Consider the following 57,671-nt stretch of genomic DNA (forward strand, 5'->3'; position numbering starts at 1 on the left):
AAGTATAAACAACTTCTATATAAAACAAATTATCACCTAATTTTTACTGAAATTATTTTTCAGTCAATAAAAAAAGCCACTACCTTGAAAGGTAGCGGCGGATCATTTTATCAACCAAAATCAAAATCAAATATTTAAAATTAATCTCCTATTAAAATGAATTATCCATTTACCTATCTAGAACTCATTTCACAAATAGGCATTTGTAATTGATAATCAATACTTAAATGATAATTATGAAATGAGTTCTAATTGTATTATTCAGGTATCTGCATTATTCCTTTTCCGTCAGATCAATCATTTTCCCTCTCTTAATATTTCTGATCTACATTTCTCTCATCCACACTTATCCCCTCACTCATCCATCCCGGCATAGCCGTCTTCTTCAAATAATGATCAAAAAAACCTTGCATACGAATGGTAAAATCCTTCTGCGCCGGCAAATCTTCCAACGTATGATTACCACCTTTATAATTCAGTAACCACGCCGGACGCTGCAACCTACGCATACTCAGGAACAGATCCAGTCCTTGTGTAAAAGGTACTGCTCCATCTTTATCGTTATGAAAGATCATCAATGGTGTATGTATCTTATCAGCATTAAAAATAGCAGAATTGCTAATATACCCTTCCTTATCTTCCCACAGGCTCTTCCCCATTCTATACTGCTCTGATTCAAACTTAAACAGACATGGCGCACCATTCTGTCGCATCGCCGTATAGTTGTAAGTCATATTCACCACACCCGCACCAATATTCGCACATTTAAATACATCCGTTCTTGTCACGAGGTAAGCGGCTTCATAACCACCAAAGCTATGACCCTGTAAACCAACTGCATCTTTATCAGCAATTTTTTTATCAATCAGAGATTTCACCCCACTCACCACACAATTATACACACTCTCACCCGGCTTACCTATCACATAATGCACATCCGGGCGAAATACCAGGTACCCATTGCTTACATAGGTACTAATATTGATCGTACTTGTGCTATACTCAGGTACAATATATTCATGCAGATCCTGGGAATGTGTTTCATAGAAATCTACAATCATAGGATAAACTTTTGTTGAATCATATCCCTCCGGCAGGTACAACAAACCTTCGTCATCTCTGCCATCAAAAGTTTTCCAACTTACTACCTTCACATCACCCCATTTGTAATCTTCCTGTTGCGGATTAAAATCAGTCAGTTGCCTTGTTTTCTTAAAATCAATATCACCATACCATATATCCGGGTTGACCTGGTAACTTTCCTTTGTAAAGATGCAGGAACGACCATCACCTGATATAGAACCAATCTTCACATTATAATCCGGATTATCTGCTACGCTTTCTACTTTCCCCACAGATTGCAATTTGTACAATCCACGTGACTTTGTATTTTCATTGAAACTACGCAGCAATATAGGCTTGCTCAGATCCATCCGTTCCATATATTCCGCTCCGTTCAGGCGCAACACCACTTTATGCTGACGGCCATACTGACCTGTCAGTGAATAAGGTTTGCGCTGACCTGTCAGGTCTACCGCCCACATATCATACCTGTCATAGAATACCGCCGTATTCCCACCATCCAGGTAGCCTGCCAGCCCATAAGCAGGATTACGCCCCGGTTGGTCCCACTCCTCATCATTCACAGGAAAACCAATCTGATCAGAGATGTTTATAAAATTGCCTGTACTCAGATCAATCTTTTCCCATATCTTTTTCTGTGTATCATAGTAAATAGCGAATTTACCATTCGGGCTCCAACCCGGCGTTTCATAACTATCTTTTGCAATCAGTCTTTTTTCTCCTGTATGGACATTTACCAGGTAAATGTCCACATTGCTATTATAGCGGTAATCGATATCCACTTTGTAAGGAGCCGGATCCAATGCAAGCACATAATCAAATGCTTCGCTGGATGGTGTCACCAGCTGACCATACATTTCAGGTGCTACTTCTACCACCGTCTTTGTATCGATGTTATACACAAACTTCGCCTGGTTCATCATGTTCTTGTCATACACCCCCCTGCGTTGCAAACGTTGTGTCACCGGCTCATTCCATGTCCACAGTTCCAGCTGGAAACCGGTATTCTGTGGTTGCGGACGCATCACAGGTTGCGCTGTACGCATTACATCAAGTACAAACTGTTTGGTTCCTGCTGTAACTGGCGGCGCCTGTTCGTTTACGCTATAACCTGCAGGTGCTTTTACGTCCCTGTAATCAAACACGAAGGTGGCCTTTCCACTTTTTATAGAAAAATAATACACCTTTTTGTCAGACAAGACCGTCCCCTCTTTCCTGCCCATATTAAAGTTAAAATCATCAATCGGTCCTGTAAACAACACCGCATGTTTTCCCTTTAACGGACCTGCCAGCAACTGGTTTCCCTTGACGTAAATAACCCCGCCGTCATAGAAATTACACCTGCCTACACCATTCAGTACAGTGCTGTCGCCAGTGTTTATATCTACGACTACCTGTTTACCGGAAGCGCTGTAACTCAAAGTCGTACCATTGTCATTACCAACAAAATAGCTACTCCGGGTCCAGTATTCTTCATGTCCGTCTTTCAAACGTCTCAGCACAGTGGAATCATTTCTGGTGAACTTTATCCACTTTCCCCTGCCTATAAATTCAGGACTGTTCATATTACTAAAGGTGGTCGCTTTGCCACTCGCCGTATTCACCAGGTACTGTAAGCCCTGCTCATCTCCGCTATAGCGGTACAGCATCCACTGACCATCGTAGGATAGGGATGGCGTTCCAATTCTTTTCCATTCGTTATACGCAGTCGTATCGATTGTTTTTTTCTGAGCGACTGCGACCTGCATTCCCAGCAGTGCCACCAGCATTAATTTCCCTTTCATCAATTCTCATTTTTTAACAGGTCAATTACATAGCTCAGTTCATCCACCAGTTTGCTCGCACTACCACCATATCCTTCTGATGTCCAGCGGATCACGCCATTCTTCAGCACCACCTTGCGTGGAATACCTGATGACCTGAACACCGATACCATAGATCTGAATACCTGGTCCTGTGCACCTTTGCCTGTAATTTCATCCAACAATACATTGAAGCGGTAACCTGATTTGCTAATATAGCTCTTGATTTCCTCTTTATAGTTTTTATTGGCAGCCTGCGTAGCAATAAAATAAAATGCGACATGCTTATCTTTCGCATATTTATCTACCACCATCTGCATACCGGGGAATGCTGATTTACAAGGTGTACACCACATGGCCCAGAAATCTATCACTACTATTTTATCTTTAAAATCTGTAGCACTGCTAACCGTCCTGCCATTTAAATCTTTTAATTTAAATGGAGTATATTTTTCACTGATCAGGTGAGACTTAATTTCAGATCTAAACTTCTCTACATCTGCAGCAGGTTTCAGCCTTTCCATATATGCATCAAAACCATCTTCCTTCCCATTCATTGCTACATATTCCTTCTTCAGTTTCTCAATCATACCCGGCGTAGCTGCATTATTACTTACACCTGTTTCCAGTACTGCCGCTGCCTGTGCTGTATTGCCGGTATGCTCCAGGATGTCGATATGTGCATCATTCAGTTTTGCATTGGTATAGATAAAGGCTGGAGAGATCATACGAAGATAGGGCATCGCTTCTGCATAGCGGCCCATTTTGTCCAGCATGCGTACCTGTACAGCCAGTTTTTTATCCAGCTGACTCATTGCAAATTCATCTGCCTGGTTGGGAGTAAAGCGCAGGTTTTCATTGTAAGAGCCATCATGTACTTTGCTGATCAGTTCTTTCATCATGGCATTTCCTAAAGGATATATACTATCCAGCGGCATACTGTTTGTCATGAAATGACGTTCTACATTCCAGCGATAAATTTCTACCAGGGAAGCGAAGTCCATTTGTGGCAGCAATGCAATCAGTTTATCGAATTGTCCTGTTGCCACATAGCCAACTGCGAGTTCCCTATAGATGCCGTAGTACATATACTGCTGTTCAGCACCGGAATCTTTGCGCATTTCTGCAACCGGGAAGTCCTGCAAAAATTTCTCCATCTTACCCAGTTTAGCATCGTTCTGCTCACTATTATAAGCAGCCGTATATGCCTGATGGCGTGCCTGACGACCATGAGGATATTTAGCTAATAATACTGCTTTTACAGAATCCCCTTTGTGGGTATCTTTCAGTTCAAACTGATAAGTGCTAAAGATCTGGTAATAGTTAGATTCATCGATGTCTGGTAAACCTGCCAGACGAACGAGGTTTCTCTCCACCTTTTCATTGTATTCATCACCCAGGCTCATTTTCAGCATAGCCAGGTAATCACCGAAATAACGTGGCATGTACTGGGGATAATTTTTCATTTCCTTACGTATCCACATTTCCAGCGCTTCATCACTGATATTGAATTTTTCGAAGTATCCCTGCGGCGCATGACCGAAGGAAGGTTTACGGAATAAACCCCATGCCAGTGCGCCACCAGGCAGCGCTACACCCTGTTTATTAATAGTGGTTTCTGCAAAGCCATAATCACTATTGTTATCATAAGCGGCGATCTGACCATCCTGTTCTACATAGAATTTGAATGCTACAAACGCACAGTTCTCCGGCACTAAATATTTTGCATCATAGGTGCCATTGTGCAACTGCAGGTTCACATCATCCAATCCCCATCTGTAGTTGCGGTAGGTGTACACCATCCCACGGATATGCTCCTTTCCTGCCAGCGGACCGCCAGCGGGATTGTAATGAATGGTCAACGTATCGCCTGCTACGGGCACACCACTTTTTTGTAACCTGCTGCTATCTGTCTGGCTAAAGCCAACACCTGGCACCGCCAGCATCATAGCCAGCGCACTGATCCATGTATACTTCATTGTTGGGTTGTTTGTAAGGCGTACGGGAGAGAGCTGTGACACTCTCCCCCAACACCTCATTATGGTTGGTTTTTGTTACTCTGGATTTTGTTCTATCTCTGGATTTAACAGGATATACTTGTTGCCAATCGGGAAAACATAGCGATTACTGTTTGGCAATAATGTAGTGGTGACACCCTTAAAAGTGCGGGATATTGTTACCTGGTAGGCCGCATCTTTGTTCAGGCGTTTCTGGTCAAACCATCTGAGACCTGTACCGAAAAATTCTCTTCTTCTTTCTGCGATCACGAGTTGCATCGCGTCTGCACCGGTAGCTGCATCTACTGCTACGTAGTCGGTAGTAGCAAAACGTTTTTCACGGATGGAGTTGATCATACTCACAGCAGTGCTGGCATCATTTGAGCGGGCAGCTGCTTCGGCTATGATCAGCATCATTTCAGGCACGTTTGGCCCCTGGTAGAGCGGATAGTACTCGCGTGTATACATATAGCGGGAGTAGCCGTAACCGTTGAATGTAGGATAGAAGTTACTACCTGGACTTACGAACAGTTTATAACGCAGATCATTCGTACCCAGCAATGTGAGCAACGCTGTATCCAGCTGCATACCCTGGTAATATCCATTGCTGACCTTAGAGAAGATCACTTCAGGATCTTTCAGACGCTGTGGAAAGTCGGAAGTGCTGGTCTGGTAATTACGCAGGTCAAGCAAACCATTCTGCAATGCCAGCGCCTGTTCTGCATAACTACGCGCTTTGTCAAACTGTCTTATGCACAGGTATACTCTTGCCAGTACCGCATACACACCTGCTTTGGATGGACGGGTATTGTAGTCTGGCAAAGATGGCAATGCATCTACAGATGCCAGCAGGTCAGTCAGGATCTGGTTGTACACAGTCTGTACAGAAGCCCTCTTCAAACTGGCGTACAAATCAGTAGATACCACCATAGGTATACCCAGGTCAGTAGAAGCTGTTGTACTGTCATACTGTTTACCATATAGATTTACCAGTACCCAAAAGGTATATGCACGATGTACCAATGCTTCAGCATAAATCTGCTTTTTATCGGCATCTGTACCTTTTGTACTGTTCAGCACACCTTCCAGCGTGAGGTTACAGTTGTAAATGGTTTTATACATTTTATCCCAGTCAGCATCAGATTGTGCATCTGCCCAGTATTGAGATTTCCATTGATAAGCATTGTAATAGATATCAGTCATCTGGATCTGTTTGTTCGTATCCAGGAACCGGGTATCATCGTTGGAATAGGTAGCCAGCCCGAAACAGTTCTCCATTTCGCTGGAGTTATCCATCAGCGCCCTGTAATCACTGGTATAGGTCAGCACCCGCTGTCCTATCTGATCGATCTCCACGTATTTTCGGCAACCTGTTGCTAACAGTGCAACCGCTATATAGAAAATTACTTTTTTCATTAGAATGATGCATTAATGTTAAACAAATAGCTGGTCACCGGAGGCGCACTGTAAAAACTGCTGCTGGCGTTCAGGTACTGCGGATCATATTTTTCCTTGTTCGCTGCCCAGATCATCCCCAGGTTACGCACATTGCCACTAATGGAAAGGCTCTTGATCACCTTCTTAGGCAACATGCTTTGTGGGAAATGATAACCCAGTGAAATCTGCTGCAGGCGGATATTGTCGCCACTTCTTAACAGCTTATCTGAAAATTGATAACGCTGGAAGCTATTGTAGTTCAGGTTATCGAGGCCAGGCACTATCGTGTGTGCTTCGTCACCTGCTTCACGCCATCTCTTTGCAAAATCTTCCTGGCGACCCAGTACACCATAGAAAGAAGAGTACTGAGGATAACCATTCACTGATGGTTTCATAAACTTACCACCCATGTAATAAGTAATCTGTACCTGCAGGTCAAAATTCTTATACCTGAAGTTGTTCAGGAATCCCCCATAGTAAGGAGCAGCTTTCACACCTGCATATTTCAGGTCATCTTTACTAAAAGTGGTTGGAATCGCTTCTGTACTTTTGATGATCTTATTATTCTTATCGTAGATCTGCGTCTGACCGGTTTCATCCAGGCCTGCAGAACGGTATACAAACTGAGCTCCGATTGGATAACCATCCAACGTCTGTGCACCGCCTAAGAGAGCATTCACAGTAAAATTGTTGTAACGGCTGTCTGTTACCTTATTAGTGCTGTAAGCAAAGTTGATGTTAGACCTGAAGGTCATATCTTTTGTATCCATCCAGGTGGCTGTCAGCCCCAGGTCAATACCATGGCTCTGGAGTTTACCTGAGTTGAAGTATACGTAAGACCATCCATAAGTAGAGTTGTACGGCTGGTACACTACAATACCATTGCTCCATTTATGATATACATCGATGCTGGCAGTGAGGCGGTTGTTGAACACGCCGATATCCAGGCCACCATTCAGGGTGCGGGTAGTTTCCCATTGCAGCTGCTGGTTAGCCGGATTGCTGATAGTACCTGTTGGCAACTGTGTGTTATTGTCAGTAGAACCCAGGGTAATGACGGCTATATTATAACCTGCCAATGGAACAGAACCACCTGTACCGTAAGTCAGCCGTGCACTCAGGTTACTCAGCCAGCTGAATGACTGCATAAAGTTTTCCTGCTGAACGTTCCATTTACCACCTATAGACCAGAAAGGTTTTGCACGTTTGCTGCGATCAATACCTAACAGGGTATAATCATCAAAGCGGGCACTACCAGACAGGTCATACTTCGCTTTGTAATTGTAAGCCACATTACCAAAGTAAGACAGGTAACGGTTCCTCTGCTCTGTGATGGCACTCAGGTTATTACCAATCTGCTGGGTGTACCCATACATTGTATTGTAATAGGTGGATGGATCGATGGAACCAAAGGTATTTGCATCCTGATCATATCCATAACGGGTACTCGCATCACCTTTTGTATACGTCTGGCGTATTTCAGAACCTGCCAGCGCTGTAATGTGATGATAACTGTGAATGGTTTTATTGAAATTCAGTTGTCCGCGCAGTGCATATTCACTGTTCATAGACTGCTGGATATAATAAGTACCCCCGTAAGGAATACTATACACTGGTCTGCCCGTAGTAGAAGATATAGTAGTAAAAGTATTCATATTCATACGACCCACATAGCTGTCTATTTCATTGATCGTGCTCAGGTAATAGTTATAACGCTGATACTGACCAGATACATCTGCTGTCAGCCATGGCGTGATCTTAACATTGATACCGGAATTGAATCGGGCTGTATTGGCAGTACTCTTGTTATTGCTATAGTTTAACTCCTGGATAGCGTTATAGGTAAAGGGAAGATAACCAAGGTTCGTCAGGCTGTCTGCAAATTCCGGACGGAATTTAATAGAACGTTGTATCAGGCTACCATCGCTGTTTACCAGCATATCGTATGGACGAAGAGATGTGGTAGTAGCGCCCAATGCATCTACTGCGGCCTGGTTCGTTTTTGTATTAGCAATCTGGTAGCTAAAACCTGTACTGATCGTCACCCTGTTGTTCCACAGTTTATTGGAGAGGTTAGCTGTCAGGTTAGTATTGTCAGCATTGTTACTTCTATAAATTGGATTATCCCTGTTATGGTTGGCAGAGATGTAATAAGAATTGACATCATTACCACCGGAAATAGACAGGTTATACTGCTGTGAGATTGCTTTGCGTAGCAGGTATTGCCTGATCTGTCCTTCATTACTGCGTTTAGAAATTTCATCTATGGCCGCATCCGCTTCTGCCTGTGTCGCTTCGCCACGCTGTACTTTGAAGAGCCATTCCTGCACTTCACTTGGATTACTTGCATACAAAGGATCATAATAATCACTCTGCTTGGCATCAGTAATAAATCCCTTGTTCACCAGGTCTTTTTCCAGGTCTACATACTCAGCAGTGCTCATCCAGTGCATTTTGGAAAATTTTGGCGCAGACGCCACCCCAACGGTGGAAGAAAAGTTCAACGTAGGTAACCCTTTCTTACCGTGCTTGGTCGTGATCACGATCACACCATTCGCACCTTTTGCCCCCCATACAGAAGTGGCTACCGCATCCTTGAGGAAAGTGATCTGGTCAATATCTTCAGGGTTGATTTTAGACAGTACAGTATTGTTGGCCATCTGGGAATTACCAATGGAGGTCAGTCTTTGGTTATCACCGACAGCAATCATGGGGAAACCATCTATCACCACCAGCGGTTCTGAATTAGTAGCATAGGTATTGGTACTTCTGATCTGTACAAGACCGGTGTTCACATCTATTTTCACACCCGGTACCTTACCTTCCAGTCTTTGCATGATATCAATTGTAGGTGTAGCTGCAATTTCTTTTGCAGTGATCACACCATAAGACCCTGTAGCTCTTTCTTTGGAAATCGTCTGGTAACCGGTGCTCACACTCACAGTAACTTCATCTACATTCACCACCTGTCTTTTCAAAGCAATATCCAGTGTGGTGGTATTGGTGATCTTTATCTCCTGTGGCTCAAACCCTACAAATGTAATTACCAGCACATCGCCCACTTTTGCATTCAGGTCAAAATACCCTTTTGAATTGGTGATCACAGACACGGGGCTATTCTTCACCTTCACAGTCGCACCTTCCAGCGGGTATCCACCGGCCTCGTGCACGATACCTTCTACAGGTACAGTACTGATCACTTCAGGTACACCCGGCAGTTTTATCTTCTTACTCACGAAGATCGTCTGCTCGCGGATCAGGTATTGCAGGGATTGATTTTTGAAGATCAGTTCCAGGAACTGGTTCAGCGGCATGTTAGTCGCTGCTACAGAAACCGGAGCGGCTTCAGACAATAATTCACGGTCACAGAATACGAGATATCCTGTTTGTATACGAATAGTAGAAAATGTTTTTTCCAGCGAGATATTATTGCCGGACATTGTCACTGATTGAGATCGACCACTTGCATAAACCCCCATGAATGCAACGGTCATTAATACGATGGTTAGCTTCATAACTAACATAATTTTGGCTGACAACCGGCTTCCATAAAGCCGGTAAAAAGGCATGACACGGTCGGCCCGGTCACAAAAAGCAATTTTTTGCATACCTTGCATTTGGTTTGGTTGATTGAAAAATTCAGTTGTCCCTAAATAATTGTCTATTCAGTGCATCCGGACCTTAGCCGCTCAGAATCCTACCTCTGGGCGGTTTTTCGTTTAGACGAACTTATATTGAAAAACAATTCACATGGTTGTGGTGCTTACGGTAATACGATCAGCCGTTTACCTTCAATTCTAAAATGTACCCCTGATAGTTTTAACCCTTCCAGTACCTGTGCCAGGCTTAGGTTACGACCTATTTCGCCATAGAATCGGCTGGTTGGAATACCCTGTTCATAAACCACCTCGATATCATACCATCTGGCCAGCTGATGCATGACCGCCTCTACTCCCAAATCATCGAAGTTGAAGACCCCATCTTTCCAGGCTGTTACCTGTGCTGTGTTTATGTGACTGTTTACTGTGATATCATCGTTCACCTGCGCCTGTTGGCCCGGTTGCAATACAACCGCTGCGGCACCTTTGTTCACCCTGATACTTCCCTGTATCAGGGTCGCTTTGATTTGCTGTTCGTCAGTATAGGCATTGATATTGAACTGTGTGCCCAGTACCTGTACTTTCATTTGGTTGGCTACTTCTACTACAAAAGGATGAACTGCATCTTTTGCTACATCGAAGAAGGCTTCACCCGTAATCGTGACGGTCCTATCACTACCTGTAAAGGCGGTGGGATATTTGAGGGAACTACCTGCATTGAGCCATACAGTGGTACCATCCGGCAATACCAGTTTGAACTGCCTGGCATTCGGCGTATGGATCATGTTGTAGCTCACGGAGGCGGCTTTGTCTGCATTGTAGCTCAGACTACCATTCTTTAATGTCACCGTGGTTCCATTCTGGTTGGCAATCACCCCATTACCGGTACTATCCAGGGCTATGACCTGGCCGTTCGCGAGGGTGAGCACGGCACCACTTTTACCGGGTTGTACATCATTCACTGTTGCGACTTCCATTGGTGGTAAAGGTCTGCGTTGTGGTTTGAAAACGTACCAGGCGGAGGCGCCCAGTACAATGATGGCCGCTGCAGCAGCAGCGCGGCGCAGGAATGGCATTCTCCTGACTACCCCTTCTTTATGTTGTAAGCGCTCCTGCATTGAAGACAGAAACGCAGGCGACGCTGGCACATAATCCACTTCTCCTGCCTGTTGCAGGATACGATGGAACGCATCGGCCTCCACTTCAGCATACCAGCTAAAAAAAGCCAGCTCCTCCGCTTCGGTCAGTGTACCGCTCCTGTATTTATGAATTAAATGGATGATCTGCTCGTCGCTCATATACTAGAGACGAACTCGTGAAAGATTCGTATACGCTGTTTTGAAAAAAAAAATGCTAATGGCCCCTGGACCAGACGATGAGGAGGAAGGTAAATATGCCACCATGCTCATTCAGGAGCTTTTTGAGGGTATGAAAAGCTGTGTAAAAATGTTTTTTGACGGTGACTACAGCGATCCCGCATTTGGCGGCAATTTCTTCAAAACTGAGTCCTTCCTGTGTGCGCAGCAGGAAAATCTCCTTTTTCTGAGGATCGAGGGTATCGATGGCACGGGTGGCAATGTCATGGTATTCTTTATAAACCAGCTGATGATCACCACCGGTAGTGGCATCGTCCTGATGCCGGAAGATGGTGTCGATGGCTTTCAGGTGAACCTTTTTGCGCCGGAGGAGGTCGAACAGGAGGTTTTTGGCTACCCGGAAGGCGTAGTCTTCAAATGACCGTACCAGTAATAACTTCTCTTTTGTTTTCCAGATACGGAGGAAAGTTTCCTGCAGGATCTCTTCGGTTTCGTCCTTATCCTGGGTAATAAAGGTAATGGCAACCTGCAGACGGGGGTAATGATGGGTATATAAATAACCATATGCCAGCTGATTTCCGTCCGCCGCTTCTCTTACCCATGTTGTGAATTGATCCGTCAAATGATTAATGCAAAATTATGGTGCAAGATACATCGAAAAGGAGTAAGAAATAAGAGTAACCCATACATAAATCGCCCATAAGCCGTAGATAAGCCGCCTCTATATAGATGCGGCTTATCTACGGCTTATGGGCGGGTTATAGGCGGCTTATAGGCGGGTTATCTCCCTGACTGTATGAAGGGTATTACCTCTTTTACCTAACTTGCGGGTATGAATCAACAACCTGAGCTTAGAACCGTTAGCGTAACAAGATATGTCACGCCGCTTCGGGAAGGTGGCTCCCTACCCGCCATCGCTGAAGCGGATGACGGTTTCCTGTATGTACTGAAATTCCGGGGTGCCGGCCAGGGTATCAAAGCCCTGGTAGCCGAACTGATAGGAGGAGAAATAGCCCGCGCATTAGGATTGAAAATGCCGGAAATCGTGTTTGCCAACCTGGATAGTGCCTTTGGCCGTACGGAACCCGATGAGGAAATACAGGACCTCCTGAAGGCCAGCGTTGGTCTGAACCTGGGTGTCCATTACCTGTCAGGTGCTGTCACCTACGATCCGGTGGTGACTAAAATAGACCCTGAACTGGCATCGTCTATTGTATGGATGGACTGCCTGCTTACCAATGTAGACCGTACCCCCCGCAATACCAATATGCTCATGTGGCACAGAGAGCTTTGGCTCATAGACCATGGCGCTTCCCTGTACTTTCACCACTCCTGGAATAACTGGGAGGAATCTGCCAAAAAGCCGTTTGTACAGGTCAAAGACCACGTACTGCTGCCACAGGCCAATATGATCGCGGAAGCAGATACGCAACTGAAAGCAATACTGACACCTGAAAAGATCAGGGGAATCGTGCACCTGATCCCTGACGTATGGTTGCAGGAATGGCCTTCCGGCGAATCGCCGGATGATGTAAGACAGGTATATTATAATTTCTTAACTACACGCCTCGCCGTGTCTGAAATATTTGTAAAAGAAGCACAACATGCAAGAGAAGCACTTATATGAGTATGCTGTCATTCGCGTAGTTCCCAGTGTGGTACGCGAAGAGTTTCTCAATATAGGTGTGATCCTGTATTGTAAACAACAGCGGTATCTGCAAACCATTTATACCCTGAACGAGGAAAAGATCAGGAGCCTGGCGCCGGATATCGATATGGAGGAACTAAACGCATACCTGGTTGCCTTTGAACAGATTGCCGCAGGACATCGTGATGCGGGACCGATTGCCAAACTGGACCAACCCTCCCGTTTTCGCTGGCTGACTGCAACAAGAAGTACGATTATTCAATCATCTAAAGTACATCCGGGATTGTGTGGGGACCTGCCTGGAACATTGCAGCGCTTACATGCACAATTAGTTTTATAATAAAATATTTTTTATTGCGTTATGTAATAGCCGTATTCCATATCTCTTATTGATATTAAAACCTATCCATGAAACTTTACTTACTGTGCTGTATATCATTGCTGACGGCTATCCTGTCTGTACAAGCACAGGATACCATTCCCCCTGCACCCGTAGGCAGCACGATTTACCTGCTCAACGATGTCTGGCTCATGTCTGCCGCTGACAGGTATGGCCCTATGAAATGCGATCATACCTCCATCAGCGCCTCCGAACAATTTATAATTGTCGATGCCGGTGACAGCACCATCGCCCTGCAGGGTAGTAACGGTCGCTATGTTACATCTACCAGCCCAATGCGTTGTACCAGCACGATGATTGATCACAACTCCCGTTTTAAATGGGTAGGCCTGAGCAACAATACTGTTGCATTGCAAAATTTAAAAGGAGAATTTGTCTTTATGGAGAGCAACCTGCTGAGCCTGAACTGCAATGCGAAAGAGATCAATACCGGTACGACCTTTACATGGAGCGCCGTGTCTGTCTCCTCACAGGAAGAGAAAACCGCCGCCGCCGATCTGACAGTCTTTCCTAATCCCGCATCCGGCAATGTCAATATTAAGTATGAATTGCAAACCGCTGCTGAGGTATTAATTGAATTTTACAATAGCCGGGGTGCTTTGGTGAAATCTTTCCTGGGTGGTTTGCAGGAAGGTACCACCCGCCTGAATGTGGGCATCAGTGACCTGGAGGCTGGCATGTACCTCGTGCGACTGACTTCTAAAGGCATTAAAGAAACGAAGAAACTAATCGTTCAGTGAAGATTCGTACACCACACCTACACGCAAAGCCTTGAGACCGCTTAAGCCCTGCAGATCTTCCAGCAACAGGTATTCCAGGTCCCTGCAAAGGGTGTCCTTCTCCTGTAGATATTCGATAAAGGGCAGGTAATCATCCACATCCTTTTCATCGAAATAGATCAGCACGATCTTATCCGGTTGGGTAAGGCGCTCTTCTGTATCCTTGACACGCACTTTGTCAATGCGCTTCTTGATCATCTGGTAACGGATGTTGTAAGCGCCTTCCACATCAAAGCGTCTTTCGTCTGCCCTGAAACTGATATCAATAGTATGGTTGTGAACAAAAATGAGTTGGGTGGTGTGTAAAACCTTAGGCATGTTCGGTAGTAAGGCATGCGTAATGCGTGCAATCGCAGCCATACTGGATAGTTGCCAGAGGCGTAAGTTCTTCAGATGAAAATGATCGAAAGGATGCTGAGGTGCAATAGACTGTCCGATATATGCATCGTACTCTACCCCATCCGTTCTGAACTTTTCAAAGTAACAGGGGTACAGGCTTTGTAACTGGATCTTCTCTATTTCAAAATATTCGTTCACTGCTTCATTGATCAACTGCATAGATACTTCCAGTGAATATTTTTCACCGGTCGTACTGTTGTTAAAAGTTTCCAGCACTTTCAGGTATTCATCTACCAATGGTTTGCTTTCCGGGTGTCGCACGGCCAGGTGCGAGAGGAATGGTGTTGTTTCTTTTCTTAAGAAACCATTCAGCTTATCTTCGTCATTGGCATACAGCTGGTCTGATCCCAGTATTTCCTGCCACTTACAGCACTTGTAAATCATCTCCTCCAGCAGGGATGATGGATAGCGTTCCTGTAAGGTATTCAGGGTACCACCCAGTAATGACAGGTGAGCATCCAGGTCGGCTACAATAGCTTTGTTCCGTTCTATAGTAGAGTTGCGGATATCTACCGCACCATATAATGGATAGACATTGTCAAAGTGAATATTGAATTCGTTATCCGCTAAATGGCGTTTTTTATCATGCAGGTATTGCCAGGCCACTTCGTTGAACTTCCATTGCACGGCTGGCTGGATAGAGGTAAATTTTTCTTTGATGATGCCTTCTATTTCATAGTTGAACTCATCAATATAGATCTGTAGCAAACGGCCGATGGCTGCCATGGCTGGTTGCAGCAATACAATAACCTTCTCATCAAAAGAAGCGTTTTCCCAGGTATGGATTGCCAATACTCCTACCGGTGTACGATTGTGAAATACCGGCATCAGTGCCAGTGAGCGCACACCCAGTTTACGGAAGTGATCCAGGTGGTCCTGCTGCTGCTGTTTTTCAGAAAATATATCAGGAGAGAAGAAGAAATTTGGATTGGAGAAATATCCTTTGGCCTGCCGGCGGAACTCTTCGGGAGATACACGACCTTCTCCCCATACTTCGGAGAGGATACCGGTACCGCCATTTACATAGCCGTATACAGGTTCATTGTTCACCCTGACAAACGGGAAGAGATCAAACTCGATCTGGTTATTTTTAACCAGCGTCTTCAGCGATTTGATCACATACCTGTAGTTCTCTTCTTCCTTGTCAGGTGTACGGTTCAGGCGTATCCGCTCTATATTATCAATGGCTTTTTCGGCGGTGACGTCTGTGAGATTCAGGATACAGATCCCTCTTATTTTGAAGAGAGACAATGGCAGCATTTCCAGCAGGATGTCATACCCCTCCCCTTCACTCATACGCATATAGAGTTCACTGAAATCCAGCTCAGGCAAAGGACCTTTGGCAGTGACTTCAATGTAATCCATGTTGATCTGCATGGCATAGTATTGCAACAAACCTGTAGCTAAGTTGATACCTGCATGTACATCCGGCAGTTGCGTAGGTGCCTGGAAGTTATACAGCTTCTGCAGTACAAAGGAATATAATGATTTGAGACGATTGTGTTGATAGTCGTCAGCGTTCTTCGTAGTCACATAAATATCGTGGTCATCCCGACGGTTGCGCATCAGTTCATAAAACAGGGTGGTACCGTAGAAAATAATTGGCTGAAAAGGCATGTTCATGGCCCATGCCAGCTCCCTTTCGTTCGTCATGGCAGGCGAAAGACAGGCATACATCAGGTCCAGAAGGGCCTCGTATTTGTCAATATCTGTCAATGGAATTCCCTCCTGCGACAGGTTGTATGTTTCGTAAGTGGCCAGCACCTGCTCATACAAAGTTTTCTTTGCCGTTTGCTCGTTCCTGATCCTGTCACGGAGGCGATTGATAAACGGCTGGAATGATATAGCGGCATCCAGATCCATGCTGGATACCTCAATCCCCGATAAGTCCTGTATTATTTTTTCCATTGGTAGTTGAAGATAGCGAAAACCTGTATACGTATAGCAAATTTAACACCAACCATTCAATTCTTCTTATCTTGCAAGTATGAAATCACCTATCCTTCTTTTCCTGCTCGTTAGTATTTCATGGCAAGGATTCGCTCAATCCAAACAAGGGTATTTTCCTCCCAGGGGCGAATGGCAACAAAAGGAGCCCAGTGCACCGGCCAGTGCTTTTGTACATGTAGGAAATGGGAGTAACCTGATATATGTAGATCCGGAGCATGACTTAGTGGTCGTGATGAGATGGATAGAGTACAAAGCAATGGATGAAATGATAAAAAGAGTTTTATCTGCCCTTTAATATAGGTTGTAATACTTCGAGCCGGCCATCGACCGGTTCTGTGATTTGCAGACCCAATATTTCAGCTACCAGCGGATACACGTGTATATTGGCAAATGTACCAATCCGCTGGTGCGCTTTAAATGCAGGGCCCCACGCCATGAATACGGCATTCATATCCGTGAGATTATTATCAAATCCATGATGACCGGTATGTTGTTCGCCCCGTTTAGGCTGCGCGAAAATATAATACGCATCAGGTACTATTATGATATCACCGATACGGTTGTATTTATCTTCTGTTCCATAATGCCATCTTGCAGGCATTTCATTTTTCCTATAAGCCCTGAAGTGGTCTTCGTGAGATTTATAATATGCATACGCTTCGTTTACCTTTGCTGTATCATCACTGTAAAACATTGCTTTCTCACCACCCCACGACATTTTTAATCCCATATCTTTCAGTTGTATAAGGTGCATTGTATCTACAGCACTCATACCATGATCTGATACTACGATGTAGTTCACAGGCAGGTTCAATGCACTCACTGCTTTCACCATTTTACCGATGCTTTCATCGACAAACTGTACCTGTTGTTTTACCTGTTCTGACTCAGGACCATAGCTGTGCCCGGCATGATCTACCTCAGGGAAGTAAAAGGTGATCAGGTGAGGTCGTTGTGCTGCCGGCAGTTTCAGCCAGTTTACGACGGACTGAATACGGTTGTCGATACCTGTCTTTTCCTGGTAGCGGTATGAGTAGGTAGGACGTGTATTTTGAATAGGACTTTCCGAACCTACCCAGAAATAACTGGCGCTGACCATATGTTGCTTTTCAGCCAGTACCCAGAGCGGGGTTCCGCCGTACCAGGTACCATCTTCCACCGCGTCGCGGTTCTTCATTTCATAGGATTGCTTGCGATTCCTGTCATAGAAGGAATTGTCTACCAGCCCATGATGGGCAGGATACAAACCGGTGATTAGTGTATAGTGGTTAGGAAAGGTCAAACTTGGATAAGAAGGCTGCATGGCAGTGGCTTTCACGCCTTCGCCGGACAGTTCCAGTAAATTTTTTGCCTGGTACTTTTCTGCATAATCGTACCTGAAGCCATCGATAGAGATCATGATGACATAAGGTTTGGCTTCCTGCTCTTTGCTGTTGGTGCGTCCTTGAACAATCTGCTGCGTTGTGTCCTGAGCAAAAGCGAAATGCGTTGATAGCGTGATCAGCATCGCCAGGCAAATGTGTTTCATGTTTGTTTAGATTTCCTGAGAGGCAAAGGTCGGGAGGATTTTTTAACAATTGGGTTAAATAAGTGTTGTTTCTTTTATTTTGCAATCGTTTGCAAATTCCCTATTTTTAAGATGACTATACTGACTGAGAAACTGTCCTCTTTTACGAAAACCTTAAAAATCCTTATTCGAAAACCTTAGAAATTCCGGTAAAACCTATATCAGTCACCCTTAAAATTAACCACATGATCCTACGATCTGCTATATTGGCGATCAGCGTATGCTGTATTGTCAATAGTTCTGTACAAGCGCAAAACAAACCTTTTCCACAGGCAGTCACTTATGCCAATTGTATCAAACCCAGTAATGTAACGCAGGCTTCGATGAATACCAGTGTTGCGAGTTATTATGATTACTGGAAATCAAAGTATGTAAAAACGTTGTCAACTCTCTCCGGTGGTTATTATATCAAGGGAGAGATCAGCGGGGATGCAGAGGGTTATACCCCTTTGGGTTCTTCTGAGGGGCAGGGTTATGGCATGGTAATTACCGTGCTGATGGCGGGTTATGACCCGAATGCAAAAACTATCTATGATGGGTTGTTTAAGACGGCGAGAGCATTCCATAGCTCCATCAATACGAATCTCATGGGTTGGGTCGTGGCGGATGCCACCGGTGCGCAGGGGCATTTTGATTCTGCAACGGATGGTGATGTGGATATTGCGTATTCCTTGATTTTAGCCCATTATCAGTGGGGGTCCAATGGAACCATCAATTACCTCAATGAGGCAAAGAAAATGATCACTAACGGGCTAAAAGTGGCCAATGTGACCAGTACCAATCGTTTGAACCTGGGTGACTGGGATAGTAAGAGTGCACTCAATACCAGACCGTCTGACTGGATGCTGAGTCACTTACGTGCTTTCTACCAGGAAACAGGAGATGCCACATGGTTGACACTGATCAATAACCTCTATAGTGTGTACAATTCATTTACTGCCACCTATTCGCCTAATACAGGGCTGATCTCTGACTTTGTGGTAAAGAATCCACCTGAGCCAGCGCCACAGAATTATATCGATGAAGGACCGCAAACAAACGAGTATAATTACAATGCCTGCCGTGTGCCATTGCGGGTAGTGATGGATTACGCATTGTATGGTTCTTCCAGTGCATATACACTGGCGAATAAAATGGCGTCATGGATTATTACTAAAAGTGGAGGCAATCCTTCCAGTATTAAAGATGGGTATAAATTGAATGGTACTACTACTGGTTCTGATCCTGAGGCCGTATTTGTAGCGCCTTTTGTAGCGGCGTCTGTGGTGAATAGCAATAATCAGTCATTTTTGAATAGTGGCTGGACTTTTTTGACTACTAAGAAATCCGGGTATTATAGTGATTCTTATAGTTTGCTTTGTCAATTGTTTATTTCCGGTAACTGGTGGAAACCAGAGGCGACTGCGGGTACCTGTGTTCCGGTGAGTGCCAGTGGGGATGATGGCAATGTAGCGGCGAATGTACTGGATGGTAGTTTAGCTACCAGATGGTCTTCATCCGGCGACGGGCAGTATCTGCAGTTTTGTCTGGATGCTGCGACGACGGTGACAGGTGCGGATATTGCATTTTATCAGGGAAATACGAGAGTGGCAACTTTTGATATCCAGACAAGCACAAATGGGAGTACATGGACGAATGCTGCGACTGGTTTAAAAAGTAGTGGTACTTCAACTGCATCAGAGAGCTTTCCTATTACACCTGTAAGTGCGAAGTATGTGAAGATCGTAGGGCATGGAAATAGTGTGAATGCATGGAATAGTATTACGGAAGTGCAGATTAAGAAAAGTGGTAGCAGTGTGCCACAGCTTGTAATTAATACTTCACCGGCTAAAAAAGCCGCAACAGAGGATGTATCACTCTTAAAAACGGAAAATGTTTCACTGTTAAAAACAGATAATGTCTCCCTTTTAAAAACTGCTGTTGAAAAATTATCTGTTGTCAATGTTTATCCAAATCCATTCTCTCAGCGTATGACAATTCAATTCACATTGCAGGATGCAGGGCAGACTTCGCTGATTGTGTATGCGATTGATGGACATCCTGTGCGGGTATTGGCCAATGAGATATTGAATGCGGGGCAGTATACAAGGACTTTTAATGGTGCGGGTGTTCCGGCGGGCATCTATTTATTAAAGCTGGTGCATAATGGAAAGATGATCAATAAAAAGATCGTTAAAAACTAAATATAAACAAGGCTGCTGACCGGACAGCAGCCTTGTTTTACTTCATTAACCATATAAGAAAGGAAATCTATACAACCCAAGGTAAGGTGCAGTTTCTCCTAATAAACGGTTCGTACCACCTGCCACAGCATCTGTAAATGGCGTGAACGCCACTCTTCTCACCGTCATAGCCTGGTGATGCCATGCAGCCACACCTGCGGACAGTTGTTCCGGATCAGGTAACCATGGACTGAGGCTGGATGGTTTGGAAGGAAAGGACAGACCAAATGAAAAACGGCCCGCGATGTCAGGTACATAGAAAGGATTGTTCTGGATCAGCACACCATCAATGTAGTATTCCACCCTGTTCGCATACCAGTCAATTCTAAATTCATGGAATGCATCGTCCCAGATATCTTTTCCTGCTGAAGCGCGCATTTCAAGGAACTCTTCCTGCTGGTTATCCGGTGTCTGTGTAAAACCGACACCTTCACCCAGTTCACCTCGTGCATTTGTTATTTTCAACTGATCCCTGCGGGGTTGTTTTAAAAACTGCATTTCATCGCTGAACTTTGTCCAGCTGGAAAGCTGGTTTGGAGCGGCAGGTGTGTTTAGCTGGTAAGTACCATTGTTTTCATCGGTATCGTATTGTACGATCACCTTCATACCTGCATAGGGGTTGATATAACTGGCCGTCAGCATGGCGTTGACTGTATAAAAGGACCAGACTGCATTGTTGGATGGTAGTTCTAGAGACCACTCGTTCTTCACTTTTACAAAGTAGCCATCCCCCTCGAAGTAACTACCCTGCTGATGCAGACCGCTGGCAATGCACTGGTCGTAAAACGGGTCCTGGAGTTTAGCGCTTGCATGATGGTATAGGCGGAAGAAGGGAGATACGCCAAATTGTTTGGGTAGTTTTGCTTCTACTATATAGCGGCCGTATCCACAGTATCTCTGGGTAGTGACAGCTGCCCCTACACGGGTGTTCCAGTACTCTCCTATTAACGGGTCGCCTGATTCTGTATGTTTTTTGGCAGCGCCATCGGTATCTACGCCATGTAAGAGGCCGTCATACCAGTCGCCATGTGCTTCGAGTACGAGCAGGCCATCTTTGAAGTAGATGTTTTTGGGAACGACGCCACCATCTGCACCGCCATCGAGGTTTTTCGACAAGGCATAGTGATTGACCTGGAACATATCGATGGTATTACCATTGTCATCAGCGAGTGCGAAGTTGAAATCATATGCACTGGTTTGCTTTGAGATGTCGTTCACGTAGATGCGAACAGGGGTCGTTGTACTGGTGTTGTTGTTATACTTTACATAGAAATCATAACTACCATTTGCCAGGCTCTGTGGCAGTGTAAAACTGACCTTGGTGCTGGTAACTTCAATCAGGTTCTCGTGAGGAATAGTGATTACATTACCCGCATTATAGGGATCCTGTAAATAACCTACAGGTGGAGCCAGAACGGAGAAGCCGGAATTGTCACCCAACTGGGATAAACCTGAGTTAACAAATATATTCCTGAAAGTTCCTTTGCCAATATTTCCTGTTCCCCAGGTACTGGCGCCTATAGTCAGTTTCGTAGTGGAGCTGATCGTAGTCGGGATTGAATTTCCGGTGATATTACCGTTACCTACAGACGCACCATTCAGGTACATGTAGTAAAGCTGATTTGCGATTAGGTTGCCAGCACTTCTTCCTATCAACAGCCTGTTCCAGCTGTCAGGAATGATGGTAGTAGAAGAGGTGATACTTTCGCTTTCGCCTTCGTCTACATTTTTCTGCTGCCAGATTACCCGCTTGTTTACATTATTTACATATACCCAAATGCCATTCCCATTATTGTCCAGGCAGGTCATGAGCGGCCATGTACCAGTTGTAGCAAGGTCTGCACTGCTGACATAAAAGTAGATACCCAGACCATACCCGCTCTTTCCATCGCTACCTAAAATATCTAACATGGAGATATCATCCAATGTAATTTTGTTTGTCTGTGAGTCAAGATACACGCCAGTATACCCGGATATTCTTTTCAGTACAGGGTTATCGGGCAACCGGACATTTCCATAGTTACCAAAATAGTCTTTGAAATCATTTTCCAGTGTGTAAAACAGCTTGCCATCGGTAGGGATCATGCCGGTTAGAAAGTTACCATCTTCTTTCACACAGTCTATCCTTGCATTAGGTGCATATTGTCCGCTGAGTGCATCATATACCAGTTCATTCGGTGTAGTATATAGTACATCCAGACTTCCGCCAGTTACATCACTATTCGTAAGCCGGAATACATAAGGCGTTTCATTTTCCAGCCCTTTGATGAGCGGAGGGTTCACTATCGTACCACTCGTGAGTACAAACAGGCTGTCGGTAACCAGTGTATAGCTATCTGCTACATCCGGAGCATCCTGTCTGCGAAAGCTCAGGCTCATTGTTTGCGGGGAACCTGGCGCCTTTCCATCCGACCACATCACTTTTGTTAGCTCAATATTCATTTACTAATTTTTAAGTTTATACATAGTTATCTACTTCTATACCCGCCATTACGCCAGGGCTGCCAGTCAGAGAAGGTCTGATCATATACAACCGGAACCATGCATTGGTCGTATCGTCATACTTCTCGTATACTTCGCCGCCCTGCGAAATGGAAGGGCATATTACCTGTGTGCCTTTAGTTGCAGTTGGGTACTGGGCATTCAGGTAGTCATCAGACAGGGAGATATTTACATCCAGCCTCCATATTTTTTTCATGGAGCCGGCTACTTCCTGGAATTGCTGATAGAGTGTATTGAAGGCTTCGAAGTCAGCTTTGTTATCCAGCAGGGTGCGAAGGCCAGAGATGTTATCCACACCGATGGTGTCTTCTGATTTGTGGAGAAAGCTGTCCAGCCAGTCCCAGAACTGATCCTGCGTGGGATAGGCGCCGGTTTGAAACCATCCTTTTAGTTTATTTCGTTCGCGTATTGCCATGTTATTTTATTTTCTGGATGTAGAGTGTAGCTATGAAGGGAGGACGGTTTTCATGGGGTTGGTTTCCTCCGGTGGTGGCCATACCACCGGTAAACGTACCGGCGGTTGGTGAGTAACCACCTGAGATACCATAGGTTTTGGTGGTTAATACTCCAATTTGCTCTACGGCTACTTCAAAACTATGCTTGTGCTTCGGCATCTGCGACTCAATCAGTGTAACGGTTTCCAAACCACCGGTTTTACCCACAGGACTATAATCTGTCCTGCTTGGGTCGTAACCTACAGGGAATTTACCCATCCGGTTTTGGGTACCATTATTACCGTTACAGATTGCCCAGCCGTCTCTTTCATTAATACCCAAACCGGTACTGGTGAAATTGTCTGAAATGTATTGGGCATCACAATCCACTTCGATAATATCTCCTTTCTTCCACAGTTTATTTATCTGCTGTGTAAATGAAGCCTGCATATTGGCGACTGTATCTCTCAGACTCAGCAGGGTTTCTATTCGCTGCAGGTTGCCATAGGCAATACCACCAGATGCAAAACGTGCTCTTTTTGTGAAGTATACATTCCTTGTCACCTGATCAGCAAAGAGCCTGCTTTCAGAGAGTTCTTCTACGATCCATGTGGATTGTTTGGGTCCTCCTACAAATGGCAGCAATTCTCCATTATAACTGATCCAGCCGTCTGCTACATTATTACCTACTTCTTCCATACCTGACACGATCACACCATTGCCGATCATCTTCGATAACCCTGCCAGCGCATCGTGGTAGGACGACTGCATAAAGTCAAGCGTATACTGGGTCATGGGGAAACCACCCAGGTTTGTTAATTGTTCTATTTTGTTCATACTCTTTGAATTTTGTAAGCCATACCAGCCAGCTTATAGGTATCGATCAGTGCAGACATCTCATTTTCATTGAAGGTAATGGTGGCAGGTACCAGTACATAAAAATCTACAGGTTCATTGCCAATTTCGGCTTCAGTAAAGAGATAGATAGGTTGTGCTTCTGTTTCGGTATACAGGAACTTTGGTTTGGACTCTTCTTCCTGATATATTAAGGTCACTTCATTACTCACCGCATCTACAATACGGATACCTCTGTCAGCCAGATCATACCGATCATTGAGCAATTTTTCCATATACACTACCTGTGGTGTAATGCTCAATCTATAAAGGTTGGCATCACGATTTCGCCGGAACTGCTGATACAATATGTTGACAGGATAGGTAATAGCCTGCAGCCATGAAATATGTAATACCTTTCTGAGCCGTGGCGGCATCATTAACCTGATCAGTTTGTGATAGTCAATGTCAAATATGCTGCTCATCGGATCGTGCTTTGAGGAGTGAATGAAATATCCAGGTCTTTCTCATCTACTATCCGCAGATATCCGGCATCGGGGTTATACTTTACATCAAAAGCGGTGTAGGGCAATGTACCATATTGTGCCTGCGCCTGTACGATATGTGGGATCACCACACCGTCTACCTGTTGCAGGGCATCTACCAGGTAAGCCAATACCAGTGTACCATTGAAAGGTAAGTTCTTCAGGTAGTCTTTGACACGTGCACGGACAGGATCAGGATTCGTACCATCCAGGCGTGCACCGTCACTTCCCAATACCAATGGGTTATAGTAGATGATCAGTTGCAGCTTCAGACTATCAGGAGGCAGGCTTTCCACAATAAGCGGTGTCACACCGGCATCCTTAATTTTGCTCATATAGGTTGCGAATGATTCCAGCTGTTGTGCTGTAAGCGCCTTCAGATCGCCTTCCACAATGCGGGCTACTTTCAGCCGCAGACCTTTGGCCTGCTCGACAACAGCACTATACGCAATGATCTGTTGTTCGGCTACCTGATCGTCTGTTAATGCAGAGTTATCGTAGTAATCCGCTTCATAAGCCAGCTCCGATCCATATTGAAAGCCTCTTGCCTTGTTTGCATACCAGCGCAGACTGTGTGGCGCTTTCTCATTGATCAGTGTCGTTACTTCAGACTTATGCAGATCAAAAAGATTTTCCAGCGCCCAGATGCTCACGGCTACAATATAGGTCCAGAGCCTCCATACGGCCACCTTGCTACTGCTGTTGAGCATAGAGAGCTCTGTTGTACCTGTGATACGGCTGATAATATCATCCTGTATTTCGGTGATTGTTCTTGCCATAATTGTTTTAATTTTTAACTGATGCGGAAGTCCAGCTGTACACCCATGTAGCCGATGCCTCCCATTACGATGGCAGCGTCTTCGGTGGTGTAACCATTAGAAGGGACCACGCCTTCTTCCTGCAATTCCTGCCATACACGCATATCGATGATGTCGATATCAGGGATGAATAGTGTTTCACCAGCGATGCAGTCATCTGTAATGCTGCGGGCATTGGCGACAGCAAAGTCGAAGAGGGCGGCTATGCTTCCTTTTTCCTGCATGGAAATGTCTAGCAGGCATTGATGGGGTTTTACATTAACTGTCTCCATAGGTAGCATCGATGTTTAACTGACCGGCGTCAGAAAGGGTGATTTTTTTAACAGTCATACCGTCGGCGATGAACTGGGTACGTATTTCGGCGAGCAGGGAATGGTAGTCATTGTCCTGTAGGAAACCGAAAGCGTCTATACCTGTATCGGGAGATTCCTTGAAGGTGGCCCGGTTATTCATGAGGATGATTTCCTGGTGTTGCAGATCGCTGAAGCCGGTAACGAAATCGCCGTTTCGGATGTCGAGGTCCAGGTCTGTGTTGTATAGGATGTCTTTCATGATAAAAATCCGTTAAAAACTCCGGTTACAGGCCCGCCTACAGAATCCTGCAACCCGGGAGGGATATAATTGATTTGAGCTGTTTTGATATAAGTATCAATCGCTTCTGCCAGCTTGCCAGACAATGCATTCAGCGTTTGCTCTTCATCACCATCCGTATTCTTCATATTTTTGAACGCATTTTTTATCGCTGCTTCCAGCATACTTTTATTCAGTGACATAGGTTTATTTTAATAGCTTCGCTAATCGTTTTTTAATATTCATGAAAGCAGATTTATTCATCGGCGCATAAATAGTTACAATCTCATCCAGCAGGTCATCCAAGCATTTCTTCAGGGATTCATCACCCGCACTCACTTCGAGTCCGTCTTTATCCATCTCAAAGAATTTATCTTCTACGAAGTATTGGATCTTATCCACCTTTTCCATACTGATCACTACAAAGTAATTGCTCTCCTGTATCCGTGCCATGAGCACACTGCTATCTACCTGTGGAAAAATCAGTACGCCGTCATTATCTCCTATCACAGACCGCAGTCTTACATCTGCTATTTCCAAACCAGTGGCAGTGGCGGCTACAATGGTGCCTTCCTCCTCATCTACTTCCTTTACAATAGCCGGAATAATAATGGTATCAGTATGCGACAACTTCTTCAGCGCATCTATCAATTCACGTTGTGTCTTCGTCATAGGGTTTTAAATTTTAAGACCTATTTCAGTCAGCCGCCGGCCACCCGACGCACCGAAAGTAACTTCTGTACTTTCGATGCGGTAGGTGCCATTACGGACAGGGAACTTCGTATCTGATATCGCAGCCTTACACCCGGGAAAAACATAGGGTTGCAGAAACGCCACCAGCTTACCTTCATAGCCATCGTATTTCAGTGTTTTCAACTTATTTTCTGCGGCTTTTTTCAGGGCATTCATATCTTCAAAATGAGAGATATGGATCGTGGTTTCAGCGCCGTTCTTATCACCAGCTTCGGCGGTGTAAGGTTTGTTCTTTTTATCAATGTAGATGGCTTTGACTAACACATGCGCATCACTGGCTTTCCTGAATTTGAGCTCATCATCCTTGATCACGGTATAACCGATCTGATAACCGGCATCGTCCTTCACTTCCTCGTAAGTCAGTGCATCACCGGCTTTGCGGCCACGGACGTATTTGCCTGCTTTCGGATTTTTGAGATGATCAAAACCGGCATACAATAATTTGCCTTCGAAATAGACGTTCAGGTACAGGTTCTTTTTCAACCAGTCGAGAATATCGGTGCCTGTCATACCTGAGAAATAAGCCTGGTTCAGGTTAAGATCGGGTATTTCATTACTCAGGAGGATATCAGTGCCAGCCGTAATTTTAGTGAGCAGCTTTTTCAGGGTGATGGCTTTGTTACTATCCAGTATACCTTTTTGTTGCAGTTGCCAGCTATAGCCTTCGCACTCTATTATACAGGGAGTGGCAGCATTGATCCTCCTGACGAATCCTTCAAATTCCAGATTAAGTACATCGTCATAACCCAGCCAGATTTCAACTTTATTGCCTTCTGCAAACTGATCGGCTGAATTCACAACGGACTTTGTTGGCAGCTTACCGGTATATCGCAACACAGCAGAAGCAGGAATAGTAATAGTGGCAGTATCAACGAAGGAATGCAGGCTGCGTTTGACTTTGACTTCTTTTACGGAATAGAATGTGTAGCTGCCGATCTTGATTTCACATTTCAGGATAAACATCTAAGCTTTGTTTAAGATGAATTTCAAATCGCTGATGAGGTTCATTTCATAAGCTTGTATATTTTTTGTACCTGGTGATGGAGGAAAAGAAAGATCGGTGATCACTACTTTTTCACCTTCGTCAAAGATGAGCGAGGTCAGTGCGCAGACAATGGGCAGTGCTTCGTTCCTGTTATACAGGTCCAACAGGTCGCTGATTTCACCATCAGGAAAAGCGTTGTCCTCGCGTAGAATAATGCCTTTGATGTTTATTTTATAATCCTCTTTGCTGATCATTTCCTTCACCGTACCGGACCGGTTTACCAGTGCTGTTTGTACAATGGTTTTCTGGTTGCTGATACTGATGACGGGGTTATATAGTTCAAGAGTACCTAGTTTTACAGCCATGAAATAGGCTTTGTTCCAGGTTTCTTTGCCATAGTAACTGGTGCCCCGTTTGTTCATATCAGGCTGTGTGAGCACATTAAGGGTTTCGGGGGTATAGCCAAAGGTGCTGGTGAAAGTGCTGCTGATATCGATATTTAGTGCCATAATTAAGCTTGTTTTAAAATATTAAGCAGTGCATCTGTCACCTGTTGCTCCATGTTGGTAATGCCTTCGCCCACAGTGTTGGTAGTAATGTTGATGGTTTCGAAGAGCTTTTGCAGGGTGATGTTTACAGTACGTGCGCCGCCGGTGGTGATGCCAGACACTGTGTCTTTGGTATTGTCCATTGACATCTTTTTGCGGGTGGCATCAGGTTCAAATGAAACAACGGGGGCTTTGTCGGTTCCTTTGCCGGGAGGAAGGGGTGGTAACGAGGAGTAGGATGCACCAGTGCCACTGGCTGATCCGCCTCCGAAATTTCCCTGCCAGCTGCCGGAGCTACCATTGCCGGGGCCTGCATTTGCCTGATCTTTTTTCTTATTGACCTCAGCATTGAAAGTATCGGCGACCTTATCGCCTAGGCCCATGATGTCATTAACATCTTTTTTCATCGCTGCTGCGGTGCCGGAGAAGGTCAGCCCATCTATCGCCTGCTGGCCTGATTCCATGGCCTTGCCCCAGTCACCGGAGAAAACATACCACACTGTTTTTGCTAAGCCCCACAAACCGGAGAGCAGATCTTTGATAGGTTCAATGGTATAGTCCCATATAAACTGGCCAAAGGTTTTGAGCACTTCCCATGCAGCCATGATACCACCTCTGAACCAGCCGAAAGTATTCCAGGCATAGATGATGATACCGATCAATGCACCGACAGCCACGAAGATCGCTCCTATCCCACTGGCCATCATAGCAGGTCCTAATAATTCAGCAGCGAGTGTCCATGCTTTGTAGCCGAGGACCACGCCAGCGACTACAGTGGTGAGGAAGCCTACCAGTTCTGAGTTTTCAGCGATCCATCCGGCTGCGGCACTTAACCAGCCGACGAGCGGTATCAGTGTGTTGTCAATAAAGTTGCTGACGGTAGGCATGAGGGCATTGCCGATCGTACCTCCTGCTTCGCTCATTTTTTCCTGCAGGTAATGCCATTTTCCGGTAGCCGTTTCGCTCTGTTCTTTCATCACGCCGAAGAACTCTCCACCTTTGGACGTAGCGGCCTGTAAAGCGGCTACAACGCTTTCTGTAGAGACTCCTCCTGCTGCCATGGAAGCCTTTAGTTCTTCAATGGATTGGCTACCGTTTGCAGCCATCAGCTCAAGTGGTTTGAAACCTGCTTCGTTCATGGCTTTCAGGGAATCTTCGGTCAGATGACCTACCTGTTGCATATCCCCAAAGGCTTTGGTAAGGGAGTCCATTTTTGCCTGGTTACTGCCGCTTACATCACCCAGCATATTCATGGCAGGCATCAGCTTTTCGGCAGCGACACCACTTTCAAGCAGGGTCTTTGCATTTTCCTGTAGCTTGTCATTGTCGAAGAAAGAGGTGGCTGCCATCTGGTGGATATCTTTCAGGATGTTGGCGGCGGCGGTGGAGGAACCTGTGAGCCGTTGAAAACCGAGTTGTGCCTTTTCCGCTGCCATGCCCATTTCGAGCAGGTCTGGCGAGGCTTTGATCATTTTGTCAAGACCAGCATCCGTTTTCTTTGTGATGTTCTCTTTCCATCCTTTTTTATTGAGAAAGTCGCTTCGATCCTGTATATCCTTTTTATCTTCTTCCCACTTGAGTTTTATTTTGTCAAGCCGGGCGATGGTGAAAGGACTTGTTGTTTTCTTTTTCAGGTCTTCGATCCGCTTAAACCTGTCTTCAATATCACCTAATGAGGCGCCAAGCTTTTTGTTGGATGCTACGAATATATTGTTGTCATCGATCGTATTCTTCATCCAGGTACCGATCTTACCGAAAGCAGCATCTGCTGCTTTCAGTAAGTCTTTATAGGTATCGGTTGTAATAGTAGTCAGGTCTGCCATTGTTTATTATTTTACACCATGCTATCGGGACAGCAACGACAATCCTTTCAATTCCCGTTGCCGGATATCATGCAGTTGTGCAAATTTCTCTGCCCATTGGGCGTCGGATAATTGCGAGGTGTCAACCTGGGGCAGATAATATTCGAACAGCGTTTGAATATAACCAAAAGGGTTGCTATCAAAATCGCCGGACGCCTCGCTTAGAGCTTTTCCACTTCTACTTTTTTCGCTTCCAGCAGTTTATCCAGCTGCCCGCCCAGACCGTAGAGATAGGATTTATCTTCTACGATCTCCTCATCGCCACCCAGCCAGGTAGCTTTGAGAATAGTTTCGTGGTACGCCAGCGGATCGCCGGAGATGAGTGTCATGGCATAGCTGACTTCATCCCTGTTGGGTTTTCTGCAATAGCCTACTTTACCGTCGGCAGCTGTGAGTTTGAATACATCTTTGTGTTTTTTCTTCCATGCATCGATGTGTTCCTGGCTAACGGCAAGCGATTTTTCTACTGTCATGATATAGGTTTAAATAATTGTGGTGAGTTTAAAAAATTAAGCGTTTTGTTTCAGGCCCATAAAGATGATGGGTAGTGTGAGCTCCATGAATTTGGCGCCCTGTTCCCAGCCTTTTTCAAATTCTTTGAACTGGAAGCCCTGAATGATATCAGTGCGGGGTACGGAGGTCGTGTCTTTTACATAGGTCACTACGATCTCGGCGCTGAGGTCGAGGATGTCTCTGCCGCCTGCATTCTTCACAGCATCGGCGAGGATATCGTATTCAAATTTCAGCAGTTTGATTTCACCTTCATAGATACGTTTACCACGCTGGATGCCGATAGGTTCATCGCCGGCGCCATGCAGGTGTTCTTTCTCCTGGGATAATTTGTATTTAATACCCCGTATACCGGTCAGTTCTTTACCGAGCAATACTACTTTCATGTTTGCCCAGGTCACTTCTTTGGTGTCAAAAATCATGTTGTTGTCTTTTAAATGTTGGGGTTAACAGCCATTACTGGTTCAGTGCAGGATTGGTGAAGCCCAGTAATATTTCGATGGTTTTGGTGTAGCCTACAGGTACGATAGCGGCTTTCACTGTGATTTTACCGGTGCTCAGTACATTCTGATTTGCATCAACGTAAGCGCTGAAGGAGCTGATTTCGTCAGCCATAGAGGTGTTGACAGCGGTTTCAATCCTGCTTTGCAGGTACTTGATAACAGGCACGCTGAGTTTACCATCGGCGTCGATGGCCACTTCGTCATTCAGTTCTTCTACATAGGTCTGATAACACAATGTGATAGCCTTGTCTACAACACGACCGGATGCGAGCTGACTGTAATCGTCGGTGGTCGGGGCACACATAGGATCGTCGTTGATGTAATAACCGGAGCGACCTACGAATGTGCGGAAAAAGATGTAACCTTTGTCATGCAACGCATCAACGCCAGTGATGTCTTCAATCTTTTTACCGGCGATATAAGCGCCTGTAATTGGTAATGCACCATCTTTGACACGACCCAGGTTACGCTGTACCGGCACAGCTGCTGCACGACCCAGTACAAGGCCCACAGAAGCGCCATTGGTACGTGCACTACCGATTACGATACCGACGCGGTTATCAGAGAAGGTACGCAGATTTTTCAGGGTCTCAGGATGTTCGATGTCTGCATTGACACCTTCCAGTAAGATCCGTACAGGCTTGAATTGTGCTGCATAAGTTTCTGCAAGCTGCTGTGCTTTGGGCACCGCATCAATCGTACCAGCGTCTAATCCATCTTTCATGAGTGGCAGGTAAATGTCGGAAGGAGTGAAACATACACCCAGCAGTCTGATACGTCCCTGTGCAGCATTCAGCAGCTTCACAGCTCCTTCCGCATTGGTTGGATCTACAATCGTTGCCTGGTTTACACCGTCGCCAACAAGCATGATGTACAACTCTGCACCTTCACCAGCCAGGTCATAAAATTCCTTGATGCGGGCGTATGCATCAAAGTTTAAACTGGTGTCTTTGATACCCAGGTTTTCGGCATCGCTCAGGCTATAGATCACCTTGGGTTGATTCAACGAAATCAATCCGTTTTCTAAACCCGTCAGAATTAAACCTGCAACCCCATCATCAGTCACAACGGTTCTGCCAAGATTGCCGTTGCCTAATGTAATTGCTACTTTTGGTAATCCCATTTTTTACTTTTTTAGGTCCATTTAAATTGTGAAAAAACATTACTTACTATTGCTGTAGCTCGCCTGGCTAAACAGATCATAAATATTCTGCTTCTTTGTATTGCCATCCAGCTCACGCAAAATGATACTCTGCAATTTTTGTAACACAGCATCCTGCAGATCGGGAGATACTGTTGATAATGCGCGGACAAAACAAGCTATTTTGCCTTCCAGTGAGGTTTCCTCTTTGCAGGTTACGAGAATGCTAAGGGTATCGATACCTGTTTCGAGTGCTGCCAGTACTTTGTTTTTAAGGATAGTATCTGCATCGCCGGGGATGATCGCTTCCAGGAGATCTACCACGGGGCTTTCCAGGGCAGCTTTAATAATCCTGGTAACACGCAGCGCTTCTTCAGCATGTGCTGCAATAAAAGCGTCGAATTGTTGTAATGCGTGTTTGATCTTTGTTCCTGTTTTTTTACAGAATGCCATAGGTATATATTATTTAATTGGTGTACTTTTTTAGAAAGCCCCCTCTTGACAGAGGGCGCTTTTGTTTTTAAATAGGGGGACAATACTAACGTCTCTCCAGTACGCTTTCCAGGCGCTCCATGACCTTTGTATTATTTTCTATCACTCCCTGCATTTTGTCACGGTCATCGTTGAGATATTGGGTGAGACGATCTTCCAGTTTGATCTGGCGTTTCCACAATAACCATGCAATGCCGATGAGAACGATTACAGAGAAGGCCTGGTCTCCAAGCCGCTGGTAGAGAGCGTTTCCGGGGCTAACATCAATGACTTCATTTAATAGTAACATCTGAGGGTTAACAATTTAGGTTTTAAAAGGATCGATGCTTTTTCGTGTGTGTTGCAAGCGATAACAATACAAAGGAACAGCTTTTTCGTACGGTGAAAAAATCGCGAAACAATGCTTATACTTTTATTGTGCATTTAGATTTCAGTGTCTGTATAATCATTGATGCGATGAATTTTTAAGATGCAGATTAGATCGATATTTACAGTGTTGTTAACTCTTAAAAAATATAAAAAAGAAATGAACAGTTTATTTGCGCAACTTTTTACATCTCTGCAAACCCACATCGCTACAGCAGTTCCGGAGATACAAGGTATTTTACCAGAGATGGGGCAAACAGAAATTTATAGCAGTGTACCTGCTATATGGCCATGTGTATTTATTGACTTCAACAGTGTCACTTTTACAGAAATACTCAATCAGGGACAACGGGCAAATGGTGAGCTCCAATTGAGGTTAGTATATTATGTACTCGCTGATGATGGGGTTACTTTTTTAGACACGACGACCGTGATGGGTTATTATGAAGTAGAAAGAAAATTGCACGAAGCATTGCAGGGATGGAGTAGTGATGGCATCAATCCGCTGAGTAGAATTAAAGTAAATACGGAGGTAAGATCGGATGCATTCAGGGCAAGGGTACTGACGTATAGTCTGGATTTTGAGGAGTATTTGCCTGTGAGTACGGTTCCAGGTTCAAAACCACAACTGGCAATTAATGTACTTTGAGTGTCAGCAACAATATACATGTATCTCAAATGAAAAAGAGGTTATAAATAAATACAACCGCTGAGAATCGCATAAATGGAGACCTGGTTGCATCAGGTATCCGAATTAAAAGAGCGTGTATCAATTAAGGTACACGCTCAATAAAAAAAGCCTGTATCAATTAAGATACAGGCTTTTTTTTTTCAGGGTTAACAATCGTTGACATTACCACGTCAACCATGGATAGAGCAGCCGTAGTTGCCTGAGGTCGGGTTGTTCTTTTTTCATAATGGTTTCCAGTCGGTCACTGTTACATTGCATCCGGTAAATAATATTACTGTTCTTGATGTAGAACTCTTTGGATAACTCCTGTACAGCGGCATCATACCGTTTATGCTGCAGTTTGATGTAATAATAATACCGGTGCAGCAGGCATTCGTCTCTCAGGGCGATCATATCGGCAGAGCGGCCTTTACGCACTGTTTTGGAGACAGGATTTTCTATGAAATGATTGAAAAGGGTGTTTTGTCCTCGCATACGTTTAATTTCTTTGTTTGTGATTGATTAACCGCCGTGCTGCATGGATGCCGGTAAATGGTTATTTTGTTCTTCAGTATCAAAGTTAGCAGGTCACTTACTATACTTTCTGCGTAGTGAGGGGTATGTGGATAAAGTTATCCACATATTTTCAGGGTTAAATATGCATTGAAAAACAATCAGTTGTATATTAAAAATGACGAGGGCATTGTACCTTATTCATGCTGGCGCTACTGGGGATGGTAATGCCTAAAGAGAGCTCATGTGAACCCCGTTGATATCGTGAAATTCCACTGGTCGAAAAGTCGTAAGAATAGCCAATTCTGAAGTTGTCATTTGCATAGACCTCCATCATCAGGCTAAAGGCATTGTTAGGGTCTAAATTGGGCTGTAAATTCGTATTTCCGGGATAATTGAACCCTGTACGGTAAGAGGCACCCAGCCACAAAGTCTCCTGCAATAAAACGAAGACATTCACATCGACATTTACAGGTCCTTTAAAGTCGCCTTTTACCATGATGGAAGGTTTTAACTGCACTTCCTGGTTTAGTGGAAATATGGTACCCGCGGAGAGATACAGGTGCCTGGATTTGCGTAAGGTAGAATACAACAATCCATTCCCTAAAAAGATCTTGCCGCTGGTATAAGCAGAAAATAAATTCAATACAGACACACCTACAAATGAAGTAGCGGAGTTATAATAAAGGCCGACCCGCGCATCAGGTACTAATGTAGATTGACGACCCAGTATTACGTCAGGATCATCTGCATCTACATATTTACGATTGCTGCCATCCACACTGTAATTCGTGACACCGACACCCAAACCAACTGCCAGCGTTTTTTCACCTTCCCAATCCATAGGCATACGGTATGAATAGTTCACAAACAGTGCTGTGGAAGATTGCGGACCCAATTTTTCAAAAGCCGTTAACACCCCCCATCCAACTCTTCCATCTGAATAATCTGTCAAACCATCCGCCGAGATCGTACCAGTGACCGGTGCCCCCGGAAACCCTGCCCACTGCTGCCTGTAGCTACTGTGCAGGTATAGTTCTTCCTTGTATCCTGCATAGGCAGGATTTACACTCAGTCCGTTAAAAACGTACTGACTGAACTGCACCTCCTGCTGGGCGTGCGCCCGCAGGAAGAACAGGAAGAAAACTAATATGGTGATACTCCTTTGTTTCATTCTCCTATCTCGTAATCAGTTCTATATATCCCTTGTATAACTGTGGCCCACCAGCCATATTAATCCTGAGCACATAGTAATAAATGCCTGCACTCAGCCCCTCTCCTTTCCAATTGTTATTGTAATTCTCACTACGATACACCTGGTTGCCCCAACGATTAAAGATCTCCAGTTGCGACCCGGGATAGAGGTCCAGTCCTTTGATCACGAACTGATCGTTCTTTCCATCGCCATTGGGAGTTATCACATTAGGTACAAAAAAAGTCGCACTGATGGCAGGGGTGGACACTGTACTTGAATTATTTGAATTGTCAGGATCTGTTTCGTTGGCAGAAACAATGGCCGTATTCTGCAATACACCCGCTGCTGTAACACGGGCCCTGAATGATAAGGTAGCTGATTTCAACACCTTCAGTGTATCGATGTTCCACACTACTTCATTCACGGCCGCATTGTAGGTAACATAACCAGTAGAAGGTGTAAGTGCTGTGGCAAAAGACAGGTTGTATGGAAAATCATCTGTGATGATCAGGGAAGTAGCATTGTCCAGTCCTTTGTTATACACGGTGAGCAGGAAGGAAATTTCATCTCCGATACCGATGGTGCCGACTGTTTCCAGTGTCTTCACAATGCTTACATCCGCGGTGGGTGCTTCGGTGAAGGCCACGTAACGGGTACAGGTTGCTTTTGTACTGGCGTCGGTGACAGTAACATATACACGGCCATTGGGTTGTGCGTTGGCAGAAATCGTACTGTACTTACCGTATGCATCTGCATGGGTACTGGTAGTAGTGCCATCAGGAAAGCTCACGATGACAGATGCATTGGGGAGTGTAGTGCCGGTGATGACAATCTGCCCACCTACCTGTTTTACAGGTGTGTTGATAATAAACAGCGAGATCACAGATACCAACTTTACCCTGATAGCCGCAGAGCAGGTATTCGCATCTTTTACAGTGATGCTGTAAGTACCTTCCGGCAATCTGCCAATGGTGCTGGTAGTTGCTCCTGTACTCCATTGCAGCGTATATGGCCCTACCCCACCAGTCGCAACGGCGGTCAGGCTACCCGTCGCATCGCCGGGGCAACCAACGGATATTTGTGATACGGTGATACCGATTACATCCGGTTCTGTGATGATGGCAGTTTGTGTATTGGATACACAACCATTGGCACCTGTTACCGCAATACTATAAGTGCCGGGAGCCAGTCCTTTGAATACAGAGTCTGTCTGCCATGCACCGCCATTAATGGCATATTGATTTCCGGTGCTGGAAGTAGCTACCCTGATAATACCATCTTTCAACCCATTACATGTCACGTTTGCAGGTGTGAGGGTGAAAGTAGGGGCAGAGGAGACATAGACTTTCTTTGTCGCAGAGTCAGTACAACCAGTTGTCACGACCTGGTATTTAATCGTGGCGATGCCTCCTGATATCCCATTTACGGTGCCACTGCCATCTACACCGGCAACGGGGGTATTATTGCTACTCCACGTACCTCCGGCTACCGATACGTTCAGGGAAATCTGGTTATTTTCACACAGGGTACTGTCTCCGGTGATGGTAATGGCAGTAGTGGGTACTTTATCTTCATTGGCTACGATGTGTACGATTTCGCCGGCAGCTACAGAAATAGCATTTACGGTGGCTGTAGAGCCATCAGGATCATAAATGGAATAGCTGCTTAGCTTCCAGCCACAAACACCCGTGGCGGTCAGGTTATAGGTGCCGGCAGTAACTGGTATAATCACACTATTATCTTTCTGAGTAGTCCGGATCCTTTCGCCATCCAGCCAGCTGGTAGTGGTACGGCTATAGATCGTGGTATTGTTACTGCTCCAAACAGCGCCATCATAGGCGGTCGTTTTAGTCAGATCTGATTTTGCGGTGGCATCTGTGGTCCAGGTGGTGCCATTGTAATAAGCTCCATTCGCATAGATGTAACTTTGGCCATCAATGGCGATATCGGTGTATGCCGTGGTACTTATATTCGTAGGCGTACCGCCGGTAAACGGAATAGTATATACCCCGTTCCCTACATAGACAACGGTGCTGGTATAAGGCTGAATATCCAAACGGGTAGCTGCGGCACTGATACCCAATAGTTGCGCCCAGCTATCGCCATAGGGTGCGGCAGTACTGGTATTCGTCAGGATACTGCCATCTCCCCTGGTAATGGCGATACGGCCACCGCCATAGGCGATATCCACCGCAACAGTACCTGCATGAAAAGAAGGGCGATAAATTGTATTGAGGGTAGTACCGTCGAAGAAGTAAGCCGTACCGGTAGCATCCACACTTACAAACTGACCGGTGCCGGCGCCATCGATGGCCACTGCCTGGTAGCTCGTACTGGTCCACTGACTACTTCCTGAAGGACGACGATAAACGGTATAGCTGGATTGGAGACTGGCCCATAGCTCTCCACGCTCACCAGCGCCAATGTCGCTGATGGGATTCAATGTAGAAGGAATGTCATTGAGAATAAAATCCGTGCTTCCATTCAGTGAGAATTGGAAATCGGGCGATATGGTATCATCCTGGCTGTTAACGTGTAAGTAGATGTAACCTTGCTGTGGGTATGCTGCTTGCACGAAAAGTAAGAATATAAGTGACCATAATGTACTCCAGGCAGGTCGAGGCATAACTATATGGTGAATAAGCGGGATGATGGGATAGCCCCCCCTTTCTAAATACACAGTTCTCAAAACAAAGATATATTATTTGATACAATTATACAATATGATTAAATAATAATATTAATTTATTGAGGCATAGACAACAACGAAAATTTTGCAAGCTAATTTTTCGGTAAATTGCATCATGGATTTATTAGGTTTTCTGCGTCAGGAATTCGATCTGCCTGCCAACATCTGCTCAGAACTGGAACTGGCTTTCACCTGCGAGACCCTTCCCAAACACCATAAACTTCTGCTACCGGATTCTTTGTCGAAAAAAGTATACTTTATTGAGTCCGGATTGCTACGGTCTTATTACACAAAAGACGACAAAGACATCACCCATTTCTTCTTTTCTGAGAATTCGTTTAGTCTTTCAATTGAGAGCGTCTTTTATAACACGCCCTCCCCCATCGGCCTGGAATTGTTAGAACCCTCTACCCTCCGCTGGATCTACTTCAATGACCTGGAAATTTACATCAACAAATATAACCAACTGGAAAAACTGATGCGGATACTCCTGATTGACGTCATGAAAAAATTGTCAGAAAGGTTGTATATGACCCAGTTTCAGTCGGCCCAGGAAAGGTATAAAACCATACTGGAAAAGCACCCTGACATACTATTGAGAGCCCCATTAGGTCATATCGCATCTTACATCGGCATCACCCAGCAAAGACTGAGTGTGATCAGGAGTCAGAAATAAGCACAACAATATCCTGTATCGGCATGTTTTTTAATATAGATTAAAAATTACTCCGGAATCTTATTGAAATTTTGCCATATAATTAATGTAGTGCTTATGTTACAGAAATGTACCTGTTGGCTAGCTGCCATCGTCATCTTCACCAGCAGTTGTCATACAGGAGGCAAACCATCCTCCACCCAGGATGCTGCCATTCCCGTGATCACCCAGGCCGTTCAGAACACCACCGCCAGCCATGCCATCAACATCAGCGGCAATATAGAAGGTAGTAAAACTGTACATCTTGGTTTTATGGTAGCCGGGAAGATCAATTATATCGCTGCCGACGAAGGACAGACCATTGCCAGCGGGCAATTACTTGCCAGTCTGGACCCGCAGAACTATGCCATTGCCAAGGAAATGGCGGATGCCAGTACCAACCAGGCACAGGATGAATTCAATCGTCTGAAACTCATGTATGACCGCAAGAGCATCAGTGAGAGCGACTTTAGCAAGATCACCAATACCCTTGCACAGGCACGTGCACAGCAAAAACTACAAGCCAAGAACCTTTCCGATACAAAACTCTTTAGTCCTATCAGCGGGGTTTTACTAAAGAAGAGCGCTGAAGCGGGTGAGATCACCAGTGCAGGGATGCCACTCTTCACCGTGTCAGATATTCGTACTGTGAAGGTGAATGCCTACATCCCGGAGAGTGAACTGAATAATGTGAAGCTGGGACAGGAAGCTGCTGTACTGGTAGGCGCCGTGAATGAAACCTTCCATGGTAAGGTTACTGAAGTGGGTGCTGCCGCCGATGCAGCTGCCCGCGCCTTTACGGTAAAGATCACCCTGGACAATCCCCACCTCCTGATCAGACCGGGTATGATCGCTGAAATCAAACTGGCCAGCGGCAATGTGAGCAATATCCTCGCCATTCCGGTGGAAGCGGTGATGCACGACATCGACGGACAAACCTACGTGTACGCAGTAGATCCGCAGCGCCACCAGGCTTTCAAAAGAAAAGTAAGCGTCGGCCAACTTAATGGCAACCTGATGGAGATCACCTCTGGCCTGAATGCCGGCGAACAGATAGTGACCGGCGGTCAGCAAAAACTCAATGACGGTGCTGTTGTTTCTCTCTCTAAATGATCTTCATCATGAATCTTGTACAATCTGCTTTAAAATATAAACAGGTGACGTTATCCGTACTACTGCTCGTATTTGCAGTAGGCGTGAACTCCCTGCTCACCATGCCCAGAAGGGAAGACCCGAAAATCACGATCAGGCAGGGGCTGGTGATCGCCTACTTTCCCGGCGCCAATTCTGCGCAGGTGGAAGACCAGGTGACGAAAAAACTGGAACAATACCTTTTTCAATTTGAAGAAGTAAGAAAGGATAAGACCTACTCTACCTCACAGGATGGCATGGTCATCGTGAATGTAGAACTGGGTGAAAAAGTAAAGAACCCGGATGTATTTTGGAGCAAACTGCGGCACCAGTTATTGGTAGGTAAGTCTATCGACTTTCCGCAAGGTGTACGCGGACCCATTGTGAACTCTGACTTTGGGGATACGGAAGCACTCGTGATTGGTATTGAAAGTGATGCCGCGACTTATACCCAGCTGAACGAATATGCACAGAAGATGGAAGATGCCATCCGGACCATCAAAGCATCTTCCAAGATCAAACGTATTGGCGAACAGAAAGAACAGATCACCGTTACTTCCAATTCTGAAAAGCTGGCACAATATGGTATCAATGTAACACAGGTAACACGCGTGTTGCAATCACAGAATACCATTATGGCGACAGGGGATGTAAAAACAGATGTGACCAAGGCACCACTGTATACGACTGGTTACTATAATACAGAAAACCAGATTGCCAACCAGATTGTGGGTACGACGAGAACAGGTGCGACTGTGCGTTTGGGAGATGTGGCCAGTATCAATCGTACTTATGCAGATCCTTCTTCGCTGATCACGGTGAATGGACACAAGGCCATGATGCTGACCGTGCAGATGCTGGAAGGCAACAACATTGTAAAATTTGGTGAAGCGGTGCAGCAGAAACTGGATGAGGTATCCAAGCTCTTACCATCCAATGTACATATCACTACGGTTGTGAATCAGCCGGGGTTGGTAGATGAAAACGTTTCTCACTTTATCAGGGAGTTCTTCCTTGCGATCATATCAGTCGTGATCGTAGTGATCTTATTGCTACCATTACGTATTGCGGCAGTAGCTGCTATGGCCATTCCGATGACCATTGCGGTGACATTTGCCATCATGCACCTGCTTGGGATAGAGTTACACCAGGTGTCACTGGCCGCATTGATCGTAGTATTGGGGATGGTGGTGGATGATGCGATTGTAATTGCAGATAACTACGTAGAATTACTGGATGAAGGAAAAGACAGATGGACGGCGGCGTGGAAAAGTGCAACAGACCTGGTAGTACCTGTGTTGGCAGCAACTGTAACGATCATCGCTTCTTTTATGCCGATGGTAATGATCACAGGTGCAGTAGGTGAATTCATTGTAGCGTTGCCGATTACAGTAGCCGTGGCATTGGGATCTTCCTTTATAGTGGCGATGGTGCTGACACCGTTGTTGTGCTTTACTTTCATCAAAAAAGGGTTGCACAGTCCGGAGAAAACGAAGAAGAGAAAGTCCTTGCTGGACCGAATGCAGCATGCATATAACAGTGCATTGGACTGGTGTGTGGTGCATCCGAAGACGGTGATCATTGGTAGTTTATTGACGATTCCATTGGCTGGTTTATTGTATACAAAAGGGATCAGACAAAAGTTCTTCCCTGCAGCCGAAAGGAACCAGTTTGTAGTAGAGCTGTGGATGCCGACAGGCACCAGACTGGAAAAGACGGATGATGCGATACACAGGCTCACTGCATTGATCAAAAACGATCCCCGTGTTACATCATATGCTACGTTCTCAGGTACGAGTGCGCCGCGTTTCTACTACAACTATTCACCGGAAGTACCTGTAAGTAACTACGGACAGATTTTAATTAACACAACTACAGAAGCAACTACCAATGCCCTCTCTTTGGAGCTGGAGCAAAAGGTAGCTGCTGCTGTACCGGAAGGTTTGCCACAGGTAAAACTGATGCAACAGGGCTCTGTGCTCAAGTCTCCGGTTGAAGTGCGTATTATAGGAGATGACATCAGCAGACTGAAACAGATTGGTGAAGAAGTGCAGAAAATCGTTCAGAACACCAAAGGTAGTTATCTCGTAAGAAGTGATTTTAGGGAAGACTATTATGGCGTAGGCATTCAGCTGAAAGATGAAGCCAACAGGCTTGGCTTTGCGACAGCCAGCATAGCACAATCAGTTTATACAGGTTTTAGTGGTTACCCTGTATCTACAATGTATGAGGGCAACAACCCGATTGACATTGTATTGAGGCTGGATGAAAAAAGCCGTCGCAGCTTTAGTGACCTGGAAAACATGTACCTGGAATCTCCGGTTACAGGTGCCAGTGTCCCCCTGCGTCAGATAGCTTCCCTTATTCCTGAATGGCAGACGGGTAAGATCATGCACCGTAATGGTGTAAGAACATTGACCGTGCTGAGTGAAACGGCAGACAATGTATTGCCTGCCGACCTGCTGAAAGCCATTCAACCGGCTATCAGCAAACTCACGTTGCCACCGGGTTACCAGATTGTATATGGTGGTGAAGATGCGAATAAGAAAGAGACATTCAGTCAGATGATGGTTGTACTGGCGATCAGTCTTGTAGCCATCTTCTTCATACTGCTCTTCCAGTTCCGCAACCTGAAAGAAGCCACTATCATCATGCTCACTATTCCGCTCAGTTTATTCGGTGCCATGGCAGGGCTGTACATGACGCATAACAACTTTGGGTTTACGGCTTTTGTAGGCTTAATCAGTTTGTCAGGTATCGTAGTGCGAAATGCCATCATACTCGTAGATCATACCAATGAACTACTGAAGCATGGCATGGACATACGTACAGCAGCGATTGAATCAGGCAAGCGCAGGCTGCGACCTATCTTCCTCACGGCTATGGCTGCTGCAATCGGGGTATTGCCTATGATCATTTCCGGCTCTCCTATGTGGAGTCCGCTGGCCAGTGTGATTGCCGTAGGGGTGGTATGGTCTATGATTGTCGCCCTGCTCACCGTACCCGTTTTATATATCGTATGGATCAAACCGACTTCCGATGAAAAGTAGATGCCTTCTCACACTCATTATATTCCTGCTCACGGCACCGTTGCTGCATGCGCAGCAAACGATGCCACTCGATTTGCAGCAGGCCATTGATCTCGCTTTGCAACATAACAGGGCACTGCACATCAAGCAACTACAACAGTCAGAGAAAACAGCGAAGCTGCATGAGGATGCCATCAGGCAATATCCTGCTGTCACTGTCAGCTCTGCGTATCAATATAACCAGAACCTGGGTGCATTGAATATTCCTGCCGGGTATTTTGGTTCCATCCCACTCGGGGGGACCAATATTAACCTGCCGAATGAAGATGCTTCTTTTGAACTGGGCAAACACAATAACTTCAATGCAGGTGTGACCGTATACCAGCCCATTACCCAGCTGGGTAAGATCAAAGCAGGGATGGAAGTGAGTAAGACGGATGTGTTGATTGCTGAACAGGAAAGCAGAAAGGTTTCTTTGCAAATAAGGCAGGCGGTAGAAAAACTCTACTATGGTTTATTAATTAATCAGCAACAACAGATCACGGCCAATGCTAATCTGCAATTAGCGCAGATGAAGCAGTTTGATATAGAGAGCGCACTGTTGGCCGGGAAAACTGTTGATGCCAGCAAAGCTGGTCTGCAGGCAAATGTAGCAGATGAGGAACAAAACCTGCTGAAGTTACAGATACAGGCAGATGATTATATGGCCGATCTGCAACAGCTGACAGGTATCACTGCGGACAGTGTGGTACTGGCGGAGGTAGATTACAATCCACAACCTATCAGCGATAGTATTTCAGGTGATAACAATGTGGATATACGGCTGGCGAATTTGACCCGGGTTAAAACCGAACAGGCGATCAAAGCAGCGCAACGTAGCTACCTGCCTGATTTTGGGTTGATGGCAGGGTATACTTATCAGACAGGGAATGTGCTGTATCCCAGCAGCAATCCTTTTATCGGTGCATCATTTAAATGGAATATACAGGATATCTTTTCCAATAAACAGGTATTGCATCAGCGCAATTTCCAGCTGCAACAGTCTGCCGAAAACGTAGCGAATACACAGGAAATTGTAAACCATGATATTGCGAAAGCTAAAAGGCGTATAAATCAGGCAATAGCCCTGATCGCCGTAGCACAAAAAGCTGTAAATTTCAGGCAGGATGAGCTAAAAATACAGCAGGACAAAAAAGATGCTGGCCTGAATATTGAAGCTGATCTGTTGACCACAAAATCAACGCTGGCCAAAGCGCAGGCAGACCTGCTGAGTGCTAAGCTCAATTACAGGATTGCCTTATCTGATCTGCGCATTTTGACTGGCGTTTATTAAAAAGTACTCACATGAAAAGGATCGCATTTTTATTAATTACCTTATTATTTTCCACGCAGGTATTGCTGGCACAAGACAAAATACTTGGTAACTGGCTGAATGAAGAAAAAGACGGCCGTATAGAGATTTATAAAACCGGGAATCAATATTTCGGGAAGCTGGTATGGGGGCGTGACCTCATGGAAGCGGACGGGAAGACACCCCGGAAAGACAGGACGGATACCAAGAATCCTGATGCTAAATTAAAGAGCCGGCAGTTATTGGGGCTTGTTCTTTTGACCAACTTCAAGTATGATGATGGGGAATGGACAGGCGGGAAAATTTATGATCCCAAGAGTGGGAAGACTTATAGTTGTACGATGAAATTCAAAGGAGAGAAACTCGAAATAAGGGGGTATATCGGTATTTCCATGTTTGGAAGAACGACTGTGTGGACGAGGGGGTAAGTTACCCGTGTTCCAGCTGGATAGTCCAGAATGAATGGACGAGGGGGTAAGTTACTCGTGTTCCAGTGGTACAATCCAGTTTGCATGGCGGTACGGCTCCCATGGCGTATTGGCCAGGTCCGTTTTCGGATCTACCAATGGTTGTGGGTGCCGGCCATTCAGACTCACTGAACTGACTGCATATATAGAGATGTTATGTATGCCCTCTTTTGCATAGATTTCTTTGATATGCTGTGCATACTGCCAGATCATATCAGGGAAGCCTGGCAGACTATTCAGACTTGCATAATTGAGCCTTGCTTCCGGCTCGTCTATCCATGATTTATGAGTGTCATTGTTTACTACCTTGAAATACACCCATCCACTTTTATTGCGTGACATCATTCTCCAGCTCATGCGAAATCCTTCTTCTGACCAGTAAGGTTGTGTACCAAACAAGAGATAACGTATGGGAAGTAATACCTGTATGAGGAGGTAAATGCCCATGGCATATACGGCCAGTTTTTTCCAAATAGTTAATGAGGCATTATTGGCTTTGGGCTTTAATGCAGGCCACCTTAACAATTGTCTGATCACATTTGGCGGATAAAAGAACAACATGGCAGACAAGGCCAGGAATGGGAAGATACCGATAGTGAAAACAACTGCATTGGTAAGATGGAAAATGCACGCTGCTGCCATTCCCCAGGTACGGGTACGACGGAATAACATCAGGGGTGTAATGAGGAAATCGAATATTATTCCTATGTAGCAGAGTAAATACCTGATCCGGTTGCTGGTCAGCGTACTTTCCAGATAGCGACCTGATAACCAGTCCGGGTAGAGTTTTGCAATAGCAGCATACGTATACACGATGCCAAACTGTGCGATGAAGAACCAGCTACACCATTGTGGGCAATAGCTGGATTTGATGGAGGGACGGCGCCACACATCAACAGAGAGGCGGCGGTGTGCAGGCATCATGCACATGAAGGAACATATGAGTATGATCAGGTAATAGTGGTTGTTATAGCCACATTTTTGCATGATATAAGTGGCGGTCCAGAGTAGTGTATAGCCGATCATTGCTACCCGGTAAAAAGCTCCCAGCATGATCATGATGGCCAAAAGGCCCATCAACAGAAAATGGAAATACATACCATTACCGGGCAGTGGACGCAACCATTCAAATCCTATAAATGGGAAGGTGAAGGCAGGCTCTATGAACAAAGTGCGTACCCTATCCGAGAAAATATCGTTGATAGATTGAAAGAACAGGAGGAATCCAAGGAGGATGCGAAAAATTACCAGTGGAGTATTGTCCACCGGCTTCCAAAAGCGGGAAGTCAGGCTATCAGCATTGGTCATATAGCCGGAAAAATAATAGCTATCTTACATTAGTGGAGGGAAATAACGACCAAACCGGAAATTTTGTAGGTAAATATTGCAAATTATATGGCTACCTGCCATGCAGGCAGCCATATAATTTGAGGAGTCCCTGCGGGGAGCTTAAATAAAATTGGGGGAGCCCCTGCGGGGAGCTTAATCGGAAATAGTTGCGTAGCTTACTTTTTGAAATTGAAATTTCTCGTGATATTGAATCCAAAATAGATATCTCCTTTACCCCAGCTACCGTCAGTTTTAGCCAGATAATAAGGACCTACCATGCCAGCGGCATTGGTAAATACCAGCTGGAATACGTGACCTCCCGTTTCGATATCAATACCACCGGATATGGCATCATATACTTTCGTACTTACTACCTGGTTACGCAGCAGGTAGTTGTACTCTGCGTTTACGCTCATCCGCTTCGTAAATTTCAACCGGCCACCTGCAGATACCGCGAAGAGATCGTTCTTATCTTCCGGCGTTGGCGTGAGGTTATAGTGAATCCAGGATGGCACGACTTCAAATGAGAATGCAGATGAAAACTTTTTAGCAATGATTACCTGTGTTGTGTAGGCTGTGCGATAGCCTGCATCGAGGTAAGGCTTGTCCGTATAGCGTTGTGTATAGTTTGTGATCAGACCATACAGGCTTACAGAGATGGGCATACCTGTTTCTTTTTGCTGCAGGAGTTTATACTTCAGGGAACCATCGAAAGTTTTGTCTACAGAGCTACGGCCCAACCCAACAGAGAAGCGGTCGGTGATACCGTAATCCAATGCAAAACGAATGGAGGCATTATCCAGACCGAAGAGTTCATAAGCACCACCGTTTAGTTTACCGAAACGGTGCATGATCATAAATTGCAGGCTTTTTTTTCCTGGCGACTCTACAGTAGGCAGGTTTACAATCTGTGTAGCCTTAAAGGTACCGGTTACCACCTGTCCTTTTTGTGATTCAGCTACGGCATCGTCCATCATTTTCATCAGACTGCTGTCCTGCGCCATCATATGGCCGCATACGAGTAATAAAAATATGGTTTGAATGATTCTTCTTTGCATATCCATTATTTTGATAAAGCAGTACAGGCAGCAACTACCTGAACTGAGATTTCTGAAGCAATTTTATCTTTTACCAGCGAAGGAATTTTAATATCGAAATCGGAAGGTTTTACCTTGAAGTCAGCTTTACCTGTTACTTTGCCATCGGCCACTTCAAATTCCGCAGGTGCACTCACTGGTTTGGTTACACCGTGCAGGGTGAGGTTACCACTTACCTGTACTTTGTAAGTACCGGGTGTGGTGCCTACATTGCCGGTGATCGTGCCTGTGAACTGGGCTTTGGGGAACTTGTCACTTTCTACATAGTTCTCGTTGTAATGGTCCTGCATCAGTTGCTTTTCAAACAGGAAGTTCTTTTGCAACAGGGTCAGGGCCACGGTCTTTTTCCCCAGATCGATGGCTGCCACTACTTGTCTGTTTTCCGCTTTGATATCTTCCAGCGGTGTTTTGGAATAGAAGTTCACTTTTCCATTGCGCGTCATGAATGTCTGTGCTTTGGCAGGCAGGTATAACAAACTGGCCAGCGCCATTACATACATTAGTTTCATATGTTCCTGTTTTAATTATTTTGAGCGCCGCGGGCGATCCAGTCTTTAATAATGTTGATATTGCAATCAGAGAGTTTGCTACCCCCCTGTGGCATGGCAGGATATCCGCTCGCGTGAGTGATGGTACCAATCAGGTTACCGTTGTTTACCTGTGTTAATACTTTTGCGTAAGTGTCGAGAGAGATACCGCCGCTGGCGCTACCATTACCATGACAGCTATAACAATTAGCTGAAATAATAGGCTGTACATTAGCAGCATATTTCATGTTTACGGTATCGCAGGTAGTGCCACCACCGGTTCCGGTAGTATCGGTGCCTGTGCTGGTCAGATCCTTTTCATTGTCTTTCGAGCAGGATGTTACCATGGTCAGGCAGTATACGATTGCGATTGCTGACAGGAGAAAGAATACACGCTTCATAATTTATAATTTTATTTAGTTGAGAGAATGGTCGCATCTACCAGGCTTACGTCCATCAAAAAGCCTGTGCATCTGCCTTTAACACGGATGGTTTCACCGTTTTTAGGTAGTTGATCTGAATTATCAGCAAGGCTACAGTTCACCCCACCGGGATTGGTTTCGCCAGCGGAGAGTAGTACGGAAACTTCCTTACCGTTTTGTTCTACATTCATGACGATGCCTGTAACTTCCAATACTTTGTTCTCGTACAGTTTACCGGCAGTCTTTTCATCTTTAGCATAAGTGCCATACAGTTCTCTGGCAGTTACACTATCATCTGTGTGCGCTTCGGCAGCGGTGGTTCTTGGTTTGTTGTACAAGTAGTAGCCTGATCCTCCTGCCATAAGGCATAGGAATACCGCTACGAAAAGGATTGTCTTTTTTCGCGTCATACAATTTGGATTTTAAAGTTGGAAGCCTACACGATTAACGGATAGATTTCGTGATGCCAATATTGATACCCATACTGGTAATGGGCAGGTCTCCGATACCGAGTCCTTTGGCAGGTATTTTCAAATATGGTTCTACACGGAGCTTACCTATTGCGCCGAGGTTGTGCTCCAATCCTACTCCCACGTTTATTATAGAAAACCAGTTTTGAGTTGCATTCTTATAAGCCCAGGAGCTGTTTTTCAGGTCTCCGGAGGTGGTCATGTATTTATAAGCATAGTCTTCTTTTTTCATCAGGTAAGATGATACACCTGCGTTAGCGTACCAGCTTGTATTTTGACCATTTTTAATAAAGTAGTGCACATTCACTGGTATCTCGTACATATTACAATAGCCATCTACGTTAATGATCTTCCAGTTTTGGATGTAAGGAATTTTTTCCTTGCTGAAGTAGCTTCCTTCAGAGTAGTAGCTTTTGTGATCATAGAGGAGACCGGTTTCCACAGCAAAGCTGCGGGAGATGCGGTAACCGACTATGATACCGGCGCCATATCCTACATCGTCCACGTGTTGCATTTTTACAGTGCTGATGTCAGGACTGGCGATAAGGCCGAAATAGAGGCCTGTCTGCACTTTGGCAGGGGACTGCTTTTTCTTTACTACTGGTTCTGCTGGCGTTTTCTTTACCTGCTCTTCTGCTGTTTCCTTTATTACTGGTTCAGTTGTGTTATTTATTACTGGTTCTGCTGTTATTGGCAGCGGAATATCCTGTACTGGTGTGGTGATCGTTGGCGTTGTAGTGTTACTGTCCACTGGTAATTTTTCCTGCACATTTTGCACAGGTGGAGTTGTAGGCTCACCAGCGAAAATGGAGGTACCCGAAATTGATTTATTGACGTCTTGTTTCTTTGTATTATTTGTTACAACACCAATAACGAAGGTTGATGTATGCTTATTGTTTGTCTTTGTTGTTTTATCAGAATTAAATCTATTATTGGTTAACCTAAGAGTAGGCGAAGCAAAAATAGAATTGGGAATAGTAGTATGAGTCGATGATTTTATCGGTGTTGTTGTATTTGTTATTGTATTGGTAGTATTATTAGTATTTATTGTATTAGTAGTGTTGGTATTATTATTAGTATTTATTTTATTGGTAGAAGTATTAGTAGTATTGGTATTATTGGTAGTAGTATTAGTATTTGTTGTTATCGCTGTTGTTGCTAAAGAATTAGTTGTTATTGCTGGTGTTGTCGTTATTGTTGTTGCTATTCCTGTTCCAGTACGCGGCAGCTTACCTGTTTCCAGAGGTGGCGCGTAGGATATAAAAAAAAGTATAGTCATTAGTATGCTTATGCCCAGCCATACCCACTTATTACCCCGCACGCCTTCCACTGCAGCCGGTTGTGGCTGTGCAGACTGCAGGCGACTACTGAGAGCATCCCAGTCCGCACCATCCGTTTTTAAGGGATACTGCGACGCCGCATTGCGGAATAATTCATCCATATCGTCATCTAAAAGCTGCATATATCAAATTCCCGTATGCCGTTATTTAATTTCTTTCTTAAATGTTCTCTTGCTTTTGAAAGATTTGATTTTGAAGTGCCTAAACTGATATTCAGCTTGTCTGCAATTTCCTGATGGGAAAACCCATCTATTACATACATGTTGAATACAACCTGATAGGAAGGAGGTAATTCTTTGATCAGGATGATCAGTTCTTTATAATATAACTTTTGTTCTGCGGATTGCCCCATATCGGGTGTTTCCCATACGTATTCCGGGATACCCCCTATTTCAGGGATCATATTCTTCCTGCGCAGTTCATCGATGGCCGTGTTTACCATGATCTTGCGCATCCACCCCAGGAGCATTCTTTCCAGATCCTCTCCTTCTTCATAGGTAAACCTGTCAAACCGGTTGAATAGTTTTACAAATCCGTCATTCACCACCTCAGTCGCTCTCTCATACCTGTATATATACCTGAACACAATTTTCAGGGCATATGCATAATACCGTTCGTACAGCAGCCGCTGGCACCTGGGCTGTGCATGCATACACCCTTCTATTATGGTCTTAAGTTGTTCCAAATGAGTAGCCGTCTGTATTTAATCTATACTATTATAATACGGAATCTGTTATCCAATGGTTGCCTGTGAGCAGAAATATTTTTTATCTTATAATTATCAAGTACTTATGTAATATTCAGGGATATTAAACCTGAACGATGAAATACAGTTCTAAGCTAATATGAAATTATCACATGCTATCAGCTACTGCTCCCTTTTGCTGGCACTGGGCACTAGTTGTAACAGAAATATAGCTCCACAGGAGCGTTTTCAATCCAGCCCTATTGATCCAGATGGTAATGCCTCCGAGTGGACGATGCCATTGCGCTATGCTAACAGCCAATATACACTGTCTTATAGTATTACCAATGACTCCCGGAATATTTATATCTGTGTCATGACTTCAGACCCCGAAATGAAACACCGGATCATGAAGGCGGGTATGAGCCTTTATTTTGATCCAAAGGGCAAACAGAAGAAAAAAATGGCCCTGGTATACCCGGAAAGGAACATGGATGGCATAAAAGTCCCAACTGTTTATAATACAGATGGCTTTCTGAATATGGAAAACGGGCAGCATAACCTGACGGATAAGATGACGGGGATTAAAATTGGATTAAATCCGATGGCTGATAGTGGCCTGGTATATGAGGCAGCGATACCATTGAACAGGGTGCTTGCCAATGGATTGTCAGAAAAAGCCCTCAGAAAGAGCTTTAGTGTGGGAGTTATGGTGAACCAGCTGCCTGGTAAGCGGGGTGGTCCGGGTGAAGGACAGGGTCAGGGTCAACGTCGTGGCGGTGGTGGCGGTTCTCCCAGGGTGTCATTTGGCGGAGGTATGGGCATGGGTGGCATGGGCAGCGGCATGGGTATGGGTGTAGGTATGGGCATGGGTGGTATGCGTGGCGGAATGGGTGGTGGCCGTGGGGGTGCACAGCAGGTGGAGGAAGATGTGACCTGGACTACTTTCCGGTTTTCGGCGGAAGAAAAAAAATAAAATCGCCATCTTTGCGCCATGAAATATGCCGACAAAGAGATCCAGGAGCTGGAAGAGTTCTATAAAACAGCGTCCTTACCCGATTCTATAGAATTATTCCATAGTACTACTATTACCGATGTAAAGGCTTTTGTACATAGCCATCTGCAGATTATGAAACAGCGACAGGGTGTACCAGTTTTTGAAGGGTTTTATGACAGGCTGGTTTTATTGAAGGAGAAACTTTCACAATAGTCGAACTCTGCTATAGTACTAAAACGCTTTTGCCTTCGGCAAAAGCGTTTTAGTTTATGGGATGAGGAGGATGGGGGGAAATAACCTGCGGTAAGCTTTAAAAGAATTCCCGTAATTTTACCGCCTTAATTATGAACACGCAGACGCCAATACTGGACATACCATCCACCATAAAATATTACCTGTCACTGGACAAAAAGGTCGCGCAAAGTTTTGGAATGGATAAATATGATGAGCTCCTGCACCCCGACAACTTCGCTATATTGAGCAACGAAGGCAGTGTTAAAAACGGAGCCCCCATTAAAACAGACCATTACGCCCTGATCCTTTGTATCAGGGGCACCTGCACAAAGACGGTCGGGCCTTTCACCTTCCAGGTGACACCACAGTCTTTGCATATTGTCTCGCCACGCTTTATCAATTCTTTTGAAAATGCATCTGAGGACCTGTTGCTCTATATGGTCATGTTTAAAAAAGAATTTATTTCCGATATTTTTATCAAACAAAGCGTACTCGACCCTTTGATGGACCTGCACCCTGAGTGCCCACCTATCTATAGTCTTTCTGACCACAACTTCCAAAAGATCAAATCACTCTATGAGAAAATAGACCTGGAGTATAAAGAAGAAAATCCTTTCTTTCTTCAGATGATCCGGTTACAACTGGTGGAATTACTCTATGAGGTGAACAGAACTTTTGAGAAATGTACGGACAGCCGCACGCACTACCAGCTGACACGGCAGTATACGCTTTTCATGAACTTCAGGGATCTTGTGGAAGAACATTTTCTCACGAAGAGAACGGTGCAGGAATTTGCCGACCTGCTACATGTATCGGCCAAGCATTTGAGTGAGGTGGTGAAACAGGAAACGGGGAAAAATGCGTTGCATATTATTCATGCGAGAGTATTTTTAGAAGCGCGGTTATTACTTACGACTTCTTCTCTCAGTGTTAAAGAGGTGTCGGACCAATTGAATTTTGATACCAGTTCTCACTTCAGCAGATTCTTTAAGAAGTTTGCGGACGAGAATCCTTCTGCTTACAAAAAAGTAGTTACGCCATAAAACGAAATAGTCGTCCGACATGCTAGCGGACGACTATTTTCACTTAACCATAAACCCCTATACAAACTAAAGTTTAAATGCGTATGCTACTCTGACACCTATGACATTGTTGGATGTTCCACCATCGACAAATTTAGAGTTGCCATCAAATTTCACGGCAGCATCCAGGTAATTGCCTTTGCCCAGTGGAATCAGGTAACCTATCTGCGGTGTGTACACGAAAGCTGCTGACTTATCGTTGTACACGCCGGTGCTATTGGTAATAAAGCTTACGCCCGCCTGACCCTGTATGTATACATTGTTATTGCTGAACGGATAATACTTCAAACCTAATTTTACCGGAATTAACTGCAGATCATCCAGGCCTGGTGTATTGTCGGCAAAGATATTGGTGTAACCTGCGTTCAGGTTAATGTACAATGTACGTTTTACCAATGCATAATCTGCCTGTACAGAACCACCCAGGGTCCAGTTGTAATGATCTTTGAGATTACCTAATGGAATGCCGGCCTCGGGGCCTACGCTTAATAGAAATGCGGGTCTGTCTGTCGTAACCTTATCATCCTTGCTCTGTGCCTTTGCGCCTACTGCTACTGCTAAAAATAAACCTAATGTAACAAGTCCTTTCATTACTTTCTTTTTCATCGTCTTCCGTTTTAATCTTTGTCTAATGTTTATTGTATCAATCTTAAATTCTTATTGTAATGTGAGATAATCGAGATTGAATTAGCATTCATTATCAGGATGCAATTAATCATCTTTCCCACCTTGCATCATTCATGCATCAATCTTGTATTCTTTCTTTATTGGCCTTTAGAGGATCGTGCATAGATCAATTATAAGGATGCAATTAATTTTCTTTTCCACCTTGCATCATTCCTGTATCAATCTTGTATTCTTTCTTTATTGGCCTTTAGAGGATCGTGCATAGATCAATTATAAGGATGCAATTAATTTTCTTTTCCACCTTGCATCATTCCTGTATCAGCTGTATATTTGCCTCGAGCTGTACATCCTCTCCCAGCAACAATCCGCCAGCTTCCAGTACAGCATTATATGTCAATCCGAATTCCCATCTGCTGATGTTTCCCTTCACTTCAAAACCCATTTTCCTTCTGCCATAACCATCTACAGCTACGCCACCATATTCTGCTTCCAGTTCTATGGGACGACTCACGCCTTTCATGGTCAGTGTACCTGCCAGGCTATATTTATCGCCCTTCATTTTTCTGAAGTAAGCGGATTGAAATGTTATTTGTGGAAAGTGTGCCGCATCAAAGAAATCGGCGGACTTTAAGTGGGTATCTCTTTGTTCCTGGTTGGTATCTATACTGTGTACATCCAGTGAGAAATGAACTTCTGCATTGTCGATCTGGTGTGGATCGGAGAAGGTTGCACCACCATTGAAGTTATTGAAGGCACCGGTTACATTCGAGATAACAAGGTGTTTGATCTTAAACTGAACACCTGAGTGATCAGGGTCAATGATCCATTTCTTTTGATTCATAAACTTGCGCGATTTGTCATTAATTCCATACAAAAGTAGAACGTCTGACGCGTTGCATCAATTCCAAAAAAGCACAAAAAAAGACCAATTTTCCCTGTCGCCGGCGAGGCAGGAAAAATTGGTCATGTATTCCGATTTATTGGTTTCATTCAATGAGCCATTACCTTCTACCTTTGCATCGCAATGAAAATTGCAGTTTTAACAGTTGTAGGTTTAAGTAATAGCCGTTTCGCCTCTGCGTCATGGCTTTTTTTATTTACAAACCATCCAGCTGCATTGCTTCCAATATCTGGCAATGATAAATGTAATCATACACAGAAGTCACTTCTGTCGGGTAATTGAGTCCATATGGCCAGAAGTGCTGACTATCTCCATACAATACTGCTGTTGAATTACCAGTGAGTGTTCGCAATGTCTGCGTGGCATAGGTACCTGTATAAGTTCCACTTACGATCAGGGTATTCCACCATACACTCGTAGTGCCTACGCCTACTGTATGTGCTATTTCGTGCAGCGCAGTGGCCAGGTTCATATAATACGTGTTGGAGCCAAAACGGATACTTCCATTAATATTGCCATCGGCAGTGGATACCGAAGGCACATAGGTCACAGTGATCGCTTTGGTGTAGGTGGTATAATGATTCATATACCATACGGCGCTATCCATGGCAGCAGTGATGAGGGTGTACGCTGCCTGCTCTGTGGACGTAGGACTACCCGATCTGACCAGCGTATAAGTCACGTTGCCAGTGACAGCAGCTTCGCTACTGGTACTGGCAACGTTATTAGATTTGATATCGGGCAGGTCTTCTGTTTTTTTACAGGCAGCTATTAAGAGCATTACAAGGCTGATTGCTACTAGCAAACGGGGTTTTCTTTTCATTTTTGAGGGTTTTAAAAAATTACAGATTAAAATGTAACGGTAGCTGCCTCCAATCCATTTCCTGTAGCTTTTAGTACCACTGCTCCTGGTTTGTTTCCTGCTTTGATGATCAACTGAGCATGCCCGTTGAAGAGGCTGCGTTGCCATGCACCTGGTACACATTTATCGGGTTCATGACTGCTGGGATCACCATTGCCGACACCGATGATGTCTGCCTGGCCATCCAGTGAGAAGTGGATCATATCGCCGGCTACGGGCACTATTCTGCCCTTATCATCCACTGCACTCACGTTTACTACGACAGCGTCTTCGCCATCAGCCTGCAAAGTTGTCTTTGAGGGGGTTAATACAATCCGTTTAGGAGCACCGGTGGTTTCTACCTTGCTGGTGATCTTTTTACCTTTCTTATAAGCTACCGCTTCGAGGGTACCGGGTTCATAGTTGACGCTCCAGCGGAGGTGTCCATTGACCGGCATATCTTTTTTTCCAAGGCTTTTGCCATTGAGGAAGAGTTCTACATTTTCTGCATTGGTATTGATCCATACCAGTACGGGCTGTCCTTCTTTTCCTTGCCAGTTCCAGTGTGGGGCAATGTTCAGCACATCTTTGTCCGTCCACCAGGCCTGGTAGTAGTAATATACATTTTTAGGGAAGCCGCACATGTCCATGATACCAAAGTGAGAGTTGATATTTGGCCAGCTGTAGGGCGTAGGTTCACCACGATAGTCGAAGCCTGTCCAGGCAAAACCACCCATAAACCAGGGGCGTGCGGCGGCCAGTTTCCACCAGATCTCCGCAGTAGATGCCCAGGATGGGTAGGTGCTGTCATAGTCAGGTACATAGCCGTTTACGGTATCTTTTATGTAGATGCCGCGGGTGGTGACAGTGCTGGCTACTTCTGTGCCTATTACCGGTTGTTCAGGATGATCTTTGTGATAGCCATCGATGCCGCCGAGGTTATAGTTGAAACCGCGTACGGGAATTACTTCGTTCACACCATGAAATATGTTCGGCATATTTGCAGCATAGGTGCTGGTGCGGGAAGGATCCAGCTCCTGCTGTACGAACAGGTTGTGTTGGGCAATGCGCTTGCCTATGTCGGTATATTGGGTTTGGAATTCTTCGTTACCGATAGACCAGATGAAGATGCTTGGATGGTTTCTGTCTCTCAGGATCAGCTTGCGCAATTGCCCTTCGTATTCAGGACCACTGTTTAGTAATCTGGTTTCATCCATTACGATCATACCAAGGCTATCGCAGGCATCCAGTAACTCAGGGGTAGGAGGATTGTGGCTGGTGCGATAGGCGTTGGTACCCATTTCTTTCAGCAATCCAATTCTATAGTATTGGAGGTAGTCGGGTAAGGCGGCGCCTACGCCGGCATGGTCCTGATGACAACATACACCCTGTACTTTGATGTTTTTACCATTGAGGAAGAAGCCTTTATCCTTGTCCATTACAATGGTGCGAACACCAAAACGCACTTTCATACTATCGATGGTTTTACCATTTGATTGTACGATAGCGACGGCACGGTATAGATAGGGGTTTTCCAGTGACCAGAGTTGTGGTTGTGTGATGGTTAAAGCCTGTGAGAGCTTTTTGCTTTCATTGATGGCGAGGGACAGTGGTTGTGGTTTGCTTTGTGCCAGTGTCTTGCCTTCCCTGTTGGTGATCACGGTGTATACAGTGGCATTGGCAGGGGTGATATTTTCATTCTTTACAGTAGTTTCGATGGTGACGATAGCATCGTTTCCTTTTTGTGTGGAGTGAACAAATACGCCACCGTCTGTAGCGATGTGAAGGTTGTTGGTGACATTGAGCCATACGTGGCGGTAGATGCCAGCTCCTTCGTAGAACCAGCCTTCATTTTGAGTGGCGTCGGCGCGGACTACGAGGACGTTGGGTTTGTCGAATTGTAATACATCGGTGATGTCGTAGGAGGCGCCTGTGTAGCCGCTGAAGTTACCGCCGAGGTAGTAGCCGTTTACCCATACTTTGCTGTCGCGGTATACGCCGTCGAGTTGGATGACGAAGCGGTTGCCGGAGTCGGCGCGGGCTATGTTGAAGGTTTTGCGGTACCAGCCGATGCTGTTTTCGGGGAAGCCGCCGCCTACTGGTTTGTAGCCTTTTCCTTCGAGGTCACCTTTTTTTGAATATTGGAATGGCAGGGCGACAGCCCAGTCGTGTGGGAGTTGGATGTCTTGCCAGGTGTTATCGTTGAATTTGGGTTCGATGCAGGTGTTGATTGCGGAACCCGATTTTGAGAAGGAGGTTTCAAGGCCATAGTTGAAATCTCTTTCTGCGTTGCCGGCGTGGCCGAGGGAGAATTTCCA

The 57,671-nt window shown here is 45.0% G+C and carries 53 protein-coding genes (1 of these 53 running past the window's edge); 14 read left to right on the forward strand and 39 right to left on the reverse strand.

Going from position 1 to position 57,671, the window contains the following annotated elements; translation table 11 throughout:
* Positions 1–311 precede the first annotated feature (311 nt).
* From BW716_RS08060 to BW716_RS08085, 6 genes are all read right to left on the reverse strand, one after another.
* Positions 312–2,867, reverse strand: coding sequence for a prolyl oligopeptidase family serine peptidase (locus BW716_RS08060; RefSeq protein WP_083722026.1), 2,556 nt, complete (start codon positions 2,865–2,867; stop codon positions 312–314).
* Complete coding sequence (locus tag BW716_RS08065; protein ID WP_179091040.1) at positions 2,867–4,864, reverse strand: TlpA disulfide reductase family protein; 1,998 nt, start codon at positions 4,862–4,864, stop codon at positions 2,867–2,869. Before BW716_RS08065 ends, BW716_RS08060 begins: the two co-directional genes overlap by 1 nt.
* Before the next feature lie 75 nt (positions 4,865–4,939).
* Positions 4,940–6,298, reverse strand: a complete 1,359-nt coding sequence (locus BW716_RS08070) for a RagB/SusD family nutrient uptake outer membrane protein (protein WP_083722028.1) — start codon at positions 6,296–6,298, stop codon at positions 4,940–4,942.
* A complete protein-coding gene (locus tag BW716_RS08075; protein ID WP_179091041.1) occupies positions 6,298–9,834 on the reverse strand; it encodes a SusC/RagA family TonB-linked outer membrane protein in 3,537 nt (1,178 codons plus the stop codon). Before BW716_RS08075 ends, BW716_RS08070 begins: the two co-directional genes overlap by 1 nt.
* A gap of 248 nt (positions 9,835–10,082) precedes the next feature.
* Positions 10,083–11,216: a FecR family protein gene (locus BW716_RS08080; RefSeq protein ID WP_083722030.1), complete on the reverse strand. Its 1,134-nt coding sequence runs from the start codon at positions 11,214–11,216 to the stop codon at positions 10,083–10,085.
* Between the two features lie 55 nt (positions 11,217–11,271).
* Positions 11,272–11,856, reverse strand: a complete 585-nt coding sequence (locus BW716_RS08085; protein ID WP_179091042.1) for an RNA polymerase sigma factor — start codon at positions 11,854–11,856, stop codon at positions 11,272–11,274.
* 210 nt (positions 11,857–12,066) lie between these two features.
* Between BW716_RS08085 and BW716_RS08090 the strand changes: the two genes are divergently transcribed.
* The 3 genes from BW716_RS08090 to BW716_RS08100 all read left to right on the forward strand — a co-directional run bounded on the left by BW716_RS08090 (position 12,067) and on the right by BW716_RS08100 (position 14,022).
* Entirely contained in the window at positions 12,067–12,861 is a 795-nt protein-coding gene (locus tag BW716_RS08090; protein ID WP_083722032.1) for a HipA family kinase, read from the forward strand.
* Entirely contained in the window at positions 12,839–13,222 is a 384-nt protein-coding gene (locus tag BW716_RS08095; protein ID WP_083722033.1) for a DUF3037 domain-containing protein, read from the forward strand. The genes BW716_RS08090 and BW716_RS08095 overlap by 23 nt, the downstream gene beginning before the upstream one ends.
* Before the next feature lie 68 nt (positions 13,223–13,290).
* Positions 13,291–14,022 (forward strand): T9SS type A sorting domain-containing protein, encoded by a 732-nt coding sequence (locus BW716_RS08100; RefSeq protein ID WP_083722034.1) that lies wholly within the window; start codon positions 13,291–13,293, stop codon positions 14,020–14,022.
* Here the strand turns inward: BW716_RS08100 and BW716_RS08105 are convergent.
* The gene (locus BW716_RS08105) at positions 14,008–16,368 is read right to left on the reverse strand and encodes a GAF domain-containing protein (RefSeq protein WP_083722035.1); all 2,361 of its coding nucleotides are present in this window, start codon (positions 16,366–16,368) and stop codon (positions 14,008–14,010) included. The two genes, BW716_RS08100 and BW716_RS08105, sit on opposite strands and share 15 nt — an antisense overlap.
* Positions 16,369–16,447: 79 nt before the next feature.
* Here BW716_RS08105 and BW716_RS08110 point away from each other — a divergent pair, with 79 nt between their 5' ends.
* A complete protein-coding gene (locus BW716_RS08110) occupies positions 16,448–16,705 on the forward strand; it encodes a hypothetical protein (protein ID WP_083722036.1) in 258 nt (85 codons plus the stop codon).
* Here BW716_RS08110 and BW716_RS08115 read toward each other — a convergent pair.
* Entirely contained in the window at positions 16,691–17,938 is a 1,248-nt protein-coding gene (locus BW716_RS08115) for an ectonucleotide pyrophosphatase/phosphodiesterase (protein ID WP_083722037.1), read from the reverse strand. The two genes, BW716_RS08110 and BW716_RS08115, sit on opposite strands and share 15 nt — an antisense overlap.
* 224 nt (positions 17,939–18,162) lie before the next feature.
* Between BW716_RS08115 and BW716_RS08120 the strand changes: the two genes are divergently transcribed.
* Positions 18,163–20,160, forward strand: coding sequence for a glycosyl hydrolase family 8 (locus BW716_RS08120; RefSeq protein ID WP_083722038.1), 1,998 nt, complete (start codon positions 18,163–18,165; stop codon positions 20,158–20,160).
* 45 nt (positions 20,161–20,205) lie between these two features.
* On the opposite strand, the gene BW716_RS08125 is transcribed toward BW716_RS08120, so the two are convergent.
* The 17 genes from BW716_RS08125 to BW716_RS08205 form a co-directional block, all read right to left on the reverse strand.
* Positions 20,206–22,641, reverse strand: coding sequence for a family 16 glycosylhydrolase (locus tag BW716_RS08125; RefSeq protein ID WP_143708781.1), 2,436 nt, complete (start codon positions 22,639–22,641; stop codon positions 20,206–20,208).
* Between the two features lie 16 nt (positions 22,642–22,657).
* The gene (locus tag BW716_RS08130; protein WP_083722040.1) at positions 22,658–23,116 is read right to left on the reverse strand and encodes a hypothetical protein; all 459 of its coding nucleotides are present in this window, start codon (positions 23,114–23,116) and stop codon (positions 22,658–22,660) included.
* Position 23,117: 1 nt separating this feature from the next.
* Complete coding sequence (locus BW716_RS08135) at positions 23,118–23,972, reverse strand: hypothetical protein (protein WP_083722041.1); 855 nt, start codon at positions 23,970–23,972, stop codon at positions 23,118–23,120.
* Positions 23,969–24,454, reverse strand: coding sequence for a hypothetical protein (locus BW716_RS08140; protein ID WP_083722042.1), 486 nt, complete (start codon positions 24,452–24,454; stop codon positions 23,969–23,971). Before BW716_RS08140 ends, BW716_RS08135 begins: the two co-directional genes overlap by 4 nt.
* Positions 24,451–25,293: a hypothetical protein gene (locus tag BW716_RS08145; protein WP_083722043.1), complete on the reverse strand. Its 843-nt coding sequence runs from the start codon at positions 25,291–25,293 to the stop codon at positions 24,451–24,453. The genes BW716_RS08140 and BW716_RS08145 overlap by 4 nt, the downstream gene beginning before the upstream one ends.
* Before the next feature lie 14 nt (positions 25,294–25,307).
* Positions 25,308–25,604 carry a hypothetical protein gene (locus BW716_RS08150; RefSeq protein WP_143708782.1) on the reverse strand — a complete coding sequence of 99 codons (297 nt, stop codon included), beginning with the start codon at positions 25,602–25,604 and terminating at the stop codon, positions 25,308–25,310.
* The gene (locus BW716_RS08155) at positions 25,591–25,884 is read right to left on the reverse strand and encodes a hypothetical protein (protein ID WP_083722045.1); all 294 of its coding nucleotides are present in this window, start codon (positions 25,882–25,884) and stop codon (positions 25,591–25,593) included. Before BW716_RS08155 ends, BW716_RS08150 begins: the two co-directional genes overlap by 14 nt.
* Positions 25,881–26,105, reverse strand: a complete 225-nt coding sequence (locus tag BW716_RS08160) for a hypothetical protein (RefSeq protein ID WP_083722046.1) — start codon at positions 26,103–26,105, stop codon at positions 25,881–25,883. Before BW716_RS08160 ends, BW716_RS08155 begins: the two co-directional genes overlap by 4 nt.
* A 4-nt stretch (positions 26,106–26,109) precedes the next feature.
* Positions 26,110–26,574: a hypothetical protein gene (locus BW716_RS08165; protein ID WP_083722047.1), complete on the reverse strand. Its 465-nt coding sequence runs from the start codon at positions 26,572–26,574 to the stop codon at positions 26,110–26,112.
* A gap of 6 nt (positions 26,575–26,580) precedes the next feature.
* Positions 26,581–27,618: a hypothetical protein gene (locus tag BW716_RS08170; protein ID WP_083722048.1), complete on the reverse strand. Its 1,038-nt coding sequence runs from the start codon at positions 27,616–27,618 to the stop codon at positions 26,581–26,583.
* The gene (locus BW716_RS08175; RefSeq protein ID WP_083722049.1) at positions 27,619–28,149 is read right to left on the reverse strand and encodes a DUF6046 domain-containing protein; all 531 of its coding nucleotides are present in this window, start codon (positions 28,147–28,149) and stop codon (positions 27,619–27,621) included. It abuts the gene before it with no gap.
* 2 nt (positions 28,150–28,151) lie between these two features.
* Positions 28,152–30,011 (reverse strand): tape measure protein, encoded by a 1,860-nt coding sequence (locus BW716_RS08180; protein ID WP_083722050.1) that lies wholly within the window; start codon positions 30,009–30,011, stop codon positions 28,152–28,154.
* A 200-nt stretch (positions 30,012–30,211) separates the two neighbouring features.
* The gene (locus tag BW716_RS08185; RefSeq protein WP_083722051.1) at positions 30,212–30,523 is read right to left on the reverse strand and encodes a hypothetical protein; all 312 of its coding nucleotides are present in this window, start codon (positions 30,521–30,523) and stop codon (positions 30,212–30,214) included.
* A gap of 36 nt (positions 30,524–30,559) precedes the next feature.
* Positions 30,560–30,982: a hypothetical protein gene (locus tag BW716_RS08190; protein WP_083722052.1), complete on the reverse strand. Its 423-nt coding sequence runs from the start codon at positions 30,980–30,982 to the stop codon at positions 30,560–30,562.
* 34 nt (positions 30,983–31,016) lie between these two features.
* A complete protein-coding gene (locus BW716_RS08195; protein ID WP_083722053.1) occupies positions 31,017–32,186 on the reverse strand; it encodes a DUF2586 family protein in 1,170 nt (389 codons plus the stop codon).
* A 39-nt stretch (positions 32,187–32,225) separates the two neighbouring features.
* Positions 32,226–32,657: a hypothetical protein gene (locus BW716_RS08200; RefSeq protein WP_083722054.1), complete on the reverse strand. Its 432-nt coding sequence runs from the start codon at positions 32,655–32,657 to the stop codon at positions 32,226–32,228.
* Positions 32,658–32,742: 85 nt separating this feature from the next.
* On the reverse strand, positions 32,743–32,985 hold the full coding sequence (locus tag BW716_RS08205; protein ID WP_083722055.1) for a hypothetical protein: 243 nt from the start codon (positions 32,983–32,985) through the stop codon (positions 32,743–32,745).
* Positions 32,986–33,222: 237 nt separating this feature from the next.
* Here BW716_RS08205 and BW716_RS08210 point away from each other — a divergent pair, with 237 nt between their 5' ends.
* Entirely contained in the window at positions 33,223–33,711 is a 489-nt protein-coding gene (locus BW716_RS08210; protein WP_143708783.1) for a hypothetical protein, read from the forward strand.
* 204 nt (positions 33,712–33,915) lie between these two features.
* On the opposite strand, the gene BW716_RS08215 is transcribed toward BW716_RS08210, so the two are convergent.
* The 3 genes from BW716_RS08215 to BW716_RS08225 form a co-directional block, all read right to left on the reverse strand.
* Positions 33,916–34,227: a hypothetical protein gene (locus BW716_RS08215; RefSeq protein ID WP_083722057.1), complete on the reverse strand. Its 312-nt coding sequence runs from the start codon at positions 34,225–34,227 to the stop codon at positions 33,916–33,918.
* Positions 34,228–34,417: 190 nt separating this feature from the next.
* Positions 34,418–35,419 (reverse strand): type IX secretion system membrane protein PorP/SprF, encoded by a 1,002-nt coding sequence (locus BW716_RS08220; protein ID WP_083722058.1) that lies wholly within the window; start codon positions 35,417–35,419, stop codon positions 34,418–34,420.
* Positions 35,420–35,423: 4 nt separating this feature from the next.
* A complete protein-coding gene (locus BW716_RS08225) occupies positions 35,424–38,015 on the reverse strand; it encodes a gliding motility-associated C-terminal domain-containing protein (protein WP_179091043.1) in 2,592 nt (863 codons plus the stop codon).
* A gap of 229 nt (positions 38,016–38,244) precedes the next feature.
* On the opposite strand from BW716_RS08225, the gene BW716_RS08230 reads away from it, so the two are divergent.
* The 5 genes from BW716_RS08230 (at position 38,245) to BW716_RS08250 (ending at position 44,762) form a co-directional block, all read left to right on the forward strand.
* Positions 38,245–38,805 (forward strand): Crp/Fnr family transcriptional regulator, encoded by a 561-nt coding sequence (locus BW716_RS08230; RefSeq protein WP_083722060.1) that lies wholly within the window; start codon positions 38,245–38,247, stop codon positions 38,803–38,805.
* A gap of 96 nt (positions 38,806–38,901) precedes the next feature.
* Positions 38,902–39,936: an efflux RND transporter periplasmic adaptor subunit gene (locus tag BW716_RS08235; protein WP_083722061.1), complete on the forward strand. Its 1,035-nt coding sequence runs from the start codon at positions 38,902–38,904 to the stop codon at positions 39,934–39,936.
* An 8-nt stretch (positions 39,937–39,944) separates the two neighbouring features.
* A complete protein-coding gene (locus BW716_RS08240) occupies positions 39,945–43,004 on the forward strand; it encodes an efflux RND transporter permease subunit (RefSeq protein WP_083722094.1) in 3,060 nt (1,019 codons plus the stop codon).
* A complete protein-coding gene (locus tag BW716_RS08245) occupies positions 42,994–44,316 on the forward strand; it encodes a TolC family protein (RefSeq protein WP_083722062.1) in 1,323 nt (440 codons plus the stop codon). The genes BW716_RS08240 and BW716_RS08245 overlap by 11 nt, the downstream gene beginning before the upstream one ends.
* A gap of 11 nt (positions 44,317–44,327) precedes the next feature.
* The gene (locus BW716_RS08250; RefSeq protein ID WP_083722063.1) at positions 44,328–44,762 is read left to right on the forward strand and encodes a DUF2147 domain-containing protein; all 435 of its coding nucleotides are present in this window, start codon (positions 44,328–44,330) and stop codon (positions 44,760–44,762) included.
* Positions 44,763–44,813: 51 nt separating this feature from the next.
* Here the strand turns inward: BW716_RS08250 and BW716_RS08255 are convergent, their stop codons facing one another.
* The 7 genes from BW716_RS08255 to BW716_RS08285 all read right to left on the reverse strand — a co-directional run bounded on the left by BW716_RS08255 (position 44,814) and on the right by BW716_RS08285 (position 50,638).
* Positions 44,814–46,109, reverse strand: coding sequence for an HTTM domain-containing protein (locus BW716_RS08255; RefSeq protein ID WP_083722064.1), 1,296 nt, complete (start codon positions 46,107–46,109; stop codon positions 44,814–44,816).
* Between the two features lie 197 nt (positions 46,110–46,306).
* Positions 46,307–47,188, reverse strand: coding sequence for a DUF5777 family beta-barrel protein (locus BW716_RS08260; RefSeq protein ID WP_143708784.1), 882 nt, complete (start codon positions 47,186–47,188; stop codon positions 46,307–46,309).
* Positions 47,189–47,193: 5 nt separating this feature from the next.
* On the reverse strand, positions 47,194–47,736 hold the full coding sequence (locus BW716_RS08265) for a YceI family protein (protein WP_083722066.1): 543 nt from the start codon (positions 47,734–47,736) through the stop codon (positions 47,194–47,196).
* 11 nt (positions 47,737–47,747) lie between these two features.
* Positions 47,748–48,155, reverse strand: a complete 408-nt coding sequence (locus BW716_RS08270) for a cytochrome c (RefSeq protein ID WP_083722067.1) — start codon at positions 48,153–48,155, stop codon at positions 47,748–47,750.
* Between the two features lie 11 nt (positions 48,156–48,166).
* Positions 48,167–48,586, reverse strand: coding sequence for a hypothetical protein (locus BW716_RS08275; protein WP_083722068.1), 420 nt, complete (start codon positions 48,584–48,586; stop codon positions 48,167–48,169).
* Positions 48,587–48,620: 34 nt separating this feature from the next.
* Positions 48,621–50,108, reverse strand: coding sequence for a hypothetical protein (locus BW716_RS08280; RefSeq protein ID WP_083722069.1), 1,488 nt, complete (start codon positions 50,106–50,108; stop codon positions 48,621–48,623).
* Positions 50,096–50,638 (reverse strand): RNA polymerase sigma factor, encoded by a 543-nt coding sequence (locus BW716_RS08285; protein ID WP_235643557.1) that lies wholly within the window; start codon positions 50,636–50,638, stop codon positions 50,096–50,098. Before BW716_RS08285 ends, BW716_RS08280 begins: the two co-directional genes overlap by 13 nt.
* Positions 50,639–50,831: 193 nt before the next feature.
* Between BW716_RS08285 and BW716_RS08290 the strand changes: the two genes are divergently transcribed.
* The 3 genes from BW716_RS08290 (at position 50,832) to BW716_RS08300 (ending at position 52,945) form a co-directional block, all read left to right on the forward strand.
* Complete coding sequence (locus BW716_RS08290) at positions 50,832–51,647, forward strand: hypothetical protein (protein WP_083722071.1); 816 nt, start codon at positions 50,832–50,834, stop codon at positions 51,645–51,647.
* Between the two features lie 18 nt (positions 51,648–51,665).
* Positions 51,666–51,881, forward strand: coding sequence for a hypothetical protein (locus BW716_RS08295; RefSeq protein WP_083722072.1), 216 nt, complete (start codon positions 51,666–51,668; stop codon positions 51,879–51,881).
* 131 nt (positions 51,882–52,012) lie between these two features.
* The gene (locus tag BW716_RS08300) at positions 52,013–52,945 is read left to right on the forward strand and encodes an AraC family transcriptional regulator (protein ID WP_083722073.1); all 933 of its coding nucleotides are present in this window, start codon (positions 52,013–52,015) and stop codon (positions 52,943–52,945) included.
* Between the two features lie 66 nt (positions 52,946–53,011).
* Here BW716_RS08300 and BW716_RS08305 read toward each other — a convergent pair whose 3' ends face one another.
* From BW716_RS08305 to galA, 4 genes are all read right to left on the reverse strand, one after another.
* Positions 53,012–53,590, reverse strand: a complete 579-nt coding sequence (locus tag BW716_RS08305) for a hypothetical protein (protein ID WP_083722074.1) — start codon at positions 53,588–53,590, stop codon at positions 53,012–53,014.
* Between the two features lie 328 nt (positions 53,591–53,918).
* Positions 53,919–54,452 (reverse strand): YceI family protein, encoded by a 534-nt coding sequence (locus tag BW716_RS08310; RefSeq protein ID WP_083722075.1) that lies wholly within the window; start codon positions 54,450–54,452, stop codon positions 53,919–53,921.
* 256 nt (positions 54,453–54,708) lie between these two features.
* Positions 54,709–55,335: a hypothetical protein gene (locus BW716_RS08315; protein WP_083722076.1), complete on the reverse strand. Its 627-nt coding sequence runs from the start codon at positions 55,333–55,335 to the stop codon at positions 54,709–54,711.
* A 26-nt stretch (positions 55,336–55,361) separates the two neighbouring features.
* On the reverse strand, positions 55,362–57,671 hold the 3' portion of the coding sequence (gene galA, locus BW716_RS08320) for a beta-galactosidase GalA (RefSeq protein WP_083722077.1). The gene runs 99 nt beyond the window's last position; only the last 2,310 of its 2,409 coding nucleotides appear in the window; its start codon lies beyond the right edge, outside the window; its stop codon occupies positions 55,362–55,364.

It is taken from the genome of [Flexibacter] sp. ATCC 35208 (assembly GCF_001975825.1).
Classification (GTDB): domain Bacteria; phylum Bacteroidota; class Bacteroidia; order Chitinophagales; family Chitinophagaceae; genus Chitinophaga.

What these genes read in the sequence shown, in the direction of transcription:
- BW716_RS08060 (WP_083722026.1), bottom strand. Translation starts at nt 2,867, where the DNA reads ATGAAAGGGAAATTAATGCTGGTGGCACTGCTGGGAATGCAGGTCGCA.
- BW716_RS08065 (WP_179091040.1), bottom strand. Translation starts at nt 4,864, where the DNA reads ATGAAGTATACATGGATCAGTGCGCTGGCTATGATGCTGGCGGTGCCA.
- BW716_RS08070 (WP_083722028.1), bottom strand. Translation starts at nt 6,298, where the DNA reads ATGAAAAAAGTAATTTTCTATATAGCGGTTGCACTGTTAGCAACAGGT.
- BW716_RS08075 (WP_179091041.1), bottom strand. Translation starts at nt 9,834, where the DNA reads ATGAAGCTAACCATCGTATTAATGACCGTTGCATTCATGGGGGTTTAT.
- BW716_RS08080 (WP_083722030.1), bottom strand. Translation starts at nt 11,216, where the DNA reads ATGAGCGACGAGCAGATCATCCATTTAATTCATAAATACAGGAGCGGT.
- BW716_RS08090 (WP_083722032.1), top strand. Translation starts at nt 12,067, where the DNA reads ATGAATCAACAACCTGAGCTTAGAACCGTTAGCGTAACAAGATATGTC.
- BW716_RS08095 (WP_083722033.1), top strand. Translation starts at nt 12,839, where the DNA reads ATGCAAGAGAAGCACTTATATGAGTATGCTGTCATTCGCGTAGTTCCC.
- BW716_RS08100 (WP_083722034.1), top strand. Translation starts at nt 13,291, where the DNA reads ATGAAACTTTACTTACTGTGCTGTATATCATTGCTGACGGCTATCCTG.
- BW716_RS08105 (WP_083722035.1), bottom strand. Translation starts at nt 16,368, where the DNA reads ATGGAAAAAATAATACAGGACTTATCGGGGATTGAGGTATCCAGCATG.
- BW716_RS08110 (WP_083722036.1), top strand. Translation starts at nt 16,448, where the DNA reads ATGAAATCACCTATCCTTCTTTTCCTGCTCGTTAGTATTTCATGGCAA.
- BW716_RS08115 (WP_083722037.1), bottom strand. Translation starts at nt 17,938, where the DNA reads ATGAAACACATTTGCCTGGCGATGCTGATCACGCTATCAACGCATTTC.
- BW716_RS08120 (WP_083722038.1), top strand. Translation starts at nt 18,163, where the DNA reads ATGATCCTACGATCTGCTATATTGGCGATCAGCGTATGCTGTATTGTC.
- BW716_RS08125 (WP_143708781.1), bottom strand. Translation starts at nt 22,641, where the DNA reads ATGAATATTGAGCTAACAAAAGTGATGTGGTCGGATGGAAAGGCGCCA.
- BW716_RS08130 (WP_083722040.1), bottom strand. Translation starts at nt 23,116, where the DNA reads ATGGCAATACGCGAACGAAATAAACTAAAAGGATGGTTTCAAACCGGC.
- BW716_RS08135 (WP_083722041.1), bottom strand. Translation starts at nt 23,972, where the DNA reads ATGAACAAAATAGAACAATTAACAAACCTGGGTGGTTTCCCCATGACC.
- BW716_RS08140 (WP_083722042.1), bottom strand. Translation starts at nt 24,454, where the DNA reads ATGAGCAGCATATTTGACATTGACTATCACAAACTGATCAGGTTAATG.
- BW716_RS08145 (WP_083722043.1), bottom strand. Translation starts at nt 25,293, where the DNA reads ATGGCAAGAACAATCACCGAAATACAGGATGATATTATCAGCCGTATC.
- BW716_RS08150 (WP_143708782.1), bottom strand. Translation starts at nt 25,604, where the DNA reads ATGGAGACAGTTAATGTAAAACCCCATCAATGCCTGCTAGACATTTCC.
- BW716_RS08155 (WP_083722045.1), bottom strand. Translation starts at nt 25,884, where the DNA reads ATGAAAGACATCCTATACAACACAGACCTGGACCTCGACATCCGAAAC.
- BW716_RS08160 (WP_083722046.1), bottom strand. Translation starts at nt 26,105, where the DNA reads ATGTCACTGAATAAAAGTATGCTGGAAGCAGCGATAAAAAATGCGTTC.
- BW716_RS08165 (WP_083722047.1), bottom strand. Translation starts at nt 26,574, where the DNA reads ATGACGAAGACACAACGTGAATTGATAGATGCGCTGAAGAAGTTGTCG.
- BW716_RS08170 (WP_083722048.1), bottom strand. Translation starts at nt 27,618, where the DNA reads ATGTTTATCCTGAAATGTGAAATCAAGATCGGCAGCTACACATTCTAT.
- BW716_RS08175 (WP_083722049.1), bottom strand. Translation starts at nt 28,149, where the DNA reads ATGGCACTAAATATCGATATCAGCAGCACTTTCACCAGCACCTTTGGC.
- BW716_RS08180 (WP_083722050.1), bottom strand. Translation starts at nt 30,011, where the DNA reads ATGGCAGACCTGACTACTATTACAACCGATACCTATAAAGACTTACTG.
- BW716_RS08185 (WP_083722051.1), bottom strand. Translation starts at nt 30,523, where the DNA reads ATGACAGTAGAAAAATCGCTTGCCGTTAGCCAGGAACACATCGATGCA.
- BW716_RS08190 (WP_083722052.1), bottom strand. Translation starts at nt 30,982, where the DNA reads ATGATTTTTGACACCAAAGAAGTGACCTGGGCAAACATGAAAGTAGTA.
- BW716_RS08195 (WP_083722053.1), bottom strand. Translation starts at nt 32,186, where the DNA reads ATGGGATTACCAAAAGTAGCAATTACATTAGGCAACGGCAATCTTGGC.
- BW716_RS08200 (WP_083722054.1), bottom strand. Translation starts at nt 32,657, where the DNA reads ATGGCATTCTGTAAAAAAACAGGAACAAAGATCAAACACGCATTACAA.
- BW716_RS08205 (WP_083722055.1), bottom strand. Translation starts at nt 32,985, where the DNA reads ATGTTACTATTAAATGAAGTCATTGATGTTAGCCCCGGAAACGCTCTC.
- BW716_RS08210 (WP_143708783.1), top strand. Translation starts at nt 33,223, where the DNA reads ATGAACAGTTTATTTGCGCAACTTTTTACATCTCTGCAAACCCACATC.
- BW716_RS08215 (WP_083722057.1), bottom strand. Translation starts at nt 34,227, where the DNA reads ATGCGAGGACAAAACACCCTTTTCAATCATTTCATAGAAAATCCTGTC.
- BW716_RS08220 (WP_083722058.1), bottom strand. Translation starts at nt 35,419, where the DNA reads ATGAAACAAAGGAGTATCACCATATTAGTTTTCTTCCTGTTCTTCCTG.
- BW716_RS08230 (WP_083722060.1), top strand. Translation starts at nt 38,245, where the DNA reads ATGGATTTATTAGGTTTTCTGCGTCAGGAATTCGATCTGCCTGCCAAC.
- BW716_RS08235 (WP_083722061.1), top strand. Translation starts at nt 38,902, where the DNA reads ATGTTACAGAAATGTACCTGTTGGCTAGCTGCCATCGTCATCTTCACC.
- BW716_RS08240 (WP_083722094.1), top strand. Translation starts at nt 39,945, where the DNA reads ATGAATCTTGTACAATCTGCTTTAAAATATAAACAGGTGACGTTATCC.
- BW716_RS08245 (WP_083722062.1), top strand. Translation starts at nt 42,994, where the DNA reads ATGAAAAGTAGATGCCTTCTCACACTCATTATATTCCTGCTCACGGCA.
- BW716_RS08250 (WP_083722063.1), top strand. Translation starts at nt 44,328, where the DNA reads ATGAAAAGGATCGCATTTTTATTAATTACCTTATTATTTTCCACGCAG.
- BW716_RS08255 (WP_083722064.1), bottom strand. Translation starts at nt 46,109, where the DNA reads ATGACCAATGCTGATAGCCTGACTTCCCGCTTTTGGAAGCCGGTGGAC.
- BW716_RS08260 (WP_143708784.1), bottom strand. Translation starts at nt 47,188, where the DNA reads ATGCAAAGAAGAATCATTCAAACCATATTTTTATTACTCGTATGCGGC.
- BW716_RS08265 (WP_083722066.1), bottom strand. Translation starts at nt 47,736, where the DNA reads ATGAAACTAATGTATGTAATGGCGCTGGCCAGTTTGTTATACCTGCCT.
- BW716_RS08270 (WP_083722067.1), bottom strand. Translation starts at nt 48,155, where the DNA reads ATGAAGCGTGTATTCTTTCTCCTGTCAGCAATCGCAATCGTATACTGC.
- BW716_RS08275 (WP_083722068.1), bottom strand. Translation starts at nt 48,586, where the DNA reads ATGACGCGAAAAAAGACAATCCTTTTCGTAGCGGTATTCCTATGCCTT.
- BW716_RS08280 (WP_083722069.1), bottom strand. Translation starts at nt 50,108, where the DNA reads ATGCAGCTTTTAGATGACGATATGGATGAATTATTCCGCAATGCGGCG.
- BW716_RS08285 (WP_235643557.1), bottom strand. Translation starts at nt 50,638, where the DNA reads ATGCATGCACAGCCCAGGTGCCAGCGGCTGCTGTACGAACGGTATTAT.
- BW716_RS08290 (WP_083722071.1), top strand. Translation starts at nt 50,832, where the DNA reads ATGAAATTATCACATGCTATCAGCTACTGCTCCCTTTTGCTGGCACTG.
- BW716_RS08295 (WP_083722072.1), top strand. Translation starts at nt 51,666, where the DNA reads ATGAAATATGCCGACAAAGAGATCCAGGAGCTGGAAGAGTTCTATAAA.
- BW716_RS08300 (WP_083722073.1), top strand. Translation starts at nt 52,013, where the DNA reads ATGAACACGCAGACGCCAATACTGGACATACCATCCACCATAAAATAT.
- BW716_RS08305 (WP_083722074.1), bottom strand. Translation starts at nt 53,590, where the DNA reads ATGAAAAAGAAAGTAATGAAAGGACTTGTTACATTAGGTTTATTTTTA.
- BW716_RS08310 (WP_083722075.1), bottom strand. Translation starts at nt 54,452, where the DNA reads ATGAATCAAAAGAAATGGATCATTGACCCTGATCACTCAGGTGTTCAG.
- BW716_RS08315 (WP_083722076.1), bottom strand. Translation starts at nt 55,335, where the DNA reads ATGAAAAGAAAACCCCGTTTGCTAGTAGCAATCAGCCTTGTAATGCTC.